This window comes from Amycolatopsis sp. NBC_00348, from assembly GCF_036114655.1.
Lineage (GTDB): Bacteria > Actinomycetota > Actinomycetes > Mycobacteriales > Pseudonocardiaceae > Amycolatopsis.
The window spans coordinates 6803957-6859464 of sequence record NZ_CP107994.1 but is presented as its reverse complement, the minus strand read 5'-3'; the positions used below and the strand labels follow the sequence as shown (position 1 = coordinate 6859464).

Genomic DNA, 55508 nt, shown 5'->3' with positions numbered 1-55508 from the left:
CGGGTTTGCCCGCCTGCGCGTGGTCGTCGTTGTGCCCGGCCAGTTCCGCCAGCGGCGACGTCCGCGCGTACCGGTGCGGCAGCGGCAGGTGCGGCACCGCCAGGCCGACGAGCGCGCCGGCGCCGGCGCACGACACGACGACGTCGGCGCGCAGCCGCCCGGAAGCCGTGACGACGCCGGTGACGCGCCCGCCGGCGCGGTCGATCGCGACGACGTCGTCGTCGAGGAACTTCGCGCCCCGCCCGGCGGCCCGCCGGGCCTGGGCTTCGGCCGCGTGCCCGGCGTGCAGGAGGCCGTCGCCGGGGACGTGGAACCCGCCCAGGACCCGGGTTTCGTCGAGGAGCGGGTGCAGGTCGGCGCACTCGTGGGGCGCGCGCAGGAAGCCGCGCACGCCCCACGACGTCGCCCAGCCGCGCCGCCGCTTCAGGTCCACGAGCCGCTCGGGCGTCGTCGCGAGCTCCAGGCTGCCCACCGGGTTGAAGCACCACCGGCCGTCGAGCGTGAGGCCGCTGCACTTCGCGACGGTGTACTTCGCGAACTCCGTCAGCGTGCGGTCCGCGTCGGTGCGGAACACGAGCCCGGGGGTGTCGGGCCGGTCGCCGCCGCCCAGCACCGTGACGTCGGTCCAGCCGCGTTCGGTCAGCTCGTCGGCGAGCGCGCAGGCGACGAGGCCGGCGCCGATGACCACCACCCGGGGCTGTGCCATCGCGGGATCCCTCCGGGCAAAGTTGCGTCTTCGGCAACAACGTGCGTCATGCGCGACTTGCTGTCAAGCGCCCGAAAAGGTGCCGGTTCCGGCCCGGGTGAACTCCATGACCCAGTTGGATTCCCAGGTCTTCCCGCCGTCGGCCGAGAACTCCTGCTCCCACCGCGGCGACGGCCCCGCAGTGCCCGACCAGAGGTAGTGCGCCTTGATCGGCCGGCCCTCGTGGACGTCGTCGCCGTAGAAGTCGCCGCGGCCGTCGGCGAAGGTGCCGACGACCGGCGGCTGGAGCACCCCGGTGCGGTCGTTGGCCCAGTAGATCGACCACTCCTTCCGCTCGACGTCGAACAGGCGCAGCGTGAACCCGCGGAAGCCGCGAGCGGGGAAGCGGATCTCCTCGGTGTTGCCGCCGCCCTCGAAGAGGGTCCGGCAGGTGGTGGTGCCGGGGTAGACGTCCCAGTCGTCGCTGCCGGCGAAGATCGTCTTGAGCCGCCGGCTGACGACGGTCCAGGAGCCGTGGAGGAAGTCGAAGTCGTTCATGACGGCGATCCTGGGGCGCCACCACTGACACCTTCTGTCAGTGGTGGCTGGCAGACTCCGGCGGGTGCGAGCGAGCCGGCTGGTGTCCCTGCTCCTGCTGCTGCAGAACCGCGGCCGGATGAGCGCGTCGCGCCTGGCCGCCGAGCTGGGCGTGACCGCCCGGACCGTCTACCGCGACGTCGAGGCGCTGGCCGCGGCGGGCGTGCCGATCTACGCCGAGCCCGGCCCGAGCGGCGGCTACCAGCTGATGGACGGCTACCGCACCCGGCTGACCGGCCTGACCGCCGACGAAGCCGAGTCGCTGTTCCTCACCGGGCTGCCGCAGCCCGCCGCCGAGCTGGGCCTGGGCGCCCAGGTGGCCGCGGCCGAGCTGAAGCTGACGGCGGCGCTGCCGACGCCGTACCGGGACGCCTCGACCCGCATCCGGCAGCGCTTCCACCTCGACGCGCCCGGCTGGTACCGCGAAGCGGACCCGGTGCCGCAGCTGCTCGCCGCCGCGGAAGCCCTGTGGCGGGACCAGGTCGTCGAGGTCCGCTACCGCCGCTGGTCACCGCGCCCCGGCGTCGTGACGCGGCGGCTGCACCCGCTCGGCCTGGTCCTCAAGGCCGGCGTCTGGTACCTCGTCGCGGCCGGGCGGTCGGAGCCGCGCACCTACCGCGTCACGAACATCGTGGCCCTGACGCCGCTCGACGAGCAGGTCATCCGGCCCGACGCCTTCGACCTCGCGGAGTTCTGGCGGGCGCACGTCGAGCGGTACGAAGCCGCGGACATCGACGAGACGGCCGTCGTCCGCCTCTCGCCGGCGGGCATCGCGGCCCTGCCGGACATCCTCGGCCCGAAGGCGGCCCGGCTCGTCTCGCACACGCTCGAACCCGCGGACGCCGAGGGCTGGCGGCGCGCGACCGTCCCGCTGGAGAGCGTCCCGCACGCCGCCGCCGGACTGCTGCGGCTCGGCGCGGACGCGCAGGTCCTGGAACCCGCGGAACTGGTGGCGCACATGGGAAGGACGATCCGGGCGATGGCCCGGCTGTACTAGTCCCTGAAGTAGCCCAGCTGCGCGGACAGGTCGTCCGCCGCCTCGGCCATCGGCCGCACGATCTGCTTCACCCGCTGCTTCGAGAGCCGGTACGACGGGCCCGACGCGCTCATCGCGGCGACGACGTCCCCGCCCGGGCCGTGGATCGGCACCGCGACCGCGTGCATGCCGAGTTCGAACTCCTCGTAGCAGGCCGCGTAGCCGTCTTCGAGGATCCGTTCCAGCTCGGTCATCAGCTCGTCCGGCTCGACGGTCGTGCGCGGCGTGTACTGCTCCAGCTTCCGCTTCAGCACCCGCTTGCGTTCGGCTTCGGCCATGTACGCCAAGAGGATCTTGCCGCTGGAGGTCGCGTGCAGCGGCGTCCGCTGGCCGGTCCAGTTCTGCGTGGTGATCGCCGCGGCGCCGCGGGCCTGGCTGATGTTGATCGCGACGCCGTCGTCGGCGATGGCGATGTTCACGGTCTCGCCGAGCTCCTCGGCGAGGCTCAGGCAGCTGGTGCGGCCGAGCTTCGCCAGGTCCATCCGCCCGGTCGCGGCGCCCGCCAGCCGCACGATGCCGAAGCCGATCGCGTACTTCCCGCGTTCGCCGAGCTGCTCGACCAGGCCTCTCGACTCCAGGACGCTGAGCAGGCGCGACGCCGTCGACTTGTGCACGCCCAGCTCGCCCGCGATCTCCGTGATGCCGGTTTCGCCGTTGCGGGCGAGCAGCTCCAGCACGCTGATCGCCCGGTCGACCGACTGCACCTGGCTCTGAGTTGCGTTGCCCGAGTCCTGGTTCCGCATAGCGCAACACTATCCGTTTTGCGCACTCCCTATCGGCTGAGTGGGCGAATCTCTTGACGTGGCCGCCCGTCGGACCGGATTGTTGCGCAAGAAGCGCAGCGTCGCGCAATGCGCAACTTTCACGAACCGTCCCGGCATCCCGCCAGTCGTTTCCGGAGGCCCTGATGATCCGCGCCTGCGCCGTCACCGACCTGCCCGAGGGCGAAGCCCGCCGCCTCGACGGGCCCGTCCCGATCGCGGTGTTCCACACCGAAGCCGGCTTCTTCGCCGTCGACGACACCTGCACCCACCAGGACGCATCGCTGGCCGACGGCTGGCTGGAGGGCTGTTTCGTCGAGTGCCCGCTGCACGCCGCCCGGTTCGACCTGCGCACCGGCGCGCCCACCTGCCTGCCGGCCAAGAAGGCCGTGCGGACGCACCGCGTGGTCGTCGAGGACGGCGTCGTCTTCGTCGACGCGCCGGTCCCGGCCGTCACCCCCTGAGCCCTTCCCGCAGGTCCGTGAAGGTCACCTTGAGGGACCCGGAGTCCCTGAAGGCGGCCTTCACGGACCGTCCAGGGGCACCCGGATGGAGCAGGGACCCGTGCCGATCTTGATCTTTCTGGTGGTCAAACACGCGGGTCGCGCGTACGGGCGTCGGAACTAGTGCGAATATGTGGTCATGAAGGCACGTGTTCTCGTGGTCGACGACGACCCTGCACTCGCGGAGATGCTCACCATCGTGCTCCGTGGGGAGGGGTTCGACACGGCGGTGGTCGCCGACGGCTCACGCGCGCTTCCCGCGCTGCGTGAACTGAAGCCCGACCTCGTCCTGCTCGACCTGATGCTGCCCGGGATGAACGGGATCGACGTCTGCAAGGCGATCCGCGCCGAGTCCGGGGTACCGATCGTCATGCTCACCGCCAAGAGCGACACGGTCGACATCGTCCTCGGCCTGGAGTCCGGCGCCGACGACTACGTCGTCAAGCCGTTCAAGCCGAAGGAGCTGGTCGCCCGGGTCCGCGCCCGGATGCGCCGCACCGAGGCCGAACCGGCGGAGTCGCTCACGATCGGCGACCTGGCGATCGACGTGCCCGGCCACGAGGTCACGCGCGAGGGCAAGGCCATCCCGCTGACCCCGCTGGAGTTCGACCTGCTGGTGGCGCTGGCCCGCAAGCCGCGCCAGGTGTTCACCCGCGAGGTGCTGCTCGAGCAGGTCTGGGGCTACCGGCACGCGGCCGACACCCGGCTGGTGAACGTGCACGTCCAGCGGCTGCGCTCCAAGGTCGAGAAGGATCCGGAACACCCCGAGGTGGTGTTGACCGTTCGCGGCGTCGGGTACAAGGCCGGCCCGCCGTGATGGCTCCATGACCGTGGAGACCGGCAGACGGCTCCCCGCGTTCGCGCGATCGACGGCACGCCTGGTGCGGCGTGTCGTCGTTTTCGCGCGCCGTCGCGCGGTCGCGTTCAACGAGCTGTGGAAGCACTCGCTCCAGTTCCGCGTGACCGTGTCGACCCTCGCGCTGTCCTCCGCCGTGGTGTTCGTGCTGGGCATGGTCCTGCAGAACCAGATCACCGAGCGGCTGCTGGACACCAAGCGCGACGCCGCCACCGCGCAGACCCGCGCGGCCGCGGAGACCGCCGCCGGTGAGCTCGTCGGCCTCGGCAGCGAGACGTCGGACGCGCTGCGCAACCGGCTCGAGAACGCGCTGAAGAAGATCGCGATCACGCCGACCAGCCAGGACGCGGCGGGCTCGGCGGCCGGCACGTTCATCCCGGTGCTCGCCAGCGGCGGCCACGACCAGTCCGGCAGCGAACCCGAGTTCGCCGGGCCGTTCGAGAACGTGCCGCCGCGGCTGCGGCAGTTCGTCGAAGCCGAGCAGACGAGCTACCTCGAGCACACCGTCCCCGACATGAACGGCGGGCGCACGACGTACCTGATCGTCGGGACGTCGCTCAAGACCGTCGCCAGCCCGCTGCAGCTGTACTTGCTGTTCCCGCTGACGACCGAGCAGAACACCGTCTCGACCGTGCAGAACACGCTGCTGGTCGGCGGCCTCGTCCTGCTGCTCCTGCTGGCCGGCATCACGAACCTGGTGGTGCGGCAGGTGGTGCGGCCGGTCCGGCAGGCCGCCGCCGCGGCGGAGCAGTTCGCCGGCGGCGACCTCGACCAGCGCGTCGCCGTGGTCGGCGAGGACGACCTGGCGAAGCTCGCCGTGTCCTACAACGGGATGGCCGCCAGCATCCAGCGCCAGATCCGCCAGCTCGAGGAGTTCGGCGGCCTGCAGCGCCGGTTCACCTCCGACGTCTCGCACGAGCTGCGGACGCCGCTGACCACCGTCCGGATGGCCGCCGACGTGCTGCACGCGTCCCGCGAGCAGTTCCCGGCCGGGCTCGCGCGCTCCACCGAGCTGCTGGTCGACGAGCTCGACCGGTTCGAGGCCCTGCTCGGCGACCTGCTGGAGATCAGCAGGCTCGACGCCGGCGTCGAGGAGCTGTCCGCGGAGTTCATCGACGTCCGCCCGATCGCCACCCGCGCGGTCGAGCAGGTGCGGGTCATCGCCGGCAACGCGGGCTCCTCGGTCGAGCTCGTGCTGCCCGACGAGGAGATCCCCGCCGACGTCGACTCGCGGCGCGTCGAGCGGATCCTGCGCAACCTGCTCGCCAACGCCGTCGACCACAGCGAGGGCCGGCCGGTGGTGCTCACCGTCGCGGCCAACGAGACCACCGTCGCCATCACCGTCCAGGACCGCGGCGTCGGCCTGCGGCCCGGCGAGGCGGACCTGGTGTTCAACCGGTTCTGGCGCGCCGACCCGTCGCGCAACCGGCGCACCGGCGGCACCGGCCTCGGCCTGGCGATCAGCCTCGAGGACGCGCGCCTGCACGGCGGCGAGCTCGACGCGTGGGGCGCGCCCGGCCAGGGTGCCTGCTTCCGGTTCCGCTTCCCGCGCCACCAGGACGTGCCCATCGGCGAGTCGCCGCTGGGCCTGCCGCCGCCGGAGCGCGTCCCGGGCGAGGTGCCGCTCGGGATCATCGAGGTGACCCCGGCGCCGGAGGCGATCTTCGCCGAGCGTGAGGAAGTCGGTCAGTGAAACGCGTTCTGCTCGCAGTGTTGTGCCTGGTGCTGGTGGCGGGCTGCGCCAACGTCCCGCTCGAGTCCCAGCCCGTCGTCGTCCCGGGGGAGCGCCAGGGCCAGGGCCAGAACGCCGAGGCGCCCGAGCCGCAGGCGAACATCGACGCGCTGACGCTGGTCCGCGACTTCATCGGCGCGACGCTCAAGCCCGGCCAGAACAACGGCGCCGCCCGCGCCTACCTGGACGACCAGGGGCAGGCGACCTGGCGGCCCAGCCGCAGCCTGACGATCATCCAGGACACCTTCGGCACGGTCTACGACACCGAGCCGCAGCCGGACCCGAACACGCAGGTCGTCAACGTGCGCGGGTTCGACGTCGGCACGCTGGACCAGAACAGCGCGTTCGTCCCGGACTACAGCCCGGCACTGCTCCACGTGAAGGTGCGCAAGCAGCCGACCGGCCAGTGGCGGATCGTCGACCCGCCCGCCGACCTGTACGCGACCGAGTCCGACTTCGCCGAGAACTACACCGCGGTGCCGGTGGTCTTCTACTCGGAGTCCGCCAACACGTTCGTCCCCGACCGGCGCTACGTCGTCGCGAAACCGCAGGCCGGGCTGCCGGGCCGGGTGATGGACATGCTGGTCGCCGGCCCGTCGACGAGCCTGGCCGGCGCGGTGAAGAACCTGCTCGGCGAACCGGTGGAGATCGACACCAACGTCAAGAGCCTCGACGACGGGACGCTGGTGGTGCCCCTGACCGGGTTGACCGGCGTCAGCGACGACACCCGCATCCTGATCGCCGCGCAGATCGTGCTTTCGCTGCAGTACGTGACGTCGGCGCGGATCCGGATCCTCGCCGACGGCGCCCCGCTGGTGCCGAACCACCCGGACTGGCGGCTGAGCGAGCTGCCCGCGTACGGCGCGGCGCTCTCGCCGAGCCAGGACCTGCTGGGGCTGATGACGGTCGGCGGCCGCGTCCGCTCCCTCGGCGACGGCGCCCCGATCGCCGGCCCGGCAGGCAACGGCGGCTACGACGTCGTCAACGCGGCCCAGTCGACCGACGGCAAGCGCCTCGCGGTGGTGGAGCGCGCGGGCGGCGGCGTCCACCTGCGGATCGGCGACCTCGGCCGCGAGCTGCCGCAGCTCAGCGTGGCCGGCAACACCCTGAGCCGGCCGACGTGGCGCCCCGGTTCGTCCGAGGTGTGGACGGTCGTCGACCAGCAGTCGGTGGCCCGCGTCGTGCTGACCCCGAACGGCCAGTGGACCCCCCTGCTGGTGAACGCCGCCGACCTGATCCAGCAGGGCGACATCTCGGAGCTCAGGTTCTCTCGCGACGGCGCCCGGGTAGCGGCGGTGGTCAACGGCCAGCTGTGGGTGGCCTCGGTGGTCGGCTCGGGCGGCGACTCGGTCAGCCTGCGCGAGCCCCGCCACCTGCAGCCCCACGACCTCCACGACGTCGTCGACGTCGACTGGCTGGCCCAGGACACCCTGGTCGCGGTCACGACGAGCGTGTCCCAGCCGGTGGTCCGCGTGACGGTGGACGGCCAGCGCATGGACGCGTTCAACAGCTCAAACCTGACACCCCAGGTCCACGGCGTAACCGCGGCCCCCGGCAGGCCGATCGTGGTAGCGGACGCGAGCGGCCTGTGGACGGCCTCGGTGCTGGGCGAGGTGTGGCGCCCCCAGAGCCATTCGGCGAAGGACGCGGACCCCTTCTACCCGGGCTGACGGTTTCAGTCGATCGGGTGATCGCTGAGGGCCCGAAACTGTCGGTGGTGGTCGCGACACTTTCCGTGTGTTCATCAACGCGCTTCTGGAATTACTGATCCCCAGCCGCTGCGCCGCGTGCGGAGCCCGCGGCGCGCCTTGTTGCGCCCGCTGCGGGGGCGTTTGGGGCGCGGTGCGGGAGGTCGCCCGCGTGCCCACGGCGGGCGTGGTCCGGGTGTTCTCACTGGCCAGGTACAGCGGCGTCGGTAGGCGGTTGTTGATCGCGTACAAGGAACGGGGCCGCCGGGACCTGGCCCCGGCGTTGGGGTTGGCGCTGGCGGAGGCCCTGGTGGTGTTGCCGTTGCAGGAAGCCGTGGTCGGCGGGCGGCCACAGGTCGCGGCTGGAGCTGTTTCCGCAGGTCAGCCGCGGCAGGCTGTTGAGAGCGCCGGAACCGTGTCCGTCGGAGGGCAACAACCGGCCGCTCGGAGCGCCGAAACCGGTTCCCGACGCCGGCCGCCAGGCCTGCCTCCGAGCGCCGGAACCGGTTCCCCGCGATGGCTGCCGGGCCTCTCTCCGAGCGCCGGAACTGCTGCTCGCGGTCACCGGCTGCCGGATTCCGGTCGCGCCACCGGAGCCATTTCCATCGACCGGCCATCGGATTGGGCGCGGAGCGCCGGTGCACCTTTGGGGCTCCGGCCACCAGGCCTTGCCTGCGCGACCGAAGTCGCTTCCGCCCATCAGCCACCGGACCAGGCCCGGAGCACCAGCGGCGCTTCCGAGGACTCACCAGACATGTCCCACGAGACCGGAACCGTGTCCGCACACTGGCGCCCAGGCCCAGCCCCGAGCACCGGATCAGTCCCCGCGCATCGCAAGATCTGCCTTGTCCCGGCACCCAGCCGCCCCTCCGCATCCCGGGTCCGAGGTGGCCCCCACGTCGAACTCCTGGCAGCAGCCGCGGCGAAAGTCTTGGCCACTCGCGGTTTCGAAGTGGCCGTCGCACCGGCGTTGGAACTGGCCGGGAGCGCCCGCGACGCCGTCGGGCTCGGCCATGCCCAGCGCGCCGCCAACCTGGCCGGCCGGCTGCGATTCCGCGAAGCCGGCCGCCCGCCACCCGGTTTCCCGGTGGTGGTCCTGGACGACGTGGTGACCACCGGAGCCACCGCCGCCGCATGCGTGCACGCGCTGGCGGCGGAGGGCATCGCGGTCGAGGCCGTCCTCACCCTCCTCGTGGCCGGGTGAACTCCTGCGGGCGGGCGAACCGTGCGATCGGCACCCGAGCCTCGCGGCCGATACTGCCGTCAAATCATGCCGGAGCTTCGTTGCCCATCGCCTGAACCCGGCGCCCGCAGCCAGAACTCCCAAGCCCCGCCGGAACTCCGGTGTGACTGCCAAGACCCCGGCGCCCACCGCCCGAAACTCCGACACCCATTGCCGAGACTTCGGAGCCCGCCCGACCGAAAGCGCCCAAACCTGGCGTCGCCAACCCCGGCAGCGCCCAAACCTGGCGTCGCCAAACTCGGCGCCACCAAACTCGGCGCCGCCGAGCCCGGTTCGCCGAGCAATCCGGCCGGTCCAAGAAAGATTCCCACCCGGGTGAATCCGCGACCTCCGACCACCAGCCACCCCCCAATCCCGCCACCCCGCCCTCAGAACCCGACTCCAAAACCAGAACGGCGGTTTCACCAGGTCACACCAGTCTCCCCAAGCCCCACCGACCCCATCCGCACCACAAGAGCCCCAGCCACCGAAAGCACCCGCCAAACCCAGCCCCGCAGCCGGGTGACCCGGGTGTCACCTGGACGAGTGACTTCCGGCGGGAACGCGAGCGGCGCCGCGGCCGTTGTCCGGGCATGAGGGTGTCGATCAAAGCCACTCGGGTGCCGAACCACTCCACCGGAGTGGTGGCTGTGCCGGACAAGGCCGTCACCCTCGGCGTCCTTGCAGCTGGAGTGATGCGCCGTCCGTGTGATGCCACGGCAACCGGCGAGCGTCCGACCAGCGGGTGTTTTCTGGTGTTCACTCCCCGCTCACTGCGCGGGGTGACGGAGTCTCATTCCCCGACATCCCCCGGCTCGGGGGCTGTTGTAACGGGCGTGAGGAAGCTAACGTGCTCCGCTATCAGCAATCCCCGCAGGCAGGGAGGTGACGAGCCCATGTCCCTGGCGCCGGAGGTGCGCTGAGTCCGCGCTCGGGCATCCGGCACGAGACGTCGTGAACCGATCCGAGTTCCTTCTCAGCCCGCGATCCGGGCTTCCGTCCCCGCTACACCGGCGCCGTGTGTGAACTCAACAGCTCGCAGTCATCTCAGCGAGGGAGGTCGTGTATGGACATCGTCGTTAAGGGCCGCAACGTAGAGGTGCCCGAGCACTATCGGGCACTCGTCAGCGAAAAGCTGGCCCGCCTCGAGCGCTACGACAGGAAAGTCATCCGGTACGACGTGGAGTTGTTCCACGAACCCAACCGGCGCCAGGCCAAGAGCTGCCAGCGCGTCGAAATCACCGGAAAGGGGCGTGGCCCGGCCGTACGCGCTGAAGCGTGTGCCGCCGACTTCTACGCAGCGCTCGATTCCGCAGTCACCAAGCTGGAGAACCGGCTGCGGAGGACACACGACCGGAGGCGCGTGCACTACGGGCGCAGCCGACCGGAGTCGGTCGCCGAAGCGACCTCGGTATTGCCGGGTGGTACCTCCCCGGCCGCCGCCGCCAGTCCCGCCGCGCGTACCGCGGTGTTGGACGCACCCGAGGCCGAACCGCAGCTGAACGGTTTCGCGAGTGCCGACGAGATCACCCTGCCCCAGCAGCAGAGCTGGGCCGACGACGACCTGGGCCACCAGCCCGGCCGCGTCGTCCGCGAGAAGCAGCACACCGCCGATCCGATGACGGTGGACCAGGCTCTCTACGAGATGGAACTGGTCGGCCACGATTTCTACCTCTTCAACGACTCCGACGCGGGGCGGCCCAGCGTGGTCTACCGGCGGAAAGGCTTCGACTACGGCGTGATCCGGCTCGGCTGAGCCGGCTCTGAGGAGGCCTTCGCCGATGGCCCGCACGCGCTCGCGTGCGGGCCATCCGCATGTCAGGACGTACGGCGTGTGCACACGCCGCCCCGGGTTCCCTACGATGGGGTGGAACGGTGGCGCCGACCCACGGCGGCCGCCGTGGGAGAACCTGCCCGGGACCGGCCTGGGCGCGCTCATGATCAGCTAGTGAGGTCGACCGGATGGTGCTGAACCGCCTGCTCCGCGCGGGCGAGGGCAAGATGGTGAAGCGGCTGCGCAACATCGCCGATCACATCAACACCCTCGAAGACGACGTCAAGGACCTGACCGACGCCGAGCTGCGGGCCAAGACGGACGAGTTCCGCAAGCGGCACGCCGACGGGGAGTCCCTGGACGACCTGCTGCCGGAGGCTTTCGCGGTCGCCCGCGAGGCCGCCAAGCGCGTGCTCGGCCAGCGGCACTTCGACGTCCAGCTGATGGGCGGCGCCGCCCTGCACCTGGGCCAGGTCGCCGAGATGAAGACCGGTGAGGGCAAGACCCTGACCTGTGTCCTCGCGGCGTACCTCAACGCCATCCCCGGCAAGGGCGTCCACGTCGTCACGACGAACGACTACCTGGCCAAGCGCGACTCCGAGTGGATGGGCCGCATCCACCGCTTCCTCGGTCTCGAGGTCGGCGTCATCCTGTCGGAGCAGCAGCCGGACGTCCGGCGCAACCAGTACAACGCCGACGTCACCTACGGCACGAACAACGAGTTCGGCTTCGACTACCTGCGCGACAACATGGCGTGGAGCCTGGACGACTGCGTCCAGCGCGGCCACAACTACGCCATCGTCGACGAGGTGGACTCGATCCTCATCGACGAGGCCCGGACGCCGCTGATCATCTCGGGCCCGGCGGACCAGTCGTCGCGCTGGTACGTCGAGTTCGCGCGGCTCGCCCCGCTGATGAACGGCATCGACACCACCACGATGGGGTCGCGCGAGCGGCTCGAGAAGACGAACCTGATCAACTCGAAGTACCACTACGAGGTCGACGTCCGGAAGCGCACCGTCGCCGTCACCGAAAAGGGCGTCCGGTTCGTCGAGGACCAGCTCGGCATCGAGAACCTGTACGAGGCCGCGAACACCCCGCTGGTCGGGTACCTGAACAACGCGCTGAAGGTGCAGGAGCTCTTCCACCGCGACAAGGACTACATCGTCCGCAACGGCGAGGTCGCGATCGTCGACGAGTTCACCGGCCGCGTGCTCCACGGCCGCCGCTACAACGAGGGCATGCACCAGGCGATCGAGGCCAAGGAAAAGGTCGAGATCAAGGCCGAGAACCAGACGCTCGCCACGATCACGCTGCAGAACTACTTCCGCCTCTACGGGAAGCTGTCCGGCATGACCGGTACGGCCGAGACCGAGGCCGCCGAGTTCCACCAGACCTACAAGCTGGGTGTGGTGCCGATCCCGACGAACCGTCCGATGGTCCGCGCCGACCAGCCGGACCTGATCTACAAGACCGAAGAGGCGAAGTACGAGGCCGTCGCCGAGGACATCGCCGAGCGGCACGAGAAGGGCCAGCCGGTCCTGGTCGGCACCACGAGCGTCGAGAAGTCCGAGCGGCTCTCGAAGCTGCTGGTCAAGCTGAGCGTGCCGCACGAGGTGCTCAACGCGAAGCACCACGACCGGGAGGCGCTGATCGTCGCGCGCGCCGGCCAGAAGGGCGCCGTCACGGTCGCCACGAACATGGCCGGCCGCGGTACTGACATCGTGCTGGGCGGCAACCCCGACCTGATCGCCGACCACGTGCTGCGCGAGCAGGGCCTGGACCCGGTCGAGCACTCCGAGGAGTACGAGGCCGCGTGGCCTGGCATCCTCGAGAAGGTCAAGGAAGAGTCGAAGGCCGAGGCCGAGGTGGTCCGCGACGCGGGCGGCCTGTACGTGCTGGGCACCGAGCGGCACGAGTCGCGCCGCATCGACAACCAGCTCCGCGGCCGGTCCGGCCGGCAGGGCGACCCGGGCGAGTCCCGGTTCTACCTGTCCCTCGGTGACGAGCTCATGCGCCGCTTCAACGCGACCATGGTCGAGCGCGTCATGACGACCATGCGGCTGCCCGACGACGTGCCGATCGAGCACAAGATGGTCTCCAAGGCCATCAAGAGCGCGCAGACGCAGGTCGAGCAGATCAACATGGAGCAGCGCAAGGACGTCCTCAAGTACGACGAGGTCATGAACGAGCAGCGCAAGGTGATCTACGCCGAGCGCCACCGCGTGCTCGCCGGCGAGAGCCTGCGCGACCAGATCGAAGGGATGCTCGTCGACGTCGTCAACGCCTACGTGGACGGCGCGACGGCCAACGGCTACGCCGAAGACTGGGACCACGAGAAGCTGTGGACGGCGCTGAAGACGCTGTACCCGGTCAGCCTCGACTGGGACGACCTGCTGGAAGACGGCGACCTCGACGCGAACACCCTGCGCGAGGCGCTGGTGCAGGACGCCCGCGACGCCTACGACAAGCGCGAGGCGGAGATCAACGCGCTCGTCGGCCCGGAAGGCATGCGGACCCTGGAGGGCCAGGTCATGCTGACGGTCCTCGACCGCAAGTGGCGTGAGCACCTCTACGAGATGGACTACCTCAAGCAGGGCATCGGCATGCGGGCGCTCGCGCAGCGCGACCCGCTGATCGAGTACCAGCGCGAGGGCTTCGACATGTTCCGCGCGATGCTCGACTCGCTGAAGGAGGAGGCCGTCGGCTTCCTGTTCAACCTGCAGGTCGAGCGGGCCGAAGCGCCGCCCGCCGAAGACGCCGCCGCGCTGCCGGCGGGTGTCGGCAACGGCAACGGCCAGGCCGTGCCGGAAGGCCGCCACGCGCGGCCGGCGCCGCCGCAGCCGCCGACGACCGACACCGATTCCGTCCCGGCCGCGCTGCGCGGCAAGGGCCTGGGCGGCAACAGCCAGCAGTCGGGGCTGACGCTGTCGGGCCCGGGTGAGGACGGCGAGGTCGAAGCGCACGCCGAGGAAGCGGGCGACGGCGCGGGCGGAAGCGGAGCCACCCGGCGGGACCGCCGGGCCGCCCAGCGCGACGCCGCCAAGAAGGGCAAGAAGGGCCCGCGTCGCTGACGTGAGCCGCTGATGTGAGCCGGAACCGGGGCGCGTGGACAACTCCACGTGCCCCGGTTTCGTGAACGGGGGATGGTCGTGACGACGATGTCGGCGGAGATGCAGGAGTTCTTCGCGCTGTTCGGCGCCGAGCGGCGGCCGGACCCGTACCCGCACTACCGGCGGTGGCACGAGCGGCTGCCGGTCGCGCTCCTGGCCGAGGGGATGTTCGCCGTCAGCGGCCTCGCCGAAGCCACGCAGGTCCTGCGCGATCCGGCGTTCGGGCACCCCGAACCGGAGTACCTGGACCCGGCGGACCGGCGGCCGGACCAGCCGGTCGACGAGTCAGGACGCGTGGTCCGGGCGTTCCTGTCGCTGAACCCGCCCGACCACACGCGGCTGCGGCGGCTGGTCGCGAAGGCGTTCACGCCGCGGATGGTCGAGCGGCTGGCGCCGCGGATCGACGAGATCACCGTGGACCTGATCGACCGCGCGCCGAGCGAGTTCGACCTGATGACGGCGCTCGCGAAGCCGTTGCCGGTCGAGGTGATCGCCGAACTGCTCGGCGTCCCGCTGGACGACCGCTAGCAGTTCGCGGAGTGGTCGCACGCGATGGCGCGGGCGCTGGACCCGCCGTTCCTGCAGAGCCCCGAGACGGTCGAACCGGCGGTCCGGGCGCGGCAGTCCTTCATCGCGTACTTCCGCGAGCTGGCCGCGAAACGGCGGAGAGAGCCGGGGGAGGATCTCCTGTCCGCGCTGGTGGCGGTGTCCGACGCGGGCGACGTGCTCAGCGAGGGCGAGCTCCTGGTGACGCTCACGCTCCTGCTCATCGCCGGCCACGAGACGACGACGAACCTGATCGGCAACGGCGTCCTGGCGCTGCTCCGCCACGACGGCCTCGGGCCGGCCGCGGCGGCGCCGGACCGGGTGGTCGAAGAGGTGCTGCGCTACGACTCGCCGGTCCAGCTGACCTCGCGGACGGCGGTGCGCGACACGACGCTCGGCGCGCTGCCGGTCCCGGCGGGCAGCCAGGCGATCGTCCTGATCGGCGCGGCCAACCGCGACCCGGCGAGCGGCCCGGAGGCGTTCGACCCGGCCCGGGCGCCGGGCAAGCACCTGGCGTTCGGCCAGGGCATCCACTTCTGCCTCGGCGCGCCACTGGCCCGGCTCGAAGCCCGCGTCGTGTTCCGCGAGCTGGCCCGCCGCCGCCCGGATCTAGCGCTGAACGGCACCCCGGCCTGGAACCCGACGACCACCCTGCGCGGCCTGGCGACGCTGCCGGTCCGGTCGTGAATGGCGGAGAGGGTTAGAACCCGAATCACCACTCACGACCGTCCCGCCGGGATCAAGCCCGGTCCAGCCGGCTGAACGACGCATCGGCCGTTCGCGACCGTCGAGACGGGACTGTCCCGACCGGCCGCTCGCGACTGTCGCGCTGGGACGGTCCCGGCGGAGCTCTTGCCGTGCCCGCCCGCTTCACGCCGCTGCCCGCTGGGGCCGGTGGTCCAGCCGCCTCGGTTTCAGCAGCGCGAACCGCACGCACTGCCACCCCGTCGTGGTGCGGGTGAAGCGGGCCGCCAGCGCGAACGACCGGCCGTCGGCCTCCACCCGGGCGCACGCCTCGATCACACCCGCCACCGGGTTGCACGTGTGGACGGTGTGCGTCCGGTGCCGCGGCTGCGGCAGGCGTGGCCCGCTCAGCCCGGCGTACACCTCCGGCGCCACCAGGCCCCGGATCTGCGGCACCGGACGACGGCCGTCGTAGGCCTCCAGCAGCATGTTCAGCAGGTGGCCCACTTCGGACGCCTCGAGCTGCCGCGACGCCGGCCAGCGCGCGCCGGCCCGGCGGTGCTCCTCCGGTGTCACGGCCGCGAGCCGTTCGGCCCGGCGGGGTGCCTCGTAGCGGATCAGCGTTCTCAGGCGATGTTCCTCGGTCATTTCCTCCCCTCCCGGTCGCGGCATTTCGCCGCTTCCGCAGGCTTAGAGGGACGCGCGGCCCGAATCGCGTCAGGAATCGCTCGATTCGGGGGAGAATCGCCGAAGCGATGGCTTCGCCGGTTACCGTGCGCTAGGGGCACATCGCATTGTCGGACTCCGAGAGACAGCGCCCCGTTACCCGGCTATGGTGTGCCGGGTGCTGAAGGGGTTATTGGTCGATTTCGCCGGAGTTCTCACCGATCCCGACGCCGACCGCTTCTACGAATACCTGATGACCGCGCGCAAGCGGGGCGTCCGTACCGCGTTGCTGTCCAACGCACCCGGGGCGTCGGAGCAGGTCAAGAAAACCATGTTCGACTATTTCGACGCGCTGGTGTTCTCCGGCGAGGTCGGCGTGGCCAAACCGGATCCGGCGGTCTACCTGATCGCGGCGGACCGGCTGGCCCTGCCCGCCGTGCACTGTGCGTTCGTCGACGACTCCGCAGCGAACATCTTCGGTGCCGTCGAAGCGGGCATGGTGGGGGTGCACCACCGGTCGGTCGGGGAAACGCTCGCCGAACTCGGTGTGCTGTTCCCCGATCAGTGAACGATCAACGCGCGCGGCGGACCAGTTCGAAGGAAAGCACCGCCGCGGCGGCCGAGACATTGAGCGACTCGACGTCACCCGGCATCGGGATCGACACCCATTCGGTGACGAGCTCGCCGACGTCCGCGCCGACGCCGTCCGTTTCGCCGCCGAGTACAAAAGCCGCGCGCTGCGTCAGGTTTACGTCGAACAATGCGGTCTTCGAGGACGCGCCCAGCGCGTAGATGCCGTAGCCCGCTTCGGTCAGCATTTCGGCCGCCTCGCGCGCAGAGCCGCAGCGCAGCACCGGGGCGCGGAACGCGACCCCGGCCGAAGCCTTGACCACCAGCGGGTCCAGCGCCGCGACGCCGCGGCGCGGCACGATCACGCCGTCGAGCCCGGCCGCGGTCGCGGTGCGCAGGATCATGCCGACGTTCGCCGGGGTCGTGATGCCGTCCAGCAGCAGCACCCGCGACGGCGGCTGCCGGTCCTCCAGCGCCGAGGCCAGCGCGCGCATCCGCGGCGCGACGACGTCGGCGAGCACCCCCTGGTCCTGCTTGCCGTTGCCGGCGAGCACCTTGACCCGGTGGGCGCTGGCGCGCTGCACCGGCACGCCCGCGTCCTTGGCCGCGCGCTGGATCTCGGCCGCGCCCGGCCCGCGGGCGGTGTCGGCGAGGATCACCTTGTCCACGCGCAGGCCGCCGTCCGCCAGTGCCTCGAGCACCGGCTTCCGGCCGTACACGGTCAGGAAGCGGTCTTTCGGCGAGACAGTCGACTCATCACCCACACCGGGCAGTCTCGCATTGTGTAAGGATCGGCCCATGCCCGACCGCCTTTCCGCGCTGGACGCCTCGTTCCTCTACGTCGAGGACCACGCGACCCCGATGCACGTCGGCGGCGTGGCGATCTTCGAGCGGCCACGCTCCGGGTTCAGCTACGCGCAGCTGCTCGACCTCGTCGGTGCGCGCCTGGCGTACCTGCCGCGGTACCGGCAGCGCGTCGCGGAGGTGCCGGGGCACCTGGCGCGGCCGGTGTGGGTGGACGACGTCGACTTCGACCTGAACTACCACGTCCGGCGCTCGGCGCTGCCCCAGCCGGGCCGCGACGACCAGCTGTTCGACCTGGTGGCGCGGCTGATGTCGAGGCGGCTGGCGCCGGAGCGGCCGCTCTGGGAGGCGTACTTCATCGAGGGCCTGTCCGGCGACCGGATCGCGCTGGTCACCAAGACCCACCAGTCCGTTGTGGACGGTGTCGGTACGATCGAGCTCGGCCAGCTCATCCTCGACCCGACCCCGGCCGAGCCGGAGCCGTTCGAGGACATCTGGACGCCGCGGCGCGAACCGAGCCGCACCCAGCTGGTGCTCGACGCGGTCAGCGAGGGCGTCCAACGGCCGGCCGAGGTCGTCGAGAACGTCCGGTCGGCGGCGAACGACGCGGTCGCGGCGGCCGGGAAGTTCGCCGAGACCGTCGGCGGGGTGGCATCGGCGCTGCGCACGCTGGTCAACCCGGCGCCGCCGGGGCCGCTGAACGTCCGGGTGTCCGGCGGGCGCGTGTTCTCGGTGGTCCGCACGCGGCTCGAGGACTTCCGCAAGATCCGCGCGGAGCACGGCGGCACGGTCAACGACGTCGTCCTCGCGGCCATCACCGGCGCGTTGCGCGAGTGGCTGCTGTCGCGCGAGGAGACGCTGACCCCCGACGCGACGGTGCGGGCACTGGCGCCGATGGCGGTGCGCGACGCCGAGACGGCGGAGTACTCGACGCCGGGCCTGGTCGGCAACCAGGTGGCCGCGTACCTGGTGGACCTGCCGGTGGGCGAGCCCAACCCGGTGCTGCGGCTGCAGCACATCGGGCACGCGATGACCGAGCACCTCGACTCGGGCCGCTCGGTCGCCGCGCGCGGGTTGCTCAAGGTCGGCGGCTTCGCCCCGGCTACCCTGCATTCCCTCGGCGCACGTGCGGCGGGGTCGTTGTCGGGGCGGATCTTCAACGTCATGGTGACCAACTCGCCGGGCCCGCAGGTGCCGATGTACGCGGGAGAGGCGAGACTGGTCGAGATGTTCCCGGTGATGCCGCTGATGCGCACCCAGGCGCTGGCGATCGGGGTGACGTCGTACCACGGCGGCGTCTACTTCGGACTCAACGGCGACCGCAAGGCCGCGTTCGACGTCGACCTGCTGGCCGGGATGATCGAAGAATCCTTGGAAGAGCTGAAGGGTGCGCACTGGTGAGGGTCTATCTGCCTGCGACCATCGCGATGCTTCGCGACTTGGAAGCGTCGGGGGAGTTCCGCGCGCGCAACGGGACGGCGTTCGCGCTGACCCCGGCGCTGCGCGAGACGTACGTGAGCGGGTCGGACGAGGAGCTCGAGTACGCGGCGCTCCTGGACGCGGCCCGCGCTTCGCTGCGCCTGATCGCGGCGGAGGAGAAGGGCGAACCCCGCCGGGTGGTGGTGTCGGCGGACGTCGAGGGCATCACACTGCGCCCGGACCTGGACGCCCCGGTGGTCCGCATCGGCGGCCCGATCCCACTGTCGGCGGTGGCGGCGGTCCACGTGGACAGCCCCGAAGCGGCGGACGCGGTCTCGGCAGCGGCGGGCGTGATCGACGCGGCCGACCTCGGAGACCTGGACGCGGAGTTCATCCTGGGCGATGCGGAGGATCACGAGCTGGCTTGGTACGCGCCGCAGGAGCTGCCGTTCCTGCTGGAGCTGCTCTGAGTTGCCGGCCTTGAGCTGGCTGGCTCGACCTGTCGGCCTTGAGGTGTCCGACTCGACCTGTGCGGTTTGGGCTGTCGGGTCGAGTTGCCCAGCTCGGTCTTGTGCGGCACGAGCCGTCCGGCTCGAAGTTGTCCAGGTCGAGTTGCCCGGCTTGACCTGTGCGGTTGAGCTGTCGGGCTTGGGCAGTTCAGCTTGAGCTGTTCGGGTCGAGTTGCCGGCTTGAATCGGGAAGCTCAATTTGTCGGCTCGAGCTGTCCGGCGACGACCGACGCGGCCCGAGTTATCCGGCTCGACCTGCGCGGCAGGAGTTGCCCACAGGCTTGTGTGCATGTGGACAACTTCCGCGCCAAGCCGCTGATCTGGGGTTTCCGTCGGGGTAGGCCGATAGACTGGACCTGGGCACGCCCCCCGGGGATCGGGTGGGGGCCGGTCTTCGCCGGCCCGGGCCTGAACCCCTCAGCGGCTCGAACCGTCAGCGCGTCCCGAGCCCTCAGTGCGGCTCGAACCACTCCGGGCCCGGCTCCGGCAGCTCGCAACGCCAGCCCGTCGCGTCCGCCAGCTTCCGTGACACCACTCGCTGCGACCGGGCCATCGGCTCCGCCAGCGACAGCCGCGATGCCAGCCACTTCGGCACCGTTCGCGCCTTCCGGACTCCCGCCGCCTCGGCCAGGACCCGGCCCAGGTGTTCCTTCGTCACCGGCGTCGCCCCGACGTTGTAGATCCCCGAAGGCGCCTTCAGCGACGCGACCGCGCCCGCCGCCGCGTCGGTTGGGTGGATCGCCGTCGTCCAGTCCTTTCGGGCGCCCAGAACGAGCGGTGACAGCAGCGCACCCGTCCCCACCAGGTTCGCGATGCGCAGGCGGATCACCGTCCGGCCCGAAGCCTCCAGTGCGGCCACGTTGCCGTGCGCCCGCACCGAAGATGCCGTCACGCCCCGCGGCGATATGGGCGCCTCTTCGTCCAGCTCGTGGTCGCCGCCGTCCGCGTAGACGAACGAAATGCCCTCCTGGACCACGGTTCGCAGCTCGTCCACCCGACGCACCGCCGCCGCCAACGTCGCGCTGCCCGACAGCCGGACGTGGTCGTTCTCGGCCCAGGCCGCCTTGCGCGTCATCTCGCGTGGGCCCGGGATGCGCGTCGCGAGGTTCAGGACCGCGTCGTGGCCTCGCAACGCCGTGGCCAGTGACGTCTCGTCGAACAGGTCGCCCAGCACCGGCTTTGCGCCCGTCCGCTCGACCGCCGGCACGCGATCCGCGCCGCGGGCCAGCCCGCTCACCTCGTGGCCGGCCTCCAGCAGCCGCGCCACCGCCGGGACGCCCAGCACGCCCGTCGCCCCGATCACCATCACCCGCATGTCCTGACTCCCTTCGTCCCCGCGTGGACGAGGCGGTCGGCGGGAACGTGACTACGGTGTGAGCGTCCCCACCTGGTCCGGCGGCGGGGCCTGGACGTCGACCGGGGCGCCCCACTCCGTGTAGCGGGTCGTGATCTTCGCGCCCGAGCCGGGGGAACCGTCTGAGCCCGCGAGGATCGGCGACAGGTCCAGCACGATCTGCAGCGGCCGGTGGGTGTCGTCCAGCCACAACTCGACCGGGAACTTGCCGCCCAGCTGCCCCACCTCGTCCGCGGCCAGGCCTGCGGGCAGGTCCGCGCCGAGCTTCGCCAGGTCGAGGTCGACGCGGTAGTGCTCCGCGGCCACTCCGCCCAGGTCGCCGCGCTCGGCCGAGACGATCGTGCCCGCCGCCGCGACTTCGCCCAGGGTGTGCGCCGGGTCGTTCTGGGCCGCGAGCTGCCCGAGGCTGCCGCCGAGCACCTGGGAGAACGGGTCGGTGCCGTCCGGTGCGACCTCGACCCACGGCTTGGCCGTGCCGACCTGGTCGCGCGAGCCCTCCGGCACCTTTGCGTACAGCTTCCCGGCCACCAGCCGCAGCTCCATCGGCTCGCCGATGAAGTCCGTCGTCATCACCTGGGACGTCCCGCCGGCGCCGAACCGCGCCTGGCCCTGGCCCTTCGACCGGACCGAGCCGACGGCGACGTCCGTGGCGAACTTCGCCGACCCGCCGCTCGTGGTGGCCGCCGTCGCCGCGTCGGCCAGCGCGCGGGCGTCGGTGAACGTGGGTGGCGGTGAAGCAGAGCTGTCGCACGCGCCGGCGAGCAGGGCGAGCAGCAGCACGACGGCGGCTTTGCGCATGCGCCAACCAAAACACAGCGGCTCCCCCGAACCCGTTCGGGGGAGCCGCTGGTCACGCACGGTCGCTGGTCAGCGGCCGCCCTTGAGCAGCTCGCCGAGGTCGGCCACCTGGTCCGCGGGCGGGGCCGCGACGTCGACCTGGGTGCCCCAGTCGGTGTACTTCATCGTGAACTTCGAGCCGTCCGCGCTGGGCACGCCCATGGCCTGCATCAGCGGGCCCTGGTCCATCGTGACCTGCACCGGCAGGTTGTCCTTGTCCAGCCAGAACTCGGCCGGGATCTTGACGTCCTTGCCCTTGAGCGACTCCGCGACCTTCGCGCGGCTCGCCTCCGGCATCGACTTCGTGAACTCGTCGATGGACTTGGCGACGTCCATCTCGACGACGTAGTGGTTGACCTTCTGGCCGTTCAGCTCGGTCTGGTCCGACGAGACGATCCGGCCGGTCTTCGAGACCTGGTCGAGGATCTTGCTCGGGTCGCTCTGCTCGGCGGACTGCGAGCTGCTGCCCAGCATCTGCGAGAACGGGTCGTCGCCGCCCGGCGCGAACTTGATCCACTCCTTGCCCGCACCGAGCTGCTTGGCCTGCTCGGCCGGCATCTTGATGTAGAACGCGCCGTCGACGATCCGGATCTCGCTCTGCTGACCGGCGGCGTTGGACGTCATCGACATCTTGGTGTTCGCGCCGTCGAAGCTCATCGCACCCGAGGCGGTCATCGACTGGCCGCCGACCGAGCTCTCCATGGTGAACTTCGCGGACTTCGACTTCTCGGTGCCCTGCTTGGACGCCGAAGCGAGCTGGATGGCGTCGGTGAACGGCGACGCGAGGCCGCTGCCGCCGTCGGCCTGGGACTGGTTGCTGCCCGCGGCGGCCGGCTCGGCGGTGCCGGAGTTGCCACTGCACGCCGTCAGCGTGAGCACCAGCGCGGCGCCCGCGGCGACCAGGGTGGTCTTGCGCATCGAAATCCCCTCAGGAGTTGGATCTTCCGCTCGGCATATCGCCTGATCGGGTGATTGGTTACCGATGTGACGATGACGGTGCGGAGCCGGTTCCCGGTTGTCTCAGGATTCCGTGGGGCGGGTCACATCGAGGCCGCCGCGCGAGGCCAGCAGGCGTCGCAGGGACGCGAGCCGGTCGGCTCCCGCCTGGCCGTCGGTGACGACGTCGTCGAGCGCGCAGTTCGGGTCCTCCGGCGGCCCGAGGTGGCCGCAGCCCGACGGGCACTCCTCGGCGGCCGCGGCGAACTCCTCGAAGGCGTCGACGATGTCGTCCGCGGTCACGTGGGCCAGCCCGAACGAGCGGACGCCCGGGGTGTCGATCACCCAGCCGCCGTCCGGCAGCGGCAATGCCACTGCGGCGACGGACGTGTGCCGCCCCTTGCCGACCCCGCTCACCACGCCGACGGCCAGGTCGGCGTCCGGCACCAGGCGGTTGACCAGGGTGGACTTGCCGACGCCGGAGTGCCCGACCAGGGCCGTCACGCGGTCCTTGAGCATCTCGGCGAGACCTTCGGGCGTTTCGTCGTGCCGGGAGACGATCGCCGGGATGTCGAGGCCCGCGTAGCTCGCGAGGAGCTCGTCCGGGCTGGCGAGGTCGGCCTTCGTCAGGCACAGCACCGGCTCGACGCCGCCCGCGTAGCAGGCGACGATGCAGCGGTCGATGAACCCGCTGCGCGGCGGCGGGTCGGCGAGCGCGGTGACGATCAGCAGCCGTTCGGCGTTCGCGACGACCAGCCGCTCGAACGGGTCGGTGTCGTCGGCCGTGCGCAGCAGGGAGCTGCTGCGCGCGTCGACGCGGATGATGCGCGCGAGGGTGTCCGGCTTGCCGGAGACGTCGCCGACCACTCCGACCCGGTCGCCGACCACCACCGGCGTGCGGCCCATCTCCCGGGCGCGCATCGTGGTGATCACCCGGCCGGGGTCGGCGTCGATCGCGCAGGTCCAGCGGCCGCGGTCCTTGCCGATGACCATCGCGGAGACGGCGTCGGCGTGCTCGGGACGGCGCTTGCTGCGGGGGCGGGTGCCCTTGCCGGGGCGGACGCGGACGTCGGACTCGTCCAGCTTGCTCCAGTCGTTGCTCGCCAAACCGTCCGCCTTCCTGTGCACCGGTGCCCCGAATGATCCCATGCCGCTCGCCAGGGCCCTGGCCTGCGTGTAACGATGGCCTCCCGGACGCTCGAAGCACGAGGGAGGTCGGCCATGTGCGGCCGTTACGCCGCCACGAAGGACCCGGCGAAGCTGATCGAGGAGTTCGAGGCGATCGACCTCACCGAAGGGCGGGCGCGGACCGACCACAACGTGGCGCCGACGAAGAACGTCGTCACCGTCGTGCAGCGGCACCCGCGTGACGACGAGGGCCAGGTCCTCGAGGACGAGCCCGCCGAGCGCTCGCTGCGGCTGATGAAGTGGGGCCTGGTGCCGTTCTGGGCCAAGGACCCATCCGTCGGCTCGCGGATGATCAACACGCGCGCCGAGACGGCCGCCGAGAAGCCGGCGTTCCGCCGCGCGCTGGTGTCGCGCCGCTGCCTGGTGCCCGCCGACGGCTGGTTCGAATGGCGCCGCACGGGCAAGGAAAAGGAGCCGTTCTACATGACCGGCCCGGGCGACGCGTCGCTCACGTTCGGCGGGATCTGGGAGAGCTGGCACCCGAAGGACGACGAGAACGCGGCGCCGCTGATCACGTTCTCGATCATCACGACCGACGCCGCCGGGCAGCTCACCGACGTCCACCACCGGATGCCGCTGATCGTGCCCCAGTCCCATTGGGACGGCTGGCTGGACCCGGACCGCGACGACGTCACCGACCTGCTGGTGCCCACGCCCGACGACATCGTCGCGTCGCTGGAGCTGCGGCCGGTGTCGAGCCTGGTCAACAACGTCCGCAACAACGGACCCGAGCTGCTCGACCGCGTCGACCCGCAGCACGAAGCCGCCCTCTTCGACGCGCCGAAGTCATGACGGCCCTGCCGATCGAGACCGCGCACGGCCCGGCCCGGGTCTACCTGCACTGCGCCGAGGAAGGCGTGGCGGTGCTGATGCTGGGCCACGGCGCGGGCGGCGGCATCGGCGCGAAGGACCTGGTGGCGGTGACGCGCGCGGCGACGGCGGCCGGGGTGCACGTGGCGCTGGTCGAGCAGCCGTACAAGGTGGCGGGCCGCCGCGCGCCGGCCCCGGCGAACCAGCTGGACGCGGCGTGGCTGACGATCGCCGACGAGCTGTCGGAGCGCTTCGACGGCCTCCCGTTCGTCTTCGGCGGCCGGTCGTCGGGAGCCCGGGTGGCCTGCCGGACGGCGTCCGCGGGCCAGGCGGTGGCGGTGCTGTGCCTGGCGTTCCCCGAGCACCCGCCGGGCAAGCCGGAGAAGACCCGCCAGCCGGAGTTCGACGCGGTGGAGGTCCCGACGCTGGTGATCCAGGGCGAGCGCGACCCGTTCGGCCGCCCGAAGCCGGGGCCGCACCAGGAGCTGGTCCTGGTGGACGGCGACCACAGCCTGGGCAAGGACCTGGAGAAGGTCTCCCGGGCGGCGACGGAGTGGCTGTCGCGGGTGCTGCGCCCGCTGGCCTGAAACCCGGTCGCGGACGTCCGGCGCGTTCGCTAGCGTCGCCTCCTCGTGGAGGAGATTCCGCTGACCGGCGGGAACATGAACGCCGGCGTCGTCCGGGTGGGGAACACCGTGCGGCGGCCCGCGGGGCCGTGGACGCCTGCGGTGCACGCACTGCTCGCACACCTGCGCGCGGCCGGCTTCTCCGGCGCGCCCCGGCCGCTGGGCCTGGACGAGCACGGCCGCGAGGTGCTCGAGTTCATCCCGGGCGACGTGCCGTGGCCCGGCCGGATCGACCTGCTGGAACCGGCCGCGGCGGTGATCGCGGTGGGCCGCCTGGTCCGCGACTTCCACGACGCGGTCACCGGCTTCGTCCCGCCCGCCGGGGCGTCGTGGCAGGTGCTCATCCCCGCCGACGGAGCCGAGATCATCGCCCACCACGACCTCGCGCCGTGGAACCTCGTGGCCGGCCCGCGCTGGGCCTTCATCGACTGGGACACCGCGGCGCCCGGCACCCGGCTGTGGGATCTCGCGTACACGGCGCAGACCTTCGCCCTGCTACCCGAAAGCGTCACGTCGACCCAGGCCGCGCGCTTGCGGCTGCTGGTCGACGCCTACGGCCTGGACGAGCGGCAACGCCGTGAACTGCTCCGCCTGCTGGCCCCGCGTACGCGGTCGATGCACGACTTCCTGGCTGCGCAGGCGTTGGTCGGGAACGAGCCTTGGACGAAGCTCTGGAACGAAGGGCACGGCGAGGCGTGGCAGGACCAAGCCGACCACCTCGAACGGCACCACGAAACCTGGGAACGCGCGCTGCTCACCTGAAGCCGGGTCTGCGACCGCTGCCGAGTTGTCCACATTGCTCTCGGTTATCCACAGATTTGCCGCCGAGCCTTTTCGGACGCCGAATCCCGATACGCTGGACAGGGGACGCCCCCCGGGACGGGTGGGGGCTGTCCGGAGGCTGCGGTGACCGCATTTGTGCAGGTCAGGCCGCGATCGGGGCCACCACCGCGCCGGTCAGCCGGATCAGCTCACCGGGCGCCAGCTCCACTTCCAGCCCCCGCCGGCCCGCCGAGCAGAACACCGTCTCGAACTTCTCCGCCGAGGCGTCGATCACCACCGGCAGCCGGCTTCGGTGCCCCAACGGCGAAATCCCGCCCAGCACGTACCCCGTCGCCCGCTGAGCCGCCGCGGGGTCGGCCATCTTCGCCTTCTTGCCGCCCGCCGCGGCCGCCAGGCCCTTCAGGTCCAGCTGGCCGGTGACCGGGACCACGCCCACTGTCAGCTTGCCGTCGACCTCCGCCACCAGGGTCTTGAACACCCGGGCGCGGTCCAGGCCGAGGGCCTCCACCGCCTCCAGTCCGTACGACTCGGCACGCGGGTCGTGGTCGTACGCGTGCAGCTTGTGCGCCACCTTCTGCTTCGTCAGGAGCGCGGTCGCCGGGGTGCCCTTGCCAGCCATGGCACGGAAGTCTAGGGAATGCCCGGGTAGTCCGATCGGTTGTACCGGACGTGACCACAACCCTCGCCACCACACGCTCTCGCAGCAGCCGCCGCCCTGAGGCACCGGCGACCCGCGGTGTGCCCGGCCCCCGCGTAAACTCGACGTCGCCGTATGCGTACACGCGCATCGACGCCGAGCGGGAAGGGAACGGTTTGCCGAGCACGCAGAACTCAGCGCCGGAAGAAGCGACCGAAGCCGAGCGCGCCGAGCGCTTCGAACGGGACGCCATGCCCCTGCTCGACCAGCTGTACTCGGCCGCGATGCGGATGACCCGCAACCCCGCCGACGCCGAGGACCTGGTCCAGGAGACCTACCTGAAGGCGTACGCCGCCTTCGCGTCGTTCAAGGCCGGCACGAACCTCAAGGCCTGGATGTACCGCATCCTGACGAACACCTACATCAACGGCTACCGCAAGCGGCAGCGGCAGCCGGTGCAGCAGCCCACCGAGGAGATCACGGACTGGCAGATCGCCAAGGCCGAGGCCCACACCTCGAGCGGGCTGCGGTCGGCCGAGGTCGAGGCGATGGACAATCTCCCCGACACCGACGTCAAGGCCGCCCTGCAGAAGCTGCCCGAGGAGTTCCGGCTGGCCGTCTACCTGGCCGACGTCGAGGGCTTCGCCTACAAGGAGATCGCCGAGATCATGGAAACGCCCATCGGCACCGTGATGTCCCGCCTGCACCGCGGGCGCGCCCAGCTGCGTGACCTGCTCGCCGACGTCGCGCGCGAGCGCGGGTTCATCCGCGGCACCAAGGAAGGCGCCAAGGAAGAGGTGGCCGGGCGATGAACGACATGTGCGAGGGCGCGTCCGACAAGGTGCGCTGCGAAGAGGCGCTCGCCGACATCTACCTGCTCCTCGACCGGGAGTGCAGCGCCGAACGTGACGCCGCCCTGCGGCACCACATCGAGGACTGCCCGCCGTGCCTCGAGGAGTACGGCATCGACGAGCACATCAAGCAGCTGCTGGCCCGCAAGTGCGGTGGCGACCACGCCCCCGCCGAGCTCAAGAGCCGGCTGCGCGCGTCGATCCGCCAGACCGTCGCCACGCGCGGCGGCGTGACGGTCGAGCGCACCGAGATCAGCATCGAGCAGCGCTCCGAGTAAACAGCGCCCGAGCACGACGAAGGCCCCCGCGCAGGAGTGCGGGGGCCTTTGCGGTGTCGACGCCGGTTCAGGAGTTGGGCTTACCGCCGTGGTTCGCGCTGTTCTTCTTCCGGCTGCGACGCTTGCGGGCGCGCTTCGACATGTTTACTCCTCGTCGTCAAAAAGTGGCCACGGCCGCGGCGCTGGCGCCTGCCGGGCTGGGGGCAACCACTCAAGTGTGTCATGACGTCCCGTTCTGGTTGGATGGGGCTGGTCCGGGTGCCGCGCGAGGAGGGGTGTCGATGGCCGAGATCAGGGCCGAGATGGTCGGCACCGTGCTCCAGGTCGTCGCGGAGCCGGGCGCCTCGCTGAACGCGGGTGACACCGTGCTGATCCTGGAGTCGATGAAGATGGAGCTGCCGGCCGTGAGCGAAAAGGCGGGCACGCTGACCAGCCTCGCCGTGGCGAAGGGTGACCGCGTCCAGCAGGGCGACGTCCTCGGGACGGTCGAGTAACCGTGTCGACGCTCGCCGAACTGCTCGCCGACAACACCGGCCTCCCCGGGGAGGCCGCGGACCACCTCCAGACCGTCGTCGCCGAGTGGCAGCTGCTGGCCGACCTGTCCTTCGCGGACTTCCTGCTCTGGGTCCCGGTCAGCGAGGAACTGCAGCCCGACGGCGGCGACTTCGTGTGCGTCGCGCACGCGCGCCCGACGACGGCGCCGACCGCGCACCCCGAGGACGTCGTCGGCACGCGGTTCACGGTCCAGGAGCACCCGCAGCTGGCGAAGGCCATGCGCGACGTGCGGATCTGCCGCGAAGAGGACCCGCACTGGTACCGCGACCTGCCGATGCGGCGGGAGGCGATCCCGGTGACGTTCGCCGGCACCGTCGTCGCCGTGCTGAGCCGCGAGACGAACCTGGCCGCGCCGCGGGTGCCCTCGCCGTTGGAGATCGCCTACCTGGGCAGCGCCGGCGACCTGTGCCAGATGATCGTGGACGGCACGTTCCCGCCGAGCGGCACCAACGCGACCGACACGCACACGTCGCCGCGGGTGGGCGACGGGCTGATCCGCCTCGACTCGAGCGGCACCGTCGTGTTCGCCAGCCCGAACGGCCTGTCCGCGTACCACCGGATGGGGCACGAGTCCGACCTGGTCGGCACGCGCCTGGCGCCGTTGACGCGGTCGCTGATCCGCGACCCGTTCGACGCGACCGAGGTGTCGCACCGGATCATCGAGGCCCTCGACGGTAAGCCGTCGAGCCGCACCGAGGCCGATTCGCGGCGCGGCGCCGTGGTGCTGTTCCGCGCGCTGCCGCTGCGCCCGGCCGGGCAGGCGGCGGGCGCGTTGGTGCTCGTCCGCGACGTCACCGAGGTGAAACGGCGTGACCGCGCGTTGCTGTCGAAGGACGCGACGATCCGCGAGATCCACCACCGGGTGAAGAACAACCTGCAGACGGTGGCGGCGCTGCTGCGCCTGCAGTCCCGGCGGACGTCGTCGGAGGAGGCGCGGCTCGCGCTGGCCGAGTCGGTGCGCAGGGTGACGTCGATCGCGCTGGTGCACGAGGCGCTGTCCATCTCGGTCGACGAGCGCGTCGACCTCGACAAGCTGCTCGACAACGTGCTGCCGATGGTCGGCGAGGTCGCGACGGCCGAGTCGCAGGTCGGGCTGTCGCGCAAGGGCTCGTTCGGGGTCGTGGTCGCGGAGATCGCGACGCCGCTGGTGATGGTGCTGGCCGAGCTGGTGCAGAACGCGATCGAGCACGCCTTCCCGGCCGGCCGGTCGGGCAAGGTCGAGCTGATCGTGGAGCGCTCGGCGCGCTGGCTGGACGTCGTCATCCGCGACAACGGCCGCGGTCTGCCCGCGGGCTTTTCGCTGGAGCGGTCCGACGGCCTGGGCCTGCAGATCGTCCGCACCCTGGTGGAGTCGGAGCTGCGCGGTTCGCTGTCGCTACGGAAGGTGCGCACGGAGGAGGCGGCGACCCGGGTGACCGGGACGGAAGCCGCGTTGCGGATCCCGCTTTCCCGGCGGCTCTGAATCACACCTGGTTGCTTTGAATCAATCGCTTGAATTGACCTTGCCGCTCGATCGGGTGGGTTTCGCGATGATCAACACCGGGCATTTCCCGTCAACGGCGTGATTCCGGGCGTTTCTGGCGTGATCGGGTGCGGATCTCGCGTGATTGAAGGCGTAACTCACGTGATTGGGCAGGCGTCACGCGTGATTGGAAGGGCATCACGCGTGATTGGGGGGACGACACGATGACGGCCCGGCACCTGGGTGCAGGTGCCGGGCCGTTCAGCGTCTCGCGGGAGGACTTGAAGTCCTGGTGAGGTTTCACCGCACCCGTTGCCGGGTGGTTTCACCCCACTTGTTAAGCTGGAGCCGGGTAGGTATCACCACAGAAGGCCTGGACACGACAGTGTCAGCCCGGGTGAATTTCCCTGGTGGCTCGGGTGTAGCTTGTGCGATGTAGCCAGATGAAGAGTCAGGCGTTGGTACGCGTGCCGATGTGCGTGCGGCGGCGCTTGACTGCGCGTCGCTCGTCCTCGCTCATGCCGCCCCACACGCCGGCGTCCTGGCCGCTGGCCAGAGCCCAGGCCAAGCAGTCGGAGGCGACGGTGCAACGGTGGCACACGGCCTTGGCCTGACTAACCTGCGACAGAGCAGGACCGCTGGTTCCCACCGGGAAGAACAGCTCGGGGTCCTCGTCTCGGCAGGCCGCGTCGTGGCGCCAGTCCATGTTCGTGAGCTCCTTCATATGGCGCGGGAGGGCCGCGCCACAGTCGTCAATGGCGGTCGTCTTTTTGGGTGCTTGTGAATGCTTTCACGAAGCACCGCGTTGGACAAGTGTTTCTTGAAGATCGGTGAGTCAGCTCACCCGGCCGAGCGACACGTCTGACCTGCGGTTTCTCTCCGACACGGCCGCTCGAAGGGAAGGCTGATGCGGTGAGTGGAGCTTCTGCGTCGACGAACGGCAGATTGCACTTTGCCGCAGGCGATCAGCTGTCCCGTCGTCACACGATTACTGTGAGTGCATCCGGGACGCTGAAGAACTCGACCCGGGCCCTCTGACCGACGAGGTCGCCGTCCACCTGGAAGTTTACCGGTTCAGCAGCGTCGATGCGGATCATCGGCAGGTCGTCGTGACGCACGAGACGCTTGCCCTTTTGGTTGCTCTTCGTAGCCAAAGCGCGCCGTACATGCTTGAACACCGTGGGCAACCCCAGACCGTTCAACGCGAACAGACCCAATCCCGTCTCGAACGAGCAACCCGGGTTGAGGTGGATCGGACGCTCGCCCAGGTAGCTCCACGGATCGGTGTTCGACACGAAAGCGGTCAGCGCTTGGGCGGGTTCCTCACCCGGGACGCGGATCGTGAGGGCCGGGCGGCCCAGCGGCGGCCGGAAGTAGGAGCGGACAGCGGCCCGTAAGTAGAGGCCGGCCGTCGTCTGCTTGCCCCGGCGCTTCGCGACGCGGCCGACGACGTCGGCGTCCCAGCCGAGGCCGGCGTTGAAGGTGAACCAGTGCCCGTCGGCCAGGCCGAGCCCGACCCGGCGTGAGCGGTCGTTCTCCAGCGCGTTGAGCAGCTGGTGGGTGGCCTCGACGGGATCGGCCGAGATGCCGAGAGCGCGCGCGAACACGTTGGCCGAGCCGCCGGGCACGACGCCGAGCGCGGGTACCCGCCCGATCTGCGACGGATCGCCGTCGGCGTCGGCGAGCAGGCCGTTGACGACCTCGTTCACCGTGCCGTCGCCGCCGTGGGCCACGACGAGGTCGATGCCGTCCCGCGCGGCCGAGCGCGCGACGGCCATCGCGTGGCCGCGGTAGTCCGTCTCGACGACGTCGAGCTTGACCTGGCTGGCGAGCGCGTGGGCCAGGACGTCCCGGCCACCGGCGGTGGTCGAGGTGGCCTGGGGGTTCACGATGAGGATTGCGCGCACCACCGCAGGGTAGGTGACGCCTGCCGCCCCCGAGAACCTCTCGGCGGCGCAAGGTGACCGGAAGCACCGGTCCGGCAACGCTCCGAACAGCACCTGTGACCCTGTGCCGGGCGGCCCTCCTTCGCGTGACGAGTGTCCGCTCGTCGTGACAAGTGCACCCGGGCCGACCGCCCGCTCATCGACGACACCTGAATTTTCGACGCCCGGGCGGTCCCGCGAAAACGGCCGTCCGGGTGGCATACGATCCAATCAGCTCACGCACGGTTACTCGCCCTGGTCGAGTCTGCTGTGCTCCCGCAAAGCACTCGGCCAGCACCCCCCCCCGGAAGGTCCCCGCTGTGAAGCTCTCGCCCGCTCCCCGTGAGGTCCGGCTGGCCGGCGTGGTCACCGGGGTGCCGTCGCTGGCCCTGCTGGTGTTCGGGGTGATCGTGCTGGTGAACGGCCTGGGCACGCCGGCGCGGCCGGGCAACAACGTCTACGTCGAGGCCGGCACGTTCATCGTCGTGGCGCTGGCGTTCCTGGCCGCGTCCGCCGGGCTGGTCCTCGGCCAGACCTGGGCGCGCTCGCCGGGCGTGGTGATCGCGCTGATCGTGGTCGGCCTGGGCTGGTACCTGCTGGGCCCGTCGGGCGAGCCGGTGTGGGGCGTCCCGATCGCGCTGTTCGGCATCGTCACGCTGGTGCTGCTGTTCCGCCGCCCGTCCCGCGAGTGGGCCCTGGGCCTGCGCGAGGGCGAGTCCGAGACGGAGGCCGCCGAGCGCGGCGGCCTGGCCGGACGCCGCGCGGAGCGCGAAGGCCAGGACGAGGACTGACTCCTCGTGAGTGTTTAGGGCGGTTAGAACCGCCCTAAACACTCACGAGGGCTGCGGCAGACCAGCTGAGTCAGGCCTGGGCGGCCAGCGCTCGGAGGGGTTCGTCGGCCAGGCGGTCGACCGTCCACTCGTCCATCGGGACCGCGCCCAGGGCCTTGTAGAACTCCGTCGCCGGGTTCCAGTCGAGGACCGACCACTCCAGCCGGCCGTAGCCGTTGGCGACGCACTCCGCCGCGAGCGTCGCCAGGAGCGCTTTGCCCAGGCCCGAGCCGCGGTGGTCCGGGAGGACGAACAGGTCCTCCAGGTAGATGCCGTGCACGCCGCGCCAGGTCGAGAAGTTCAGGAACCAGAGCGCGAAGCCGACGATCTCGCCGTCCACTTCGGCCACGTGCCCGAACAGCTTCGGCGCCTCGCCGAACAGCGCCGCGTGCAGCTGGTCCGTCGTCAGGTGGCACTCGTCCGGGGCGCGTTCGTACTCCGCGAGGGCGTAGACCAGCCCGACGGCGGCCTCGACGTCGTCGGGCCGGATGCGGCGGATGCGGTCGTCGGGCACGTCAGTCCTCCAGCGAGGGGGGCAGGTTGAGGTGTTCGATCTGGGGTTCGCCGCGCTCGTCGCCGAGCACCGCGATGCCGGCCGCGTCCAGTCCGAAGTGGACGCCGGACGTCGCGGGCAGGCCGATCCAGCGGGCCACCAGCACCCGGCTGAAGTGCCCGTGGCCGACCAGGATCACGTCGCCGGCCTCGGTGTCACGGCGGGCGCGCTCGAGCACCTTGTCCGCGCGGGCGCTGACCTCGTCCGCGCTTTCGCCGCCGAGGACCGGGTGCGTCCACACCGTCCAGCCCGGCACGGTCTCGCGGATCTGGGGCGTCGTGATGCCCTCGTAGTCGCCGTAGTCCCACTCGGAGAGGTCCTCGGTGACCTCGTCGACGCGCAGGCCGGCCAGCGCGGCCGTGCGCAGCGCGCGCTTGCGCGGGCTCGACAGCACCAGCGACGGCCCGCCGAGCAGGCTCCGGAGCGTGCCGCCGGCCGCGAGGGCCTGGCCTTCGCCCGCCGAGGTCAGCGGGATGTCCGTGCGTCCGGTGTGCCGCCCGTCGACCGACCATTCGGTCTGGCCGTGGCGGAGGAGGAACAGCCGATTTGCCACGCGCCGACTATAGGCGGCCGGTTGCGACCCGGCCGGGCGCCTGCTTAGCTACTGACCAGTAGGCAAGCAAGGGAGACGCATGGCCGAGACGCCGACGTTCGCGCTGTGGCACAAGCTGGCCGCCAAACCCGGCGGGAAGCAGCTGTTCAGCGCCGCGATGTGCCTGCGCGTGCCCTACTTCGGCACGGTGCTGCCCTCGGTGCGCGAGCTGCGTCCCGGGCACTGCGAAGTGAGCGCCCCGAAGTGGTGGGGTGTTTACAACCACATCCGCACGTTCCACGCGATCGCGGCCTGCAACCTCGCCGAGATCGCGATGGGCATGCTCGCGGAGGCGACCGTCCCCGCGACGCACCGCTGGCTGCCGAAGGGCATGGACGTCCAGTACGTCGCGAAGGCCGAGACGGGCCTGCGCGCGGTGGCGTCGCTGCCCGCGCTGCCGGAGTTCGGCGACGAGGGCTTCGAGCTCCCGGTCCCGGTGACCATTTCCGACGCGCGTGGCAAGCCGGTGGTCACCGGGACGATCACCATCTGGGTGACCCCGAAGAAGTCCGCGGTGGCCCTCCGGTCGTGAGTGGTAATGCGGGTTAGAACCCGCATTACCACTCACGACCGGCCGCGGCAGGGCTCAGAGCGGCTTGTACTGCACGTACGACGTCTGCTCGAACGTGTTCTCGCCGGACGGCGACGGGAGGTCGAGGCGCCGGTCGACGAGCTTGCCGAGCGGGCCGCAGCCCTGGGTCGCCGGCAGCGCCAGGTCCGGGTCGATGACACCGCGGTAGGCCGTCACCGGGTTCTGGGAAATTACCTTGGGCGGGACCGCCGGGTCGTCGTGGACGACCGTGTGCAACGGCTTCGCCGCGGTGCCGATGCTGCAGTCGTTGCCCAGCAACGGGTTCCGCAGCACCGCGTAGATGTCCAGCTCGCCGCGGCGCTCGTCGTTGCTCTGGAAGTCCGAGAAACCGCCGTAGCGCAGCTGGATCGTCGTGCCGGGCAGGCCGGGGACGCGGGTCGGAGCGTGCCGCAGCGCGCCGAACGCCTGGGCGTACTGGCCGTCGATCCGGCCTTCGCTGAACGTCAGCCGCACCTCACCGAGCGGGATCTCGTAGCCGTCGATGGTCAGTTTTCCTTGGGAGACAAAGGCTTCACAGCGCCACGTGCCGGGGTCGGCGGTCGCGGGCGGGGCCGGGCAGTCGGTGAAGTCGAACGTCGGCAGCTCGTCGGCGCGTGCTGGCGAGGCGAACGCGAGAGTGGACCCCAGTGTGGCCACGGCGACCCCGGTCGCGGCCAGTGCGAGAAGTTTCATGGGAGCCAGCCTGGCGAGGACGGCCGAGGAGGACATCCGGGATCGCCCCCAGGGGATGTCCCGAAATTTCGCTCGATCGAGTGAATTCGCGCGCGTCCTCACGGGCTGAGTTTTGCCAGTGAGTCCGTGAAATCACTGTCGACGCCGTCGAAGAACGACGCGTCGGCGGCCTCGACGTCCTTCAGTGCCTTCGCGACCAGTTCGAGGCCCGGTGCGGTGATCCGGAGCCGCTTCGCGCGGGCGTCGGCCGGGTCGTCCGCACGTTCCATGAGCCCCCGCTCGGCGAGCTTGCGGACGACCTGGCTGGTCATCATCGTGTCGGTGCCGGCCTGCTCGGCCAGCTGTCGCTGGGTCGGTGGCTCCCCCGAGCGGGTGAGCCACCACGTGGTGGTCAGCAGCACGAACTGGACGTGCGTGAGGTCGTGCGGGGCCAGCGCGGCCCGCATCGCCCGCTGCCAGGCCAGGGTCACGCGCCACAGCAGGAAGCCGGGGCTGCGCTCGGGACCGGGCAGGCGGGACTCCGGGGCGGTCATGCCCGCAAGGATGCCGTGACACGCGGGCCGGAGGTGCCGCCACCCGGACGCCCGGAAGCCTCGGCCAGCCGCGCCAGCGCGCGCATCGCGTCCGGGGTGTCCTCGGTGACCTGCGGGCCCAGCTCGTCAGGCCCGTCGATGGTGACGCGGTAGGTGATCGCCGTGCCGCCGTCGACGTCGGTCAGGACGTGCTCGAACCGCAGCAGCGCGTCCGGCAGCCGCGTCTCGTCGGTGAAGCTCCGGCCGTCGGTGACCTCGGTCAGGGTGAACGGGATGGGCGGCAGGCCGTCCATGGTCATCGTGCCGCTGGTGCCGACGGCGAACGGGCCGTCGAGGACCACCGACCGGACGGCGGTGTCCCACTCCGGCCAGCGGGCGGTGTCCGCCCAGAGCGGCCAGATCGCGGCGGCGGGGGCGGTGGACGTCTCGGTGTGCTCGTACTCGTAAAGTGCCATGCGAGCAGACTATATGCGCGCATACTAAATGGGCAAGGGGACCGCCGGACCCGGTCCGGGCGGCGGTCAGTGGGCCGAACGCAGCTTGTCGTAGTAGGCGACGCAGTCGTCGTACGCCGGGAGCAGGCCCTGCTCCGCGGCCTCGGCCAGCGTCGGGGCGGCGCGGTCCTTGTCGGACAGGATGTGTGTGATGTCCGACGGCCACGGCAGGTCCAGCGCCGGGTCGAGCGGGTTGATCCCGTGTTCACCCGTCGGGTTGTACGGCTCGGAGCAGAGGTAGGCCATCGCGGTGTCGTCCTCGAGCGCGATGAAGCCGTGCCCGAGGCCCTCGGCGAGGTACGCGGCGTTGAACTTGCCGGCGTCGAGCCGGATGGCGTCCCACTTCCCGAAGGTGGGCGAGCCGACCCGCACGTCGACGACGACGTCGAGCAGCGAGCCGCGGGCGCAGTAGACGTACTTCGCCTGGCCGGGCGGGGTCTCGGCGAAGTGGACACCGCGGATCGAGCCGCGCTTGGACACGCTGTGGTTGGACTGGCCGAGCCGCAGCCGGTGGCCGACGGCGGCGCGGAAGACGTCTTCCTGGAAGGGGGCGGTGAACAGGCCCCGGTCGTCGGGGAACGCCCGGGGGGTGAACTCGAAGGCGTCCGGGACGCTCAGCCGGCGGAATTGCATGGCGTCACCTTATCGGGCGCCAAGAAAACCGGACGGACGTCTTGGTATTTGGGGAAATACCAGGGAATGTGTGACGTGAGCCGCACCGAGGGGTCACCCGCGGCAAGGGTCCTGTCACAATGACGGGACCGCCGCGTCCGCGGCCATCGCCACACCCACGGCACCGATGGCCGACGAGACGCTTCGCCGACAGGCCGGCGCTACCGCGCTGGGCTGCCGTGCCGGAGGATGAGCCCAGGTCAGAGGGCGTGCCTTCGCCTGCTGCCTGGTCCCCCCGCTCGCAGGCCCAGGAGAATCCGAGTGACCCACGTTCGAACCGCGAGTTCCGTCATTCCTACTGAGGGAAAGCCGGAAACGACGACAGGAAACCCCATGAACGACCCCACCGGCACTGTTGCGCCGGTCACCGACGAAGAGATCTTCACCGGGCACGAGGGCGGCAAGCTCTCGGTGGCGGCCACCCGCCCGATTTCCAGCCCGCGTGACCTTTCGATCGCCTACACCCCCGGTGTGGCGAAGGTGAGCCGCGCGATCGCGGAGGACGCCGCCAAGGCCAAGCGGTACACGTGGGCGGACCGGCTGGTCGTGGTGGTGAGCGACGGGACCGCGGTGCTCGGCCTCGGCGACATCGGCGCCAGCGCGTCCCTGCCGGTCATGGAGGGCAAGTCCGTGCTCTTCAAGACCTTCGGCGGCCTCGACTCGATCCCGCTGGTGCTGGACACCACCGACGTCGACGAAATCGTCGAAACCCTGGTCCGGCTGCGTCCGTCGTACGGCGCGGTCAACCTCGAGGACGTCTCCGCGCCGCGCTGCTTCGAGCTGGAGGACAAGCTCAAGGAAGCGCTCGACTGCCCGGTCATGCACGACGACCAGCACGGCACGGCGATCGTCACGCTGGCCGCGTTGCGCGGCGCGAACCTGGTGCTGGACCGGGCGATCGCCGACCAGCGCGTGGTCATCTCCGGCGCCGGCGCGGCCGGGGTGGCCTGCGCGCGGATCCTGCAGGAGGCCGGCATCGGCGACGTCACCGTGCTCGACTCGCGCGGCATCATCCACACCGGCCGCGACGGCCTGAACCCGATCAAGGAGCAGCTGGCCTCGACGACCAACAAGGCCGGTCTCCGCGGTTCGCTCGCCGACGCCCTCGAAGGCGCCGACGTCTTCCTCGGCCTGTCCGGCGCGACGATCGACGAGACGCTGCTCGGCCGGATGGCGGGCGGCGGCATCGTGTTCGCACTGTCCAATCCGGACCCGGAGGTCCACCCGGACGTCGCGGCGCGCTACGCGTCGATCGTGGCCACCGGCCGCAGCGACTTCCCGAACCAGATCAACAACGTGCTGGCGTTCCCCGGCGTCTTCCGCGGCGCGCTGGACTCCGGCGCCCGGGCGATCACGGAGAACATGAAGCTGGCGGCCGCCGAGGCGATCGTCTCGGTCGCGATGGACGACCTGGGCCCGGACCGCATCGTCCCGAGCCCGCTCGACCCGCGCGTGGCCCCCGAGGTCGCGGCCGCGGTGGCGAAGGCCGCGGAAGCGGACGGCGTCACGGCCTGACAGTCACCGTCAAAAGCGGCACTTTCACGTGAAAGTGCCGCTTTTGGCGTGTTCAGAGACCCAGCAGAGCCGGCAAGCGGTGGCGGGGGACGTCGACCAGGCGCAGGTCCTGGAGGTCCGGCGGGACGTCCAGGGAGACGTTCGCCAGGCGGGCGTGGGCACGGGTCAGCACCTCGCTCTGGTGCTCCACCGCGTCCGCGACGACCACGGCGTGCCGGTTGTCCGGCGTGCTCCGCAGGTACCGCAGGGTGTACTTGCCCGCGACCAGCGCCGCAAGCGCCGTCTGGGACGCCTGGTCCGCCAGGTCCGGGTGCGCGTTCGGCAGCAGCAGCGCGAGCCGGCGGGCGTTCGTGCCCAGGAGCGCGCGCAGCAGCCACGGGCCGGGGTCGGCCGAGAGGTCCATCGCGACCGCGTCGCCCTCGGGGCCGGAGATCGACCAGTCCACCGGGCGTGACTCGAACGAGAGCCCGCTCGCGACGGCGATCTCCTTCAGCTTCTCCAGCAGTGCCGGTTTCGTCCCGGCCGCCTCGACCGACTGCGGCCCGTGCGTGTAGATCGCCTTGCCGCTGCGGACTTTCCTGGCCTTCGCCGTCGGCTGGCAGACGTACAGGTCCGCCGCGCTGCCGATCGCCTGCGCGCCGAAGTAGCTGTTGAAGCCCGGCAGGATCGCCTCGAACGTCAGCCCGAGCGTGGCCAGCGAGCGCTGCACCTGCGCGCCCAGCGCCGGGTGCCGCGGGCTGTAGCCGTACGCGAACAGCAGCCGCCCCTCGCTCGGCTCCCGCAGCGCCTGCACCCCGCGCGCGGCGAACAGGCCCATCCCCTCCGGGGTGTACGGCGGGTCGCTGAACACCAGGTCGGCGCGCCCGGCCACGGCGGGCGGCAGGCCGACGCGCAGGTCCGCGTGCGCGGTCCTGATGTCCCCGGCACCGCGGTCGTCCAGGTAGGCGAGGACGCGCTCGTCGAGGTCGACGACGGTCAGGTCCGCCGCCGGGCAGACCGCCCGTACGGCCAGCGACGTCAGGTCGTGGTCACCGAGGAACAGCAGGCGCGCGGACGCCAGGTCGTAGCGCGCGTCCAGCCACAGCGCGCGGCGCAGCACCGTCTCCGGCGTGGCCTGGACGTGGTCGAGCGCGGCCAGCGGCGCCGGCACCTCGGCCACCCACTCGGCGACCTTCGGCAGCAACTCGTGCGTGGCCACGGCTTCGTCGAGCGGGTCGGCGTAGCGGGGGACGCTGTACTGCAGGTACGACGCGGCGACGCCGGGAGACAGGCGCAGCCGGTCGCCGCTGCGGTCGAGGTCGTCGCCCAGTGCCGCGAGGACGTCCTCCACGCTGCGCCGCGGCGCGGTGCTCAGCCGGACCAGCTCACCGAGGTCGTGGTCGCCGGTGCGCAGTAGGTCGATGACGCGGTACAACGGGCGGACGCCGACGCCGTGGGCGGCGAGGACGTCGTCGAGTGCCTTCACGGGCCACGAGCTTAGGCGCCTGGTCCCCACCTGCCGGAACAGCGTGCCAACCACCGCCGACTCGGCTACCGTCGAACGGACCTGACACGGGGAGTGGGCAAGTGACGATCGAATTCCGCGACGTGACCAAGCAGTATCCCGATGGGACGGTCGCCGTCGACAAGCTGAACCTGACGGTCGAGGACGGCACGATCACCGTGTTCGTCGGCCCGTCCGGCTGCGGCAAGACGACGTCGCTGCGGATGATCAACCGGATGATCGAGCCCACCGGCGGCCAGGTGCTGCTGGACGGCAAGGACGTCGCCGAGGGCGACCCGGCGCTGCTGCGCCGCGGCATCGGCTACGTCATCCAGCACGCCGGCCTCTTTCCACACAGGACGGTCCTGGACAACATCGCCACCGTGCCCCTGCTGTCGGGCTGGGACAAGGCGAAGGCGCGCAAGCGGGCGGCCGAGCTGCTCGAGACCATCGGCCTGCCGGTCGAGGTCGGCAAGCGGTACCCGGCCCAGCTTTCCGGTGGCCAGCAGCAGCGTGTCGGCGTCGCCCGCGCGCTCGCCGCGGACTCGCCGGTGCTGCTGATGGACGAGCCGTTCTCCGCGGTCGACCCGGTGGTGCGCGAAGGCCTGCAGGACGAGCTGCTGCGGCTGCAGTCGCAGCTGGGCAAGACGATCGTGTTCGTCACGCACGACATCGACGAGGCCGTCCGGCTCGGCGACAAGGTCGCGGTGCTGCGGGTCGGCGGCAAGCTCGCCCAGTACGGCACCCCCGCCGACGTCCTGCGCCACCCGGTGGACGACTTCGTCTCGTCGTTCGTCGGCCGCGACCGCGGCTACCGCGGCCTGTCGTTCCTCTCCGCCGACGGCGTCGAGATCAAGGACCTCGAGCTCGTCGAGATCGGCTCTTCGGTGCCGGCGAGCGACGGCTGGCGCCTGGTCGTCAACGCCGAGAAGCAGCCGCGCGGCTGGCTGCCGCCGAACTCCACAGTGGACGGCGAACTGTCCGAAGACGACCTCGTCGCCGGTGGTTCCCTGTGGATCCGCGGCACCCCGATCCGCGGCGCGCTCGACGCCGCGCTGTCGTCGCCCGCCAGCCTCGGCGTGGTCGTCGACGACGACCACCGCGTGCTCGGCGGCGTGCTCGCTCGGCAAGTGCTCGATGTGATCGAGGCGACCCCGCAGGCGTCATGAGCTTCTTCGACGAGCTCGGGACGTACCTGGGCAGCGGCAACAACCGCGAGCAGATCCTCGGCGACCTCGGCGACCACATCTACCTCGCGCTGCTGCCGCTGGTCATCGGGATCGTGCTGGCGATCGCGGCCGGCTGGTTCGGCCACCGCTGGGCGCCCGCGCGGTCGGTGCTCATGGTGCTGGCCAACCTGCTCTACACGATCCCGTCGCTCGCGCTGTTCGTCGTCATCCCCGGCCTGATCGGGTCGAAGATCCTGGACAGCATCAACGTCGTCGTCGCGCTGACGATCTACACCACCGCGCTGCTGGTCCGCCCGGTGCTCGACGCGCTGGACGCGGTGGCACCGTCGGTGATCGCCGCGGCCACCGCCGTCGGCTACAAGCCGGTGCGCAAGTTCTTCGCCGTCGAGCTGCCGCTGGCGGTGCCGGTGCTCGCGGCCGGCGTGCGGGTGGCGTCGGTCAGCAACATCAGCCTGGTCAGCGTCGGCGCGCTGATCGGCACCGGCGGCCTCGGCGTGCTGTTCACCGACGGCTTCCAGCGCGAGTACTTCTCGCCGATCGTCGTCGGCATCGTGCTCACGCTGGTGCTCGCCCTGGTCGTCGACCTGCTGCTCGTCGGCCTGCGGAACCTGCTGACACCCTGGGAACGCGCCGGGAACACGGGGGTGGCCGTCGCATGATCACCGATCTCTTCCACTGGTTCGGCGACCCGGCGCACTGGTCCGGCCCGGACGGCATCCCGCAGCGGCTGCTGGAGCACCTCGGCTACACGGTGCTGGCGCTGGTGATCTCGCTCGTGATCGCCGTCCCGCTGGGGCTGTTCGTCGGCCACACCGGACGCGGCGGCGTCGCGCTGGTGAGCGTCGGCAACGCGATCCGCGCGCTGCCGACGCTGGGTCTGGTCACGTTCCTGTTCCTGCTCTTCACCGAGAGCGTCACCTCGACGATCATCGGCCTGGTCGTGCTGGCCGTGCCGCCGATCCTGGCCGGCACGTACGCCGGGCTGCAGGCGACCGACCACGGCGTCGTCGACGCCGCCGAGGGCGTCGGGATGACCGGCTGGCAGCGGCTCTGGAAGGTCGAGGTGCCGATCTCGCTGCCGCTGGTCCTGGGCGGCATCCGCAACGCCGTGCTGCAGCTCGTGGCGACCGCCGCGGTGGCCGCGTACGTCGGACTCGGTGGCCTGGGCCGGTTCCTGCTCGACGGACTGGCCATTTTGGACTATTCGGAGGTGATCGCCGGCGCGCTGCTCACCACGCTGCTGGCGATCGTGCTCGACGTCCTGTTCGCGCTGCTGAACCGCGCGCTGGTGCCCAAGGGCGTCCGGCTGGCGACGGCCGCGGCGACCGGCAAGAAGGTGACCGCATGAAACGGCTGGCTCTCCTCGCCGCTGCCGCGCTGCTGGTCGCGGGCTGCGGAAATCCGCTGGCGGGTGGTGGCGAGGGCGGCTCGAACGGCGACATCATCATCGGCGCGTCCGACGTCGGCGAAAGCCTGCTGCTGGCCCAGATCTACGCCGGGGCGCTGAAGAACGCGGGGGCCACGAACGTCACCGTGCGGCCGCCGGTCGGCAGCCGCGAGGTCGTCGTCAAGGCACTGCAGGACAAGTCGCTGTCGGTCGTGCCGGACTACAGCGGGAACCTGTTGCGGTACTTCGACAAGGACACCCAGGCGACGAAGCCGGAAGACGTCTACACGCAGCTGAAGGCCAAGGTGCCCGCCGGGTTCGAGGTGCTGGACCAGGCGCCGGCCGAGGACAAGGACCTGCTCGTCGTCGGCAAGCAGCTGGCGGATTCCGGCGTCAAGACGTTCTCCGACCTGGGAAAGCGCTGCGGCGAGCTGGTGTTCGGCGGCCCGGGCCAGTGGAGCAGCCGCTGGAAGGACAAGATCAAGACGCTCTACGGCTGCGAGTTCAAGGAGATCCGGACCACCGACACCGGCGGCCCGGTGACGGTGGCGGCGCTCAAGTCCGGCGACGTCCAGGTCGCGGACCTGTTCAGCACATCGTCGACGATCGCCGCGAACGGGTTCGTGCCGCTCACCGACGACAAGAACATGTTCCCGGCGCAGAACATCGTGCCGCTCATCGCCAAGGGGACGCTGTCGGAGCAGGAAGCCGCGGCGCTGAACCGGGTGTCGGCGGCGCTGACCACCGACCAGCTCACCCAGCTGAACGTCGAGTTCACCGAGGAGAAGCGCAACCCCCTCGACATCGCCGAAGACTTCCTGGCCCGCAACAACCTCAAGTCCTAGCCATCGCCGCTTCGCGCACGTCGTGAAGGTGGATGAGCAGGTCGTAGGACCGCGCGAGCGCGATGTCCGCCGGGTCGACGGGGAACGCCGTCCCGATGTCGTACGTCGGGCGGGCGACGTCCAGCCAGGCGCGCGCCGCGGCCGGGGCGGTCCGGATGTCGAGGTAGTAGTCCTGGTAGCGGACCTGGTCGAGGGTGTCCTCGTTCGATCCGGGGCCGGCGGCGCCGACCGTGAACTTCTGCCAGGTACCGGCTTCGTCCTGTGACAGGAACGAACCGCGGTCGAAGGTGAAGCCGGTGGCGACGTAGTTCGCGCCCAGCGTGTCGCGCAGGAACGAGCCCTGCGTCTTGGGGTACCGCGCGGGATCACCGGACGCGTAGCCGACGTGGCCGTTGTGGGCCGACAGCAGGATCTTGGCACCGGTGTGGCGTTGCCACCACACGACGTTCTGCGCCATCACCTCGTCGCGGAAGCGCTGGGACGTCGCCACCGAGGCCGGGTCGGTGAGGTCGATCGTGAGGAACTTCGTGGTCTGGGCGATGGACCGGGCGTTCTGCGCGGCCCAGTCGTCGCCGAAGCTCTGCACCAGATCGAGGGCCTCCTGGGCCTGGGCCGCGAGCCGCTGCCGCTCCGCGAGCGGCTTGGCGACGTAGGCGAAGACGTCGTCGATCGGGCGCAGGCCGGTGTAGAGCTCGTTCAGCCGGGCCAGTGACTCGGGGTGGGTCCGCTGGACGTAACCGGTCACCCGGCCGAAGAACGCGTCGTCGAGCGTCGGGGCGCCGAGGTCGTCGCCGAGGAAGTGGACGGGCCGGGCGGGGTGGGCGCGGTTGTGGTCGCGCATCCACTCGATGAGGTGGACGAACTCCTCGCGGTCCCACGGCGAGCCGGCGAGCGCGGCCTTGGCGACCGTGTGCGCGTCACCGGTGCCGGTCTGGACGAACTCGTCGATCTTCAGGCCCGCGGACCAGCTCACTTCGAGGGCGAAGGTGGTGAAGCCCTTCTGCTCCACGAGGTAGCGGAAGAGCCGCTCCTTCATGGCGAAGAACTCGTGCGAGCCGTGGGTCGCCTCGCCGAGGCCGGTCACCTGGGCGTCGCCGATCATCGCGCCCAGGGCCCGCAGATCGGCGGTGTCCCGGCCGGGTTCGGTGGTGCGCAGGGGATGCGCCGCCTGCGTCAGCGCGCGGACGGGGCCGGGCTGGGCCGCTTCGGCGGTCGCCGGGGCGAAGAGCGCGCCGGTCGCGATGGCCGCGACGGCGAGGACGGCCGTGGTTTTCCGGTTCCTGGTCATGGAAAGGATCCTGGCCGAGGTCCGGGCGCCCCACCCTGGGGCCGGCCGCCGACTTCGAGGTAGCGCAGGCGCTACCTCCCGGTCAGTGGTCGAGAGCCAGCCGGACGCCGAGGCCGATGAAGATGCCGCCGGTGGCGACCTCCAGGCGCCGGCGGGCCTTGCGCTTGCGGCGCAGCCAGCTGCCGATGCGGCCGGCGAGGACGCCGACGGCGCCGTCGACGAGGAACTCGAACACGATCATGATCGCGCCGAGGATCGCGAACTGCAGCCCGATGCGCCCGAGCGCCGGGTCGACGAACTGCGGGAGGAACGCGATGGTGAAGGTGACCATCTTCGGGTTCAGCAGGTTGGTCAGCAGCCCGGAGAGGTAGGCGCGCTTGGTGCTGGGTGCGGTGTCGTCGGGGAGGCTCCGGCGCTTCCGGATGGTCTGGATGCCGAGGTAGATGAGGTAAGCGGCACCGACGACCCGCACGACGGTGAAGGCGACGGGCACGGCGGCGAACAGCGCGGCCAGCCCGGCCGCGGCGACGGCGACGTGGATCGCCTCACTGGTGGCGACCCCCGCGGTGGCGAGCAGCCCGGCGCGCGGACCGCCGCGCATGCCGCAGCCGAGGACGAACAACATGTCCGGCCCCGGCACGACCATCGCGATCACGGTGGTGACGACGAAGGCCAGCAGGAGGTGCGGGTCGACGGGCATGGGCCGATCCTGACACGCGGCCCGCGCCCGGCGAACCCCTTTTCCGGCGGGCAGCCCCGTCTTCTCGCGGCAGGCGGACGCTCGAACCGACCTTGCCGGGTCCCAGCCCTCTTCGGGGGGTGTCCGACGCAGGTCGGAATCCGCTTCGGCCCGGCCTGGTCGTCCACATTGCGGCCGGGCTGTGGACGACCGGTGGCCGTCAGGCGCGCAGGGCGGCCGCCACCCGGCCCGCGGCCTCGATGCCTTCCTCCGGCGGCTCCTCCGGCAGCGGCAGCAGGACCACCGAGCCGCTGCCGGCTTCGTGCAGGGCGCGGACGCGGGCCACGCACGAGGCCAGGTCGCCGCAGACGGCCAGCTGCTCGATCCACTCCGGACGCAGGCCCGCCGCCAGTTCGTCCACTGTGGACGCCGAGTCCACGAGCGCCAGCAGCTCGTCGGCGAACGGCAGGTCCTGGACCTGCACCCGCGCGCCCGGCGTCAGCGACTCCGCCACCGTCAGCCGCGCCCGTTCGGGGTCGCCCAGGGCCAGCCAGTTGTACGTCACCACTGTGTGGCTCGCCGGGGCGCCGTCCCGCTCGCGTCCCGGGGCGATGGCCGCGAGCGCCGAGCGGACGTACTCCGGCGGGGACGGCTCGGCGAGGATCGTGCCGTCCGCCGTCGCGCCCGCGATCGCCAGCGACTTCGGCCGGCGGACGCCCGCGACCAGGGGCGGCGGCGACGCCGGCGGGAACACCAGCTCCACCTCGTCCAGCGAGACGTACCGCCCGGACACCGAGACCCGGTCGCCCGCCAGCAGGCGCCGGACCGCGACGAGCGTCTCCTCCAGCGCCGCGAGCGGGGACGCCGGGTACGCGCCGATCTGCTTCATCCACGCCGGCACGCCGTGGCCGAAGCCGGCGATCAGCCGGCCCGGGTGCAGCTCCGCCAGCGCCGCGAGCTCCATCGCCGCGATCGCCGGGTTGCGCGCCACCACCGGCATCACGCCGATGCCGATCTTGATCGTCGACGTCGTCTCCAGTGCCGTGGCGACCGTCGAGATCCCGGCCGCCCAGAAGCAGTCCTCGACCAGCCACAGCTCGTCGAGCCCGGCGGCCTCGGCCTGCCGCGCCAGCTCACGCAGCCGGGACGGCGGCTGCTCGCGGTTGATCCGGACACCGACCGACGAACGGGGTGCGTACATGCGTGCGGGCTCCTGTTCAGATGCGGGAAAAGGCCGGCGCGTAGGTGAACGCGCCCTGGTGCGTGGCTTGGTACGCCGCGAGCGGGCGGGCCTGGAAGTGCCCGGCCCAGCCCGGTTCCGGCGGCGTGACGCCGAGCGTCGCCGCGAGGACGAACCCGAAGCGCGAGTAGTAGCCGGGGTCGCCGAGCAGCACGACGAGGCCGTAGCCCAGGGCGTCCGCCGCGCCGAGCACCGTGTGCACCAGCGCCGAACCGACGCCGTCGCGGTGGTGCGCGGGCCGTACGCCGAGCGGGCCGAGGCCGACCGAGACGCCGGTGTCGTCGCCGAGCCGCGCCGGGCTGCAGCAGACGTGCCCGACGACCTCGCCGTCGCGGACCGCGACGAACGACAACGCGCCGATCAGGTCCCCGTCGGCGCGCAGGTCGTCGACGAGCGGGGCTTCGACGGGAGTCACGCCCGGTTCGCGGCGGAAGGCTTCGGCGTGCACCGAGTGGACGGCGGCCTGGTCACCGGGTGTCTCGCGGCGGATGAGCATGACCGTCAGCATGCCGTGGGACGCGGTTCGGGGCGACGCAGTTTTCCGGCCGACTTTGGTAGGGGACCGTTCGAGTGGTTCCGAAACCGGACAAACAGGTCGATCTTCCTATTTTGACCAGGGTCGACCTACAGTTCGGGCACCTTTCACCCCTGCCCAGAAGGGACGAAACCTTGCGGAGCTCTCGGGGAATCTTCAGGAGAATCGGTGTGGTGGCAGCGGTCTCGGCGGTGACCGTCCTGGGCGGCACCGCCGTCGCGACCGCGCGGGAAGGCACGATCGCCGGCGCCGGCGGCGCCGACGCCGTCAAGGACAGCTACATCGTCGTGCTCAAGGGCGGCACGGCCCAGGGCGTCACCGGCCGGCACGGCGGCACCGTCGAGCGGACGTTCTCGGCGGCCCTGCACGGCTTCACCGCCGCGATGTCCGAGGCGCAGGCCAAGCGCGTCGCGGCCGATCCCGATGTGTCCTTTGTGGAGCAGAACCGGGTCGTGCGGGCGAGCGCCGACCAGCTGAACCCGCCGTCGTGGGGCCTGGACCGGGTCGACCAGCGGAACCTGCCGCTGGACCAGAAGTACAGCTACAGCACCACGGCGTCGACCGTGCGCGCGTACGTCATCGACACCGGCATCAACCTGACGCACAGCACCTTCGGTGGGCGCGCGACATCGGGCTACGACTTCGTCGACAACGACAGCGACGCCACCGACTGCCAGGGGCACGGCACGCACGTCGCCGGCACCATCGGCGGCGCGCAGTACGGCCTGGCCAAGGAGGTCAAGCTGGTCGGCGTCCGGGTGCTGAACTGCAGCGGTTCCGGCACGACGGCGGGCGTGATCGCCGGCGTCGACTGGGTGACGGCGAACGCGATCAAGCCCGCGGTGGCCAACATGAGCCTCGGCGGTGGCGCGTCGAGCACGCTGGACGCCGCCGTCCAGCGCTCGATCGCGTCGGGCGTCACCTACGGCCTCGCGGCGGGCAACGACAACGGCGCCAACGCGTGCAACGGCTCCCCGGGCCGCGTCCCGGCGGGCATCACGGTCGGTGCGACGACGTCCACCGACGCCCGGGCGAGCTACTCCAACATCGGCACCTGTCTCGACATCTTCGCGCCGGGCAGCGGCATCACGTCGTCGTGGATCGGCAGCACCACCGCCACGAACACGATCAGCGGGACGTCGATGGCGACCCCGCACGTCGTCGGCGCGGCGGCGCTGTACCTGGCCGCCAACCCGGGCGCGACGCCGCAGCAGGTCCGCGACGCGCTCGTCGCGAACGGCACCACGGGGAAGGTGACCAGCCCGGGCACGGGCTCGCCGAACGTCCTGCTCTACACGGGCACCGGCACCACCCCGCCGCCGACCTGCGGCACGGTCACCAACGGCACCGACGTCGCCATCCCCGACCGCGGCGCCGCGGTGACCAGCAGCGTGAGCGTCTCGGGCTGCGCGCGCAACGCGTCGGCGACGTCGGCGGTGGAGGTCCACATCGTCCACACCTACGTCGGCGACCTGGTGATCGACCTGGTCGCGCCGGACGGTTCCGCGTACCGGCTGAAGAACTCCGGCAGTGACTCGTCCGACAACATCAACACGACCTACAGCGCGAACGTCTCCGGCGAAGCCGCGAACGGCACCTGGACGCTGCGCGTCCAGGACGTCGCGTCGGCCGACACCGGGCGCATCGACACCTGGTCGCTGACCGTCTGACCGGCCCCGCCCACGACGACGAAGGCCCCCACACCGTGGTGCGGGGGCCTTCGCCGTGGTCAAGCGGTCAGTCGAACGCCTTCGAGATCAGCGCCTTCTGCTCCACCTCGTGGACCTTCGACGAGCCGGCCGACGGCGCCGCCATCGGACGCCGTGAGACGACCTGCAGGCCCGAGAGCACCTCCGGGAACTTCCGGGGCAGGTTCAGGCCGAAGAACGGCCACCCACCCTGGTTTTCCGGCTCTTCCTGGACCCACGCGACCTGCGTCGCGTTGGTGTAGCGCTCCAGCGCCGCCAGCAGCTTCTTCTTCGGCAGCGGGTAGTACTGCTCGATCCGCACGATCGCGACGTCGTCCGCCTCGCGCTTCGTCCGCTCCGCCACCAGCTCCCAGTACAGCTTCCCGGAGGTCAGCAGCACCTTGCGAACCTTCGCCGGGTCCGGCGTCACGTCGTCGATGACGGACATGAACCGGGACTGGCCGGTGAAGTCGGCGGTCGCCGACGTCGCGGCCTTGTTGCGCAGCATCGACTTCGGCGTGAAGACGACCAGCGGGCGCTGGATGCCGTCGAGGGCGTGCCGGCGCAGCAGGTGGAAGTAGTTCGCCGGGGTGGAGGGCACCGCGACGGTCATCGAACCTTCGGCGCACAGCGCCAGGAAGCGCTCGATGCGGCCGGAGGTGTGGTCCGGGCCCTGGCCCTCGTGGCCGTGCGGCAGCAGCAGCACGACGTCGGAGCGCTGGCCCCACTTGGCCTCGCCCGAGGAGATGTACTCGTCGATGACGGTCTGCGCGCCGTTGACGAAGTCACCGAACTGCGCTTCCCACATCACGAGCGCCTCGGAGTTCGCCACCGAGTAGCCGTACTCGAAACCGACGGCCGCGTACTCCGACAGCGCCGAGTCGTAGATCATCACGCGGCCCTGGCCGTCGGCCAGGTTCTGCAGCGGCGAGTACTCCTGGCCCGTCTTGCGGTCGATGAACACCGAGTGCCGCTGGGTGAACGTGCCGCGCCGCGAGTCCTGGCCGGACAGCCGGATGAGCCGGCCTTCCAGCGCGAGGGACCCGAACGCCAGCAGCTCGCCGAACGCCCAGTCGATGTCGCCTTCACGCGACATCTTGTGGCGGCGCTCCATGACCGGCTTGACGCGCGGGTGCGGCGTGAAGCCCTCGGGCACGTTCACGAACGCGTCGCCGATGTGCTCCAGCGTCTCGCTGCTGATCGACGTCGTCACCTTCGCCGGGACCTGCTGCTCCTCCTCGACCGAGGGGCTCGCCTTCGCCGGGTGCTTCTCCAGCTCGCGGACCTCGTTGAAGACGTGCTCCAGCTGGCTCGAGAAGTCGCGCAGCGCGGCCTCGGCCTCCTCGACGGAGATGTCGCCGCGGCCGATCAGCGACTCGGTGTAGCCCTTCCGGACCGAGCGCTTCGTGTCGATGATGTCGTACATCGCCGGCTGCGTCATCGAGGGGTCGTCGCCCTCGTTGTGCCCGCGGCGGCGGTAGCAGATCAGGTCGATCACGACGTCCTTGTGGAACGCCTGCCGGTACTCGACGGCCAGCTTGGCCACCCAGTGCGCGGCCTCCGGGTCGTCGCCGTTCACGTGGAAGATCGGCGAGCCGATCATCTTCGCGACGTCGGTGGCGTACTGGCTGGAGCGCGAGTGCTCCGGCGCGGTGGTGAAGCCGACCTGGTTGTTGACGATCACGTGCACGGTGCCGCCGGTGCGGTACCCGCGCAGCAGCGACAGGTTCAGCGTCTCGGCGACGACGCCCTGGCCCGCGAAGGCCGCGTCGCCGTGCATCAGGACCGGCAGCACGGTGTAGCCCTCGCCGCCCTTGTCCAGGAGGTCCTGCTTCGCGCGGACGATGCCCTCGAGCACCGGGTCCACGGTCTCCAGGTGCGACGGGTTCGCCGTCAGCGACACCTTCGTCTCGCCGTCGCCGAACATCCGGAAGTACTTGCCCTCGGCACCGAGGTGGTACTTCACGTCACCGGAGCCGTGCGCCTGGCCCGGGTCGAGGTTGCCCTCGAACTCCTGGAAGATCTGCGAGATCGGCTTGCCGACGATGTTGGCCAGCACGTTGAGCCGGCCGCGGTGCGGCATGCCGATGACGACCTCGTCGAGCTCGTGCTCGGCGGCCTTGTCCAGCAGGGTGTCGAGCAGCGGGATCGCCGTCTCGCCGCCTTCGAGGCTGAACCGCTTCTGGCCGACGTACTTGGTCTGCAGGAACGTCTCGAACGCCTCGGCGGCGTTCAGCTTCGAGAGCACGTACTTCTGGACCGCGGGGTCCGGCTTCTCGTGCGGGATCTCGACGCGCTCCTGGATCCAGCGGCGCTCCTCGGGGTCGAGGATGTGCGTGTACTCGATGCCGACGGTGCGGCAGTACGAGTTGCGCAGCACGCCGAGGATGTCGCGCAGCTTCATCCGCTCCTGGCCGGCGAAGCCGCCGACCGGGAACTCGCGGTCCAGGTCCCACAGGGTGAGGCCGTGGCTCAGCACGTCGAGGTCGGCGTGGCTGCGCTGGCGGTAGTTCAGCGGGTCCGTGTCGGCCATCAGGTGACCGCGCATCCGGAACGCGTCGATCAGCTCGATCACGCGGGCGGTCTTGTCGACCGGGCCCTCGGGGATGTCGGCGACCCAGCGGATCGGCTCGTACGGCAGGCGCAGGCTGGTGAAGACGTCGTCGTAGAAGCCGTCTTCGCCGAGCAGCAGCTGGTGGATGCGCTTGAGGAACTCGCCGGACTCCGCACCCTGGATGATGCGGTGGTCGTAGGTCGAGGTCAGCGTCATGATCTTGCTGATGCCGAGGTCGACCAGCGTCTTCTCGCTGGTGCCCTCGAACGCCGCCGGGTACTGCATGGCGCCGACGCCGATGATCGCGCCCTGGCCGGCCTGCAGGCGCGGCACCGAGTGGTTGGTGCCGATGCCGCCCGGGTTGGTCAGCGAGATGGTGGTGCCGGCGAAGTCGTCCGCGGTCAGCTTGTTGTTGCGGGCCTTCTTGACGATGTCCTCGTAGGCCTGCCAGAACTGCAGGAACGACATGTCCCCGACGTTCTTGACCGAGGCCACGACGAGGTTGCGGGAGCCGTCCTTGCCCTTCATGTCGATGGCGAGCCCGAAGTTGACGTGCTCCGGCGTGATCGCGAACGGCTTGCCGTCGATCTGCTGGTAGTGCCGGTTCAGGTTCGGGTAGTCCTTCAGCGCCCGCACCATGGCGAAGCCGATGAGGTGCGTGAAGGAGATCTTGCCACCGCGGGTGCGCTTGAGGTGGTTGTTGATGACGATGCGGTTGTCGGCCATCAGCTTCGCCGGGACCGCGCGCACGCTGGTCGCGGTCGGCACGGACAGCGACGCGTCCATGTTCTTGGCGATCGCCGCCGCGGCGCCGCGGAGCTGCTTCGACTCCGGTTCGTCCTTGGCCTGCGGCTTCACCTCGGTCTTGGCCGGGCTGCTCGACGCGGCCTTGGGCGCGGTCTTCGAGGCGCTCGCCGCGGTCGCGGCGGGCTTCGGAGCCGGCTTGGCGGGCGCGGTGGTGGTGGCGGGCGTCGACGTCTGCTTGGCCGCGGACTCCGCGTTCTGCACCGCCTTCGTCGACGGCGCCGTGGCCTGTCCGTTGGTCGCGGGCTTGGCGCCGGCCTGCTGCTGCCGGGCGTTGTCCGCCTTGGTCTGAGCGTTCTGCGTCGGCTTGAAGTCCGCGAAGAAGTCGTGCCACGCGGCATCGACTGAAGATGGGTCAGCGAGAAACTGGTCGTACATCTCTTCGACCAGCCACTCGTTGGGGCCGAACTGTGACGCAGGGCTGCTGCTGGACACGGCTTGGGCTCGCCTCTATCCGTCTCGATCTCGATCTTGAATCCGTTGATGCGCCTACCAGGCTAACCCCCTCGATGAGTGCGATGTGATGGAACCGGCCTGTGTGAGGCGTGGCGCACTAGGGCATCGGTCACTGACACGATCAAGATGTGCTAAGAGAACCTTAAGCAGTGGACCGGGTACAGGGTTTTCGCCAGGGTTGGCGGGCTCGTCGCCGAGCGCTCCGCCGCCGTTCACCCCGGCCGGTTCTGCTGGGTGGATGTGGCTGGTCGAATGTCCGTCGTTCTGGGACCAGGGCCTGGTCAGGCCGCTGGTCACCGAGTCCGGCGCGGTCGTGCTGCGGTGCGATTCGTGCGCGGCCGTGTGGCCGACCGTGGCCGACTTCGAGGAGCAGGAGCACGTCGAACCCGATGAGCCGGACTGGCTGGTCGGCGCCGGCGTGCACGTCCGGCCGGGGACGTTCCGCTGGGCGGTGCGCCCCGACGTCGAGGCCGCGGGGCTGGGTTCGCTGAAGTGGCGGGCGCTGCCTTGACCCGGGTTCAGCCGTCGGCGTCGATGGCCCGCGCGAGGTCTTCGGGCAGCTCGTACGGCGGCTCGTGCGGGACGAGTTTCACGGCCTTGTGCAGCTCGTAGTCCCGCAGGTGCTGGTGGATCCGGTGCATCACCGGCGTGACGTCGGTGACGGCGGTGATCCACTCGTCGACGTAGCGGTCGACGGCCTCGCCGCTCAGGCCGACCTGGATCGCCCGGAAGTTCTGCGCCTGGTGGTTGAGGTCACGTTCGGGGTCCCACTGGATCCGGACGGGACTGGTCTTGACCTGTGCTTCCCAGGCTTCTTTCTCCTGGTCGCGGCCGGGGTGGCTCAGCGCCGCGTGGGCCAGGGCCCACTCGAAGCCGTCGCGGGTGATGTCGATCGCCAGTACGACCTCCTGCCCGGGCTTGGTCCCGTAGCCGCACCGGTAGGCCATCCACCGGAACGACGGCTTGATCCACGTCATCCGGTCCCGCTTGAACGGCGCGACGAACGTCTGCTTCGCCAGCGCCGGCTCGGCGATCGCGGGCGAGTAGGCCTGGTAGACCCGGACGGTGGTCTCGGTCTGCACGGCACGGATCTGCCGGTCGGGCGCCCGCTGTTGTTCGAACATCCCGCCATGCTCCCAGCGCCCGCTCACCCCCGCGAGGTCGTTTCCGGCGGGCGAACCCGCAACTCACGTGATTCCCGACGTAAGTCGTGTGATCGAAGCCGCAACTCACGTGATTGAAGCCGGAACTCGCGAGTCACGGGTCCAATCACGCGAGTCACGGGTTCAGTCACGCGAGATACGGGTTCAGTCACGCGAGATACGGGTCAGCCGAGGGACCAGAGGCGGGCGTAGTAGCTTTCCGCGGCCAGGAGCTCTTCGTGGGTTCCGGTTTCGACGATCCGGCCGTGGTCGAGGACCACGATGCGGTCGGCGCGGGCCGCCGTGGCGAGGCGGTGGGCGACGACGAACGTCGTGCGGCGGCGGGCCAGGTGTTCGGTCGCGCGCAGGACCGCGGCCTCCGTGGACGGGTCCAGGGCCGCCGTCGCCTCGTCGAGCAGCAGGACGTCCGGGTCCACCAGCTCCGCCCGGGCCAGCGCCACCAGCTGACGCTGCCCCGCCGACAGCGACCGCCCGCGCTCGCCCACCGGTTGCAGGAACCCGGCCGACAGCGCCGCGACGCCGTCGAGCGCGCCCACCGCGCGGACCGCGGCCTCGACCTCGGCGTCCGTCGCCGCCGGGCGGCCGTACCGGACGTTGTCCGCCACCGTGCCGGAGAACAGGTGCGCCTCCTGCGGCACCACACCCATCCGGTGGCGCAGGCCGGCGAGCTCGTACTCGCGGACGTCGGTGCCGTCGATCCGGACCGTGCCGCCCGTGGCGTCGTAGAAGCGGGCGACCAGCTTCACCGCCGTCGACTTCCCCGCGCCGGTCGCGCCGACCAGCGCGATCGTCTCCCCGGCCGCGACGTCCAGCGAGAACTGCGCCAGCGCCTTCGCCTCCGTGCCCGCGTAGGCGAAGTCGACCTCCTTGAAGCTGACCTCGCCGCGCAGCCGCTCCGGGATCGCCAGCGGGTGTTCCGCCGGCGGGACGGACGTCGGCGTCCGCAGCAGGTCGCCGATCCGGTTCAGGCCGACGCGGGCCTGCTGGTAGCCGTCGAACACCGAGGACAGCTGCTGGATCGGGGAGAAGAACTGCTGCAGGTACAGCAGGAACCCGAGCAGCACGCCGGCCGACAGGGTCCCGGCCGACACGCGGTTCGCGCCCGCGACCAGCACCGTGGTCGTCGCCAGGTCGGACATCAGCGCGACCAGCGGGAAGTACGTCGCCACGTAGCGCTGCGCCCGCAGCCGCGAGCGGCGGTAGTCGTCACTGCGTGACGCGAACGCCTCGGCGGAACGCTCTTCGCGGGTGTAGGCCTGGGCGACGCGCAGGCCGCTCATGTTCTCCTGCATGTCCGCGTTGACCAGGCTGACCCGCTCGCGGGCCTCGTTGTAGGCCTTCGACGCCGCCCGCCGGAAGATCACCGTCGCGACGGCCAGCACCGGCACCATCGCCAGCGCGTACAACGCCAGCCCGGCGTCGGTGACCAGCAGCGCCACCGTGATCCCGGCCAGCGTCAGCGCGCTCACCACGGCGGTGGCCAGCCCGGTCTGCAGGAACGTCGAGAGCGCGTCGACGTCGGTCGTCATCCGGGTCATGATCTTCCCGGACAGCTCCCGCTCGTAGTAGTCGAGCCCGAGCCGCTGCAGGTGCGCGTAACTGCGGACGCGCAGCGCGTACAGCACGGTCTCGCCGACGCGCGAGGTCAGCCGGGTCTGCGCGAGCACCACCAGCCAGTCGGCCGCGATCACCGCGGCGCCGATCCCGGCGGCGAGCCAGATCACCCACTCCACGCCGGTGCGGACGCCGTGGTCGACGCCGAACTGGTAGAGCCCCGGCAGCGCGATCGAGGCCAGCGCGTCCGCCGCGACCAGCGCGATCACCACCGCGAGCGGCCAGCGGACCGGCCGCAGCAGCCCGGCCAGCCGGAACCGCGGGTCGGGCGCCGTGACGTCCACATCGGACAGCCGCGGCTCGTCGGTGGCCGGGGGCAGCTTGCGGACGCCTTCGATCAGCTCCGGGGTCGGCGGCAGGTCGAGACCGCCACCGCCCGGCCCCGCGAACCCGCTGCTGTTCGGGTTGGCGCGGCGCTGCTGCGCGGCTTCGGCCAGGTGGTCGACCTCGTCCTTGCCCTCATCACGCGGCCAGAGCGCCGCGGTGACGCCGGCCGGGCCGCGGTCGAGGCCTTCGCAGCGGACCTTCTCCTCGACGCCGTCACCCGGGCCCGCGACCAGCTCGCGGAACAGCGGGCAGCGCGCCATCAGCTCGGTCTCGGTGCCGACGTCGACCACGTGGCCGTCGTCGAGCACCGCGATCCGGTCGGCCAGCGCGAGGGTGGAGCGCCGGTGCGCGATCAGCAGGGTCGTGCGGCTCGCCGTGACCGAGCGCAGCGTGTC

56 protein-coding genes (2 of these 56 running past the window's edge) are annotated in these 55508 nt (G+C 71.0%); 29 read left to right on the top strand and 27 right to left on the bottom strand.

Going from position 1 to position 55508, the window contains the following annotated elements; all coding sequences use genetic code 11:
- Both OHS58_RS29875 and OHS58_RS29870 read right to left on the bottom strand, forming a co-directional pair.
- Nucleotides 1-706, bottom strand: partial view of an FAD-dependent oxidoreductase gene (locus tag OHS58_RS29875; RefSeq protein WP_328644752.1) — the start only. Its footprint begins 1484 nt before the window's first position; 706 of the gene's 2190 nt are visible here — the first part of the coding sequence; the start codon lies at nucleotides 704-706; its stop codon lies off the left edge, out of view.
- Nucleotides 707-769: 63 nt separating this feature from the next.
- Nucleotides 770-1243: a hypothetical protein gene (locus OHS58_RS29870; protein ID WP_326944288.1), complete on the bottom strand. Its 474-nt coding sequence runs from the start codon at nucleotides 1241-1243 to the stop codon at nucleotides 770-772.
- A gap of 64 nt (nucleotides 1244-1307) precedes the next feature.
- Here OHS58_RS29870 and OHS58_RS29865 point away from each other — a divergent pair, with 64 nt between their 5' ends.
- Nucleotides 1308-2279: a helix-turn-helix transcriptional regulator gene (locus tag OHS58_RS29865; protein WP_328644751.1), complete on the top strand. Its 972-nt coding sequence runs from the start codon at nucleotides 1308-1310 to the stop codon at nucleotides 2277-2279.
- Here OHS58_RS29865 and OHS58_RS29860 read toward each other — a convergent pair.
- On the bottom strand, nucleotides 2276-3061 hold the full coding sequence (locus OHS58_RS29860) for an IclR family transcriptional regulator (protein ID WP_326944286.1): 786 nt from the start codon (nucleotides 3059-3061) through the stop codon (nucleotides 2276-2278). The two genes, OHS58_RS29865 and OHS58_RS29860, sit on opposite strands and share 4 nt — an antisense overlap.
- A gap of 164 nt (nucleotides 3062-3225) precedes the next feature.
- Between OHS58_RS29860 and OHS58_RS29855 the strand changes: the two genes are divergently transcribed.
- The 9 genes from OHS58_RS29855 to OHS58_RS29815 all read left to right on the top strand — a co-directional run bounded on the left by OHS58_RS29855 (nucleotide 3226) and on the right by OHS58_RS29815 (nucleotide 15200).
- Nucleotides 3226-3543: a bifunctional 3-phenylpropionate/cinnamic acid dioxygenase ferredoxin subunit gene (locus OHS58_RS29855; protein ID WP_326944285.1), complete on the top strand. Its 318-nt coding sequence runs from the start codon at nucleotides 3226-3228 to the stop codon at nucleotides 3541-3543.
- A gap of 178 nt (nucleotides 3544-3721) precedes the next feature.
- Nucleotides 3722-4399, top strand: a complete 678-nt coding sequence (mtrA, locus tag OHS58_RS29850) for an MtrAB system response regulator MtrA (RefSeq protein ID WP_005150760.1) — start codon at nucleotides 3722-3724, stop codon at nucleotides 4397-4399.
- Between the two features lie 7 nt (nucleotides 4400-4406).
- Complete coding sequence (mtrB, locus tag OHS58_RS29845) at nucleotides 4407-6131, top strand: MtrAB system histidine kinase MtrB (RefSeq protein ID WP_326944284.1); 1725 nt, start codon at nucleotides 4407-4409, stop codon at nucleotides 6129-6131.
- Nucleotides 6128-7840, top strand: coding sequence for an LpqB family beta-propeller domain-containing protein (locus OHS58_RS29840; protein ID WP_326944283.1), 1713 nt, complete (start codon nucleotides 6128-6130; stop codon nucleotides 7838-7840). Before mtrB ends, OHS58_RS29840 begins: the two co-directional genes overlap by 4 nt.
- A gap of 970 nt (nucleotides 7841-8810) precedes the next feature.
- Nucleotides 8811-9062: a hypothetical protein gene (locus tag OHS58_RS29835; protein ID WP_328644750.1), complete on the top strand. Its 252-nt coding sequence runs from the start codon at nucleotides 8811-8813 to the stop codon at nucleotides 9060-9062.
- Nucleotides 9063-10146: 1084 nt separating this feature from the next.
- Nucleotides 10147-10836, top strand: coding sequence for a ribosome hibernation-promoting factor, HPF/YfiA family (gene hpf / locus OHS58_RS29830; RefSeq protein ID WP_326944281.1), 690 nt, complete (start codon nucleotides 10147-10149; stop codon nucleotides 10834-10836).
- Between the two features lie 206 nt (nucleotides 10837-11042).
- On the top strand, nucleotides 11043-13928 hold the full coding sequence (secA, locus tag OHS58_RS29825) for a preprotein translocase subunit SecA (protein ID WP_328644749.1): 2886 nt from the start codon (nucleotides 11043-11045) through the stop codon (nucleotides 13926-13928).
- Nucleotides 13929-14006: 78 nt separating this feature from the next.
- Nucleotides 14007-14495 (top strand): hypothetical protein, encoded by a 489-nt coding sequence (locus tag OHS58_RS29820; RefSeq protein WP_328644748.1) that lies wholly within the window; start codon nucleotides 14007-14009, stop codon nucleotides 14493-14495.
- A 24-nt stretch (nucleotides 14496-14519) separates the two neighbouring features.
- Nucleotides 14520-15200, top strand: a complete 681-nt coding sequence (locus OHS58_RS29815; RefSeq protein ID WP_328644747.1) for a cytochrome P450 — start codon at nucleotides 14520-14522, stop codon at nucleotides 15198-15200.
- 183 nt (nucleotides 15201-15383) lie between these two features.
- Here the strand turns inward: OHS58_RS29815 and OHS58_RS29810 are convergent, their stop codons facing one another.
- Nucleotides 15384-15845 (bottom strand): Rv3235 family protein, encoded by a 462-nt coding sequence (locus OHS58_RS29810; RefSeq protein ID WP_326944278.1) that lies wholly within the window; start codon nucleotides 15843-15845, stop codon nucleotides 15384-15386.
- A 211-nt stretch (nucleotides 15846-16056) separates the two neighbouring features.
- Here OHS58_RS29810 and OHS58_RS29805 point away from each other — a divergent pair, with 211 nt between their 5' ends.
- Entirely contained in the window at nucleotides 16057-16431 is a 375-nt protein-coding gene (locus OHS58_RS29805; RefSeq protein WP_247063642.1) for an HAD-IA family hydrolase, read from the top strand.
- A gap of 4 nt (nucleotides 16432-16435) precedes the next feature.
- Here the strand turns inward: OHS58_RS29805 and OHS58_RS29800 are convergent, their stop codons facing one another.
- Nucleotides 16436-17197 (bottom strand): TrmH family RNA methyltransferase, encoded by a 762-nt coding sequence (locus OHS58_RS29800; RefSeq protein WP_326944277.1) that lies wholly within the window; start codon nucleotides 17195-17197, stop codon nucleotides 16436-16438.
- 34 nt (nucleotides 17198-17231) lie between these two features.
- Between OHS58_RS29800 and OHS58_RS29795 the strand changes: the two genes are divergently transcribed.
- Both OHS58_RS29795 and OHS58_RS29790 read left to right on the top strand, forming a co-directional pair.
- Nucleotides 17232-18638, top strand: a complete 1407-nt coding sequence (locus OHS58_RS29795; protein WP_326944276.1) for a WS/DGAT/MGAT family O-acyltransferase — start codon at nucleotides 17232-17234, stop codon at nucleotides 18636-18638.
- Nucleotides 18635-19126, top strand: coding sequence for a DUF6912 family protein (locus OHS58_RS29790; protein ID WP_247057468.1), 492 nt, complete (start codon nucleotides 18635-18637; stop codon nucleotides 19124-19126). The genes OHS58_RS29795 and OHS58_RS29790 overlap by 4 nt, the downstream gene beginning before the upstream one ends.
- Before the next feature lie 490 nt (nucleotides 19127-19616).
- Here OHS58_RS29790 and OHS58_RS29785 read toward each other — a convergent pair whose 3' ends face one another.
- From OHS58_RS29785 to rsgA, 4 genes are all read right to left on the bottom strand, one after another.
- On the bottom strand, nucleotides 19617-20480 hold the full coding sequence (locus OHS58_RS29785; RefSeq protein WP_328644746.1) for an NAD-dependent epimerase/dehydratase family protein: 864 nt from the start codon (nucleotides 20478-20480) through the stop codon (nucleotides 19617-19619).
- 51 nt (nucleotides 20481-20531) lie between these two features.
- Complete coding sequence (locus tag OHS58_RS29780) at nucleotides 20532-21317, bottom strand: hypothetical protein (protein WP_328644745.1); 786 nt, start codon at nucleotides 21315-21317, stop codon at nucleotides 20532-20534.
- Nucleotides 21318-21386: 69 nt separating this feature from the next.
- Nucleotides 21387-22274, bottom strand: coding sequence for a hypothetical protein (locus tag OHS58_RS29775; RefSeq protein ID WP_247057462.1), 888 nt, complete (start codon nucleotides 22272-22274; stop codon nucleotides 21387-21389).
- 102 nt (nucleotides 22275-22376) lie between these two features.
- Nucleotides 22377-23399, bottom strand: coding sequence for a ribosome small subunit-dependent GTPase A (gene rsgA, locus OHS58_RS29770; RefSeq protein ID WP_328644744.1), 1023 nt, complete (start codon nucleotides 23397-23399; stop codon nucleotides 22377-22379).
- 114 nt (nucleotides 23400-23513) lie between these two features.
- On the opposite strand from rsgA, the gene OHS58_RS29765 reads away from it, so the two are divergent.
- Genes OHS58_RS29765 through OHS58_RS29755 form a run of 3 tightly spaced genes read left to right on the top strand, consistent with a single transcriptional unit; the run spans nucleotide 23514 to nucleotide 25678 of the window.
- A complete protein-coding gene (locus OHS58_RS29765) occupies nucleotides 23514-24272 on the top strand; it encodes an SOS response-associated peptidase (protein ID WP_328644743.1) in 759 nt (252 codons plus the stop codon).
- Nucleotides 24269-24877, top strand: coding sequence for an alpha/beta hydrolase family protein (locus OHS58_RS29760; RefSeq protein WP_247057457.1), 609 nt, complete (start codon nucleotides 24269-24271; stop codon nucleotides 24875-24877). Before OHS58_RS29765 ends, OHS58_RS29760 begins: the two co-directional genes overlap by 4 nt.
- Before the next feature lie 45 nt (nucleotides 24878-24922).
- Nucleotides 24923-25678 (top strand): aminoglycoside phosphotransferase family protein, encoded by a 756-nt coding sequence (locus OHS58_RS29755; RefSeq protein ID WP_328644742.1) that lies wholly within the window; start codon nucleotides 24923-24925, stop codon nucleotides 25676-25678.
- 163 nt (nucleotides 25679-25841) lie between these two features.
- On the opposite strand, the gene ybaK is transcribed toward OHS58_RS29755, so the two are convergent.
- A complete protein-coding gene (ybaK, locus tag OHS58_RS29750) occupies nucleotides 25842-26318 on the bottom strand; it encodes a Cys-tRNA(Pro) deacylase (protein ID WP_328644741.1) in 477 nt (158 codons plus the stop codon).
- 194 nt (nucleotides 26319-26512) lie between these two features.
- Between ybaK and OHS58_RS29745 the strand changes: the two genes are divergently transcribed.
- Entirely contained in the window at nucleotides 26513-27148 is a 636-nt protein-coding gene (locus OHS58_RS29745; protein WP_326944269.1) for a sigma-70 family RNA polymerase sigma factor, read from the top strand.
- Nucleotides 27145-27465, top strand: coding sequence for a mycothiol system anti-sigma-R factor (gene rsrA / locus OHS58_RS29740; protein WP_247057449.1), 321 nt, complete (start codon nucleotides 27145-27147; stop codon nucleotides 27463-27465). The genes OHS58_RS29745 and rsrA overlap by 4 nt, the downstream gene beginning before the upstream one ends.
- A gap of 67 nt (nucleotides 27466-27532) precedes the next feature.
- Here rsrA and OHS58_RS48820 read toward each other — a convergent pair whose 3' ends face one another.
- On the bottom strand, nucleotides 27533-27607 hold the full coding sequence (locus OHS58_RS48820; RefSeq protein ID WP_371827656.1) for a 50S ribosomal protein bL37: 75 nt from the start codon (nucleotides 27605-27607) through the stop codon (nucleotides 27533-27535).
- A gap of 139 nt (nucleotides 27608-27746) precedes the next feature.
- Here OHS58_RS48820 and OHS58_RS29735 point away from each other — a divergent pair, with 139 nt between their 5' ends.
- Both OHS58_RS29735 and OHS58_RS29730 read left to right on the top strand, forming a co-directional pair.
- On the top strand, nucleotides 27747-27959 hold the full coding sequence (locus OHS58_RS29735; protein WP_326944268.1) for a biotin/lipoyl-binding carrier protein: 213 nt from the start codon (nucleotides 27747-27749) through the stop codon (nucleotides 27957-27959).
- A 2-nt stretch (nucleotides 27960-27961) separates the two neighbouring features.
- The gene (locus OHS58_RS29730; RefSeq protein ID WP_247057445.1) at nucleotides 27962-29482 is read left to right on the top strand and encodes a sensor histidine kinase; all 1521 of its coding nucleotides are present in this window, start codon (nucleotides 27962-27964) and stop codon (nucleotides 29480-29482) included.
- Nucleotides 29483-29933: 451 nt separating this feature from the next.
- On the opposite strand, the gene OHS58_RS29725 is transcribed toward OHS58_RS29730, so the two are convergent.
- Together OHS58_RS29725 and OHS58_RS29720 are read right to left on the bottom strand one after the other, a co-directional pair.
- Nucleotides 29934-30188, bottom strand: coding sequence for a WhiB family transcriptional regulator (locus OHS58_RS29725; protein WP_247057443.1), 255 nt, complete (start codon nucleotides 30186-30188; stop codon nucleotides 29934-29936).
- Nucleotides 30189-30462: 274 nt separating this feature from the next.
- Nucleotides 30463-31389: a diacylglycerol/lipid kinase family protein gene (locus OHS58_RS29720; protein ID WP_328644740.1), complete on the bottom strand. Its 927-nt coding sequence runs from the start codon at nucleotides 31387-31389 to the stop codon at nucleotides 30463-30465.
- Between the two features lie 338 nt (nucleotides 31390-31727).
- Here OHS58_RS29720 and OHS58_RS29715 point away from each other — a divergent pair, with 338 nt between their 5' ends.
- Nucleotides 31728-32198: a hypothetical protein gene (locus OHS58_RS29715; RefSeq protein ID WP_326944266.1), complete on the top strand. Its 471-nt coding sequence runs from the start codon at nucleotides 31728-31730 to the stop codon at nucleotides 32196-32198.
- Between the two features lie 70 nt (nucleotides 32199-32268).
- Here OHS58_RS29715 and OHS58_RS29710 read toward each other — a convergent pair whose 3' ends face one another.
- Together OHS58_RS29710 and OHS58_RS29705 are read right to left on the bottom strand one after the other, a co-directional pair.
- On the bottom strand, nucleotides 32269-32751 hold the full coding sequence (locus OHS58_RS29710; RefSeq protein WP_328644739.1) for a GNAT family N-acetyltransferase: 483 nt from the start codon (nucleotides 32749-32751) through the stop codon (nucleotides 32269-32271).
- Between the two features lies 1 nt (nucleotide 32752).
- On the bottom strand, nucleotides 32753-33343 hold the full coding sequence (locus tag OHS58_RS29705) for an acid phosphatase (protein WP_326944264.1): 591 nt from the start codon (nucleotides 33341-33343) through the stop codon (nucleotides 32753-32755).
- Nucleotides 33344-33422: 79 nt separating this feature from the next.
- On the opposite strand from OHS58_RS29705, the gene OHS58_RS29700 reads away from it, so the two are divergent.
- Nucleotides 33423-33914: a hotdog fold domain-containing protein gene (locus OHS58_RS29700; protein WP_328644738.1), complete on the top strand. Its 492-nt coding sequence runs from the start codon at nucleotides 33423-33425 to the stop codon at nucleotides 33912-33914.
- 54 nt (nucleotides 33915-33968) lie between these two features.
- Here OHS58_RS29700 and OHS58_RS29695 read toward each other — a convergent pair whose 3' ends face one another.
- From OHS58_RS29695 to OHS58_RS29680, 4 genes are all read right to left on the bottom strand, one after another.
- Nucleotides 33969-34646, bottom strand: a complete 678-nt coding sequence (locus OHS58_RS29695; protein WP_328644737.1) for a hypothetical protein — start codon at nucleotides 34644-34646, stop codon at nucleotides 33969-33971.
- A gap of 98 nt (nucleotides 34647-34744) precedes the next feature.
- Nucleotides 34745-35179, bottom strand: a complete 435-nt coding sequence (locus tag OHS58_RS29690; protein WP_247057428.1) for a MarR family winged helix-turn-helix transcriptional regulator — start codon at nucleotides 35177-35179, stop codon at nucleotides 34745-34747.
- Complete coding sequence (locus OHS58_RS29685; protein ID WP_328644736.1) at nucleotides 35176-35634, bottom strand: SRPBCC family protein; 459 nt, start codon at nucleotides 35632-35634, stop codon at nucleotides 35176-35178. Before OHS58_RS29685 ends, OHS58_RS29690 begins: the two co-directional genes overlap by 4 nt.
- Nucleotides 35635-35700: 66 nt before the next feature.
- Nucleotides 35701-36306 (bottom strand): dTDP-4-dehydrorhamnose 3,5-epimerase family protein, encoded by a 606-nt coding sequence (locus OHS58_RS29680; RefSeq protein ID WP_326944261.1) that lies wholly within the window; start codon nucleotides 36304-36306, stop codon nucleotides 35701-35703.
- 372 nt (nucleotides 36307-36678) lie between these two features.
- Here OHS58_RS29680 and OHS58_RS29675 point away from each other — a divergent pair, with 372 nt between their 5' ends.
- Nucleotides 36679-37860, top strand: a complete 1182-nt coding sequence (locus OHS58_RS29675; RefSeq protein WP_328644735.1) for an NAD(P)-dependent malic enzyme — start codon at nucleotides 36679-36681, stop codon at nucleotides 37858-37860.
- A gap of 52 nt (nucleotides 37861-37912) precedes the next feature.
- Here OHS58_RS29675 and OHS58_RS29670 read toward each other — a convergent pair whose 3' ends face one another.
- The gene (locus tag OHS58_RS29670) at nucleotides 37913-39325 is read right to left on the bottom strand and encodes a bis-aminopropyl spermidine synthase family protein (protein WP_326944259.1); all 1413 of its coding nucleotides are present in this window, start codon (nucleotides 39323-39325) and stop codon (nucleotides 37913-37915) included.
- A 101-nt stretch (nucleotides 39326-39426) separates the two neighbouring features.
- Between OHS58_RS29670 and OHS58_RS29665 the strand changes: the two genes are divergently transcribed.
- The 4 genes from OHS58_RS29665 to OHS58_RS29650 are packed head-to-tail and all read left to right on the top strand — an operon-like array spanning nucleotide 39427 to nucleotide 42765.
- Entirely contained in the window at nucleotides 39427-40512 is a 1086-nt protein-coding gene (locus OHS58_RS29665; protein WP_247057417.1) for an ABC transporter ATP-binding protein, read from the top strand.
- Nucleotides 40509-41192 carry an ABC transporter permease gene (locus OHS58_RS29660; protein WP_328644734.1) on the top strand — a complete coding sequence of 228 codons (684 nt, stop codon included), beginning with the start codon at nucleotides 40509-40511 and terminating at the stop codon, nucleotides 41190-41192. The genes OHS58_RS29665 and OHS58_RS29660 overlap by 4 nt, the downstream gene beginning before the upstream one ends.
- Entirely contained in the window at nucleotides 41189-41881 is a 693-nt protein-coding gene (locus OHS58_RS29655; protein ID WP_247057413.1) for an ABC transporter permease, read from the top strand. Before OHS58_RS29660 ends, OHS58_RS29655 begins: the two co-directional genes overlap by 4 nt.
- Nucleotides 41878-42765: an ABC transporter substrate-binding protein gene (locus OHS58_RS29650; RefSeq protein ID WP_247057411.1), complete on the top strand. Its 888-nt coding sequence runs from the start codon at nucleotides 41878-41880 to the stop codon at nucleotides 42763-42765. Before OHS58_RS29655 ends, OHS58_RS29650 begins: the two co-directional genes overlap by 4 nt.
- Here OHS58_RS29650 and OHS58_RS29645 read toward each other — a convergent pair.
- The 4 genes from OHS58_RS29645 to OHS58_RS29630 all read right to left on the bottom strand — a co-directional run bounded on the left by OHS58_RS29645 (nucleotide 42755) and on the right by OHS58_RS29630 (nucleotide 46468).
- Nucleotides 42755-44053 carry an erythromycin esterase family protein gene (locus tag OHS58_RS29645; protein WP_328644733.1) on the bottom strand — a complete coding sequence of 433 codons (1299 nt, stop codon included), beginning with the start codon at nucleotides 44051-44053 and terminating at the stop codon, nucleotides 42755-42757. The genes OHS58_RS29650 and OHS58_RS29645 overlap by 11 nt on opposite strands.
- A gap of 82 nt (nucleotides 44054-44135) precedes the next feature.
- A complete protein-coding gene (locus OHS58_RS29640; RefSeq protein ID WP_328644732.1) occupies nucleotides 44136-44753 on the bottom strand; it encodes a LysE family translocator in 618 nt (205 codons plus the stop codon).
- A 199-nt stretch (nucleotides 44754-44952) separates the two neighbouring features.
- Complete coding sequence (locus OHS58_RS29635) at nucleotides 44953-45933, bottom strand: LLM class flavin-dependent oxidoreductase (protein WP_328644731.1); 981 nt, start codon at nucleotides 45931-45933, stop codon at nucleotides 44953-44955.
- 16 nt (nucleotides 45934-45949) lie between these two features.
- On the bottom strand, nucleotides 45950-46468 hold the full coding sequence (locus tag OHS58_RS29630; RefSeq protein WP_328644730.1) for a GNAT family N-acetyltransferase: 519 nt from the start codon (nucleotides 46466-46468) through the stop codon (nucleotides 45950-45952).
- 203 nt (nucleotides 46469-46671) lie between these two features.
- On the opposite strand from OHS58_RS29630, the gene OHS58_RS29625 reads away from it, so the two are divergent.
- The gene (locus OHS58_RS29625; protein ID WP_328649877.1) at nucleotides 46672-48177 is read left to right on the top strand and encodes a S8 family peptidase; all 1506 of its coding nucleotides are present in this window, start codon (nucleotides 46672-46674) and stop codon (nucleotides 48175-48177) included.
- 67 nt (nucleotides 48178-48244) lie between these two features.
- Here the strand turns inward: OHS58_RS29625 and OHS58_RS29620 are convergent, their stop codons facing one another.
- Nucleotides 48245-51988, bottom strand: coding sequence for a multifunctional oxoglutarate decarboxylase/oxoglutarate dehydrogenase thiamine pyrophosphate-binding subunit/dihydrolipoyllysine-residue succinyltransferase subunit (locus OHS58_RS29620; RefSeq protein ID WP_328644729.1), 3744 nt, complete (start codon nucleotides 51986-51988; stop codon nucleotides 48245-48247).
- A gap of 259 nt (nucleotides 51989-52247) precedes the next feature.
- Between OHS58_RS29620 and OHS58_RS29615 the strand changes: the two genes are divergently transcribed.
- A complete protein-coding gene (locus tag OHS58_RS29615; protein WP_326944251.1) occupies nucleotides 52248-52520 on the top strand; it encodes a hypothetical protein in 273 nt (90 codons plus the stop codon).
- A gap of 7 nt (nucleotides 52521-52527) precedes the next feature.
- On the opposite strand, the gene OHS58_RS29610 is transcribed toward OHS58_RS29615, so the two are convergent.
- Both OHS58_RS29610 and OHS58_RS29605 read right to left on the bottom strand, forming a co-directional pair.
- Nucleotides 52528-53133: a DUF4291 domain-containing protein gene (locus tag OHS58_RS29610; RefSeq protein ID WP_326958005.1), complete on the bottom strand. Its 606-nt coding sequence runs from the start codon at nucleotides 53131-53133 to the stop codon at nucleotides 52528-52530.
- 203 nt (nucleotides 53134-53336) lie between these two features.
- Nucleotides 53337-55508, bottom strand: partial view of an ABC transporter ATP-binding protein gene (locus OHS58_RS29605; RefSeq protein ID WP_326944249.1) — the 3' portion only. It continues 1578 nt past the right edge of the window; 2172 of the gene's 3750 nt are visible here — the last part of the coding sequence; the start codon falls outside the window, past its right edge — the gene reads right to left on this strand; its stop codon occupies nucleotides 53337-53339.

Bases quoted from the DNA above. Each gene is read 5' to 3' on its own strand.
- OHS58_RS29870 (WP_326944288.1), bottom strand. From the start codon at position 1,243: ATGAACGACTTCGACTTCCTCCACGGCTCCTGGACCGTCGTCAGCCGG.
- OHS58_RS29860 (WP_326944286.1), bottom strand. From the start codon at position 3,061: ATGCGGAACCAGGACTCGGGCAACGCAACTCAGAGCCAGGTGCAGTCG.
- OHS58_RS29855 (WP_326944285.1), top strand. From the start codon at position 3,226: ATGATCCGCGCCTGCGCCGTCACCGACCTGCCCGAGGGCGAAGCCCGC.
- mtrA (WP_005150760.1), top strand. From the start codon at position 3,722: ATGAAGGCACGTGTTCTCGTGGTCGACGACGACCCTGCACTCGCGGAG.
- mtrB (WP_326944284.1), top strand. From the start codon at position 4,407: ATGACCGTGGAGACCGGCAGACGGCTCCCCGCGTTCGCGCGATCGACG.
- hpf (WP_326944281.1), top strand. From the start codon at position 10,147: ATGGACATCGTCGTTAAGGGCCGCAACGTAGAGGTGCCCGAGCACTAT.
- secA (WP_328644749.1), top strand. From the start codon at position 11,043: ATGGTGCTGAACCGCCTGCTCCGCGCGGGCGAGGGCAAGATGGTGAAG.
- OHS58_RS29815 (WP_328644747.1), top strand. From the start codon at position 14,520: ATGGCGCGGGCGCTGGACCCGCCGTTCCTGCAGAGCCCCGAGACGGTC.
- OHS58_RS29810 (WP_326944278.1), bottom strand. From the start codon at position 15,845: ATGACCGAGGAACATCGCCTGAGAACGCTGATCCGCTACGAGGCACCC.
- OHS58_RS29795 (WP_326944276.1), top strand. From the start codon at position 17,232: ATGCCCGACCGCCTTTCCGCGCTGGACGCCTCGTTCCTCTACGTCGAG.
- OHS58_RS29785 (WP_328644746.1), bottom strand. From the start codon at position 20,480: ATGCGGGTGATGGTGATCGGGGCGACGGGCGTGCTGGGCGTCCCGGCG.
- OHS58_RS29780 (WP_328644745.1), bottom strand. From the start codon at position 21,317: ATGCGCAAAGCCGCCGTCGTGCTGCTGCTCGCCCTGCTCGCCGGCGCG.
- OHS58_RS29775 (WP_247057462.1), bottom strand. From the start codon at position 22,274: ATGCGCAAGACCACCCTGGTCGCCGCGGGCGCCGCGCTGGTGCTCACG.
- OHS58_RS29765 (WP_328644743.1), top strand. From the start codon at position 23,514: ATGTGCGGCCGTTACGCCGCCACGAAGGACCCGGCGAAGCTGATCGAG.
- OHS58_RS29760 (WP_247057457.1), top strand. From the start codon at position 24,269: ATGACGGCCCTGCCGATCGAGACCGCGCACGGCCCGGCCCGGGTCTAC.
- ybaK (WP_328644741.1), bottom strand. From the start codon at position 26,318: ATGGCTGGCAAGGGCACCCCGGCGACCGCGCTCCTGACGAAGCAGAAG.
- rsrA (WP_247057449.1), top strand. From the start codon at position 27,145: ATGAACGACATGTGCGAGGGCGCGTCCGACAAGGTGCGCTGCGAAGAG.
- OHS58_RS29735 (WP_326944268.1), top strand. From the start codon at position 27,747: ATGGCCGAGATCAGGGCCGAGATGGTCGGCACCGTGCTCCAGGTCGTC.
- OHS58_RS29725 (WP_247057443.1), bottom strand. From the start codon at position 30,188: ATGGACTGGCGCCACGACGCGGCCTGCCGAGACGAGGACCCCGAGCTG.
- OHS58_RS29700 (WP_328644738.1), top strand. From the start codon at position 33,423: ATGGCCGAGACGCCGACGTTCGCGCTGTGGCACAAGCTGGCCGCCAAA.
- OHS58_RS29695 (WP_328644737.1), bottom strand. From the start codon at position 34,646: ATGAAACTTCTCGCACTGGCCGCGACCGGGGTCGCCGTGGCCACACTG.
- OHS58_RS29690 (WP_247057428.1), bottom strand. From the start codon at position 35,179: ATGACCGCCCCGGAGTCCCGCCTGCCCGGTCCCGAGCGCAGCCCCGGC.
- OHS58_RS29685 (WP_328644736.1), bottom strand. From the start codon at position 35,634: ATGGCACTTTACGAGTACGAGCACACCGAGACGTCCACCGCCCCCGCC.
- OHS58_RS29680 (WP_326944261.1), bottom strand. From the start codon at position 36,306: ATGCAATTCCGCCGGCTGAGCGTCCCGGACGCCTTCGAGTTCACCCCC.
- OHS58_RS29675 (WP_328644735.1), top strand. From the start codon at position 36,679: ATGAACGACCCCACCGGCACTGTTGCGCCGGTCACCGACGAAGAGATC.
- OHS58_RS29660 (WP_328644734.1), top strand. From the start codon at position 40,509: ATGAGCTTCTTCGACGAGCTCGGGACGTACCTGGGCAGCGGCAACAAC.
- OHS58_RS29655 (WP_247057413.1), top strand. From the start codon at position 41,189: ATGATCACCGATCTCTTCCACTGGTTCGGCGACCCGGCGCACTGGTCC.
- OHS58_RS29650 (WP_247057411.1), top strand. From the start codon at position 41,878: ATGAAACGGCTGGCTCTCCTCGCCGCTGCCGCGCTGCTGGTCGCGGGC.
- OHS58_RS29645 (WP_328644733.1), bottom strand. From the start codon at position 44,053: ATGACCAGGAACCGGAAAACCACGGCCGTCCTCGCCGTCGCGGCCATC.
- OHS58_RS29640 (WP_328644732.1), bottom strand. From the start codon at position 44,753: ATGCCCGTCGACCCGCACCTCCTGCTGGCCTTCGTCGTCACCACCGTG.
- OHS58_RS29635 (WP_328644731.1), bottom strand. From the start codon at position 45,933: ATGTACGCACCCCGTTCGTCGGTCGGTGTCCGGATCAACCGCGAGCAG.
- OHS58_RS29630 (WP_328644730.1), bottom strand. From the start codon at position 46,468: ATGCTCATCCGCCGCGAGACACCCGGTGACCAGGCCGCCGTCCACTCG.
- OHS58_RS29615 (WP_326944251.1), top strand. From the start codon at position 52,248: ATGTGGCTGGTCGAATGTCCGTCGTTCTGGGACCAGGGCCTGGTCAGG.
- OHS58_RS29610 (WP_326958005.1), bottom strand. From the start codon at position 53,133: ATGTTCGAACAACAGCGGGCGCCCGACCGGCAGATCCGTGCCGTGCAG.